This window comes from Streptomyces sp. NPDC005805, assembly GCF_040630445.1.
Taxonomy (GTDB): domain Bacteria; phylum Actinomycetota; class Actinomycetes; order Streptomycetales; family Streptomycetaceae; genus Streptomyces.
The window spans coordinates 1-55,176 of the sequence record NZ_JBEXXN010000047.1; the positions used below are offsets into that span (position 1 = coordinate 1).

General features: G+C 75.5%; 39 protein-coding genes and 1 tRNA gene. 26 read left to right on the forward strand and 14 right to left on the reverse strand.

The window, feature by feature from the left end; genetic code table 11:
* The first annotated feature begins 228 nt into the window (after positions 1-228).
* From ABZ457_RS22855 to ABZ457_RS22875, 5 genes are all read left to right on the forward strand, one after another.
* The gene (locus tag ABZ457_RS22855; RefSeq protein WP_359160060.1) at positions 229-1,731 is read left to right on the forward strand and encodes an ATP-binding protein; all 1,503 of its coding nucleotides are present in this window, start codon (positions 229-231) and stop codon (positions 1,729-1,731) included.
* Entirely contained in the window at positions 1,728-2,144 is a 417-nt protein-coding gene (locus ABZ457_RS22860) for a roadblock/LC7 domain-containing protein (RefSeq protein ID WP_359160063.1), read from the forward strand. Before ABZ457_RS22855 ends, ABZ457_RS22860 begins: the two co-directional genes overlap by 4 nt.
* Positions 2,141-2,500: a DUF742 domain-containing protein gene (locus tag ABZ457_RS22865; protein ID WP_359160066.1), complete on the forward strand. Its 360-nt coding sequence runs from the start codon at positions 2,141-2,143 to the stop codon at positions 2,498-2,500. The genes ABZ457_RS22860 and ABZ457_RS22865 overlap by 4 nt, the downstream gene beginning before the upstream one ends.
* Positions 2,481-3,101: an ATP/GTP-binding protein gene (locus tag ABZ457_RS22870; RefSeq protein WP_359160069.1), complete on the forward strand. Its 621-nt coding sequence runs from the start codon at positions 2,481-2,483 to the stop codon at positions 3,099-3,101. Before ABZ457_RS22865 ends, ABZ457_RS22870 begins: the two co-directional genes overlap by 20 nt.
* Positions 3,102-3,356: 255 nt before the next feature.
* Entirely contained in the window at positions 3,357-4,457 is a 1,101-nt protein-coding gene (locus tag ABZ457_RS22875; protein WP_359160153.1) for a selina-4(15),7(11)-diene synthase, read from the forward strand.
* Positions 4,458-4,480: 23 nt separating this feature from the next.
* On the opposite strand, the gene ABZ457_RS22880 is transcribed toward ABZ457_RS22875, so the two are convergent.
* The 5 genes from ABZ457_RS22880 to ABZ457_RS22900 all read right to left on the reverse strand — a co-directional run bounded on the left by ABZ457_RS22880 (position 4,481) and on the right by ABZ457_RS22900 (position 8,502).
* Entirely contained in the window at positions 4,481-4,750 is a 270-nt protein-coding gene (locus ABZ457_RS22880; protein WP_359160156.1) for a transcriptional regulator, read from the reverse strand.
* Between the two features lie 37 nt (positions 4,751-4,787).
* Entirely contained in the window at positions 4,788-5,201 is a 414-nt protein-coding gene (locus tag ABZ457_RS22885; RefSeq protein WP_359160072.1) for a hypothetical protein, read from the reverse strand.
* A 242-nt stretch (positions 5,202-5,443) separates the two neighbouring features.
* Positions 5,444-5,674 carry a hypothetical protein gene (locus tag ABZ457_RS22890; RefSeq protein WP_359160075.1) on the reverse strand — a complete coding sequence of 77 codons (231 nt, stop codon included), beginning with the start codon at positions 5,672-5,674 and terminating at the stop codon, positions 5,444-5,446.
* Positions 5,675-5,697: 23 nt separating this feature from the next.
* Positions 5,698-7,998, reverse strand: coding sequence for a 4-alpha-glucanotransferase (gene malQ / locus ABZ457_RS22895; RefSeq protein WP_359160078.1), 2,301 nt, complete (start codon positions 7,996-7,998; stop codon positions 5,698-5,700).
* A gap of 234 nt (positions 7,999-8,232) precedes the next feature.
* Positions 8,233-8,502, reverse strand: coding sequence for a hypothetical protein (locus ABZ457_RS22900; RefSeq protein ID WP_018846595.1), 270 nt, complete (start codon positions 8,500-8,502; stop codon positions 8,233-8,235).
* 300 nt (positions 8,503-8,802) lie between these two features.
* On the opposite strand from ABZ457_RS22900, the gene ABZ457_RS22905 reads away from it, so the two are divergent.
* Positions 8,803-11,808, forward strand: a complete 3,006-nt coding sequence (locus tag ABZ457_RS22905; RefSeq protein WP_359160081.1) for a beta-N-acetylglucosaminidase domain-containing protein — start codon at positions 8,803-8,805, stop codon at positions 11,806-11,808.
* Positions 11,809-12,544: 736 nt separating this feature from the next.
* On the opposite strand, the gene ABZ457_RS22910 is transcribed toward ABZ457_RS22905, so the two are convergent.
* Complete coding sequence (locus ABZ457_RS22910) at positions 12,545-13,081, reverse strand: HNH endonuclease (RefSeq protein WP_359160084.1); 537 nt, start codon at positions 13,079-13,081, stop codon at positions 12,545-12,547.
* A gap of 252 nt (positions 13,082-13,333) precedes the next feature.
* Between ABZ457_RS22910 and ABZ457_RS22915 the strand changes: the two genes are divergently transcribed.
* From ABZ457_RS22915 to ABZ457_RS22980, 14 genes are all read left to right on the forward strand, one after another.
* The gene (locus ABZ457_RS22915) at positions 13,334-14,404 is read left to right on the forward strand and encodes a mechanosensitive ion channel family protein (RefSeq protein WP_359160087.1); all 1,071 of its coding nucleotides are present in this window, start codon (positions 13,334-13,336) and stop codon (positions 14,402-14,404) included.
* 196 nt (positions 14,405-14,600) lie between these two features.
* On the forward strand, positions 14,601-15,803 hold the full coding sequence (locus ABZ457_RS22920; RefSeq protein WP_359160090.1) for an ROK family transcriptional regulator: 1,203 nt from the start codon (positions 14,601-14,603) through the stop codon (positions 15,801-15,803).
* Between the two features lie 86 nt (positions 15,804-15,889).
* Positions 15,890-17,227: an ABC transporter substrate-binding protein gene (locus ABZ457_RS22925; RefSeq protein ID WP_359160093.1), complete on the forward strand. Its 1,338-nt coding sequence runs from the start codon at positions 15,890-15,892 to the stop codon at positions 17,225-17,227.
* Positions 17,227-18,222 carry a sugar ABC transporter permease gene (locus ABZ457_RS22930; RefSeq protein ID WP_359160096.1) on the forward strand — a complete coding sequence of 332 codons (996 nt, stop codon included), beginning with the start codon at positions 17,227-17,229 and terminating at the stop codon, positions 18,220-18,222. Before ABZ457_RS22925 ends, ABZ457_RS22930 begins: the two co-directional genes overlap by 1 nt.
* 105 nt (positions 18,223-18,327) lie before the next feature.
* Complete coding sequence (locus ABZ457_RS22935) at positions 18,328-19,140, forward strand: carbohydrate ABC transporter permease (protein ID WP_359160159.1); 813 nt, start codon at positions 18,328-18,330, stop codon at positions 19,138-19,140.
* Between the two features lie 6 nt (positions 19,141-19,146).
* A complete protein-coding gene (locus ABZ457_RS22940; RefSeq protein WP_359160099.1) occupies positions 19,147-20,412 on the forward strand; it encodes a 6-phospho-beta-glucosidase in 1,266 nt (421 codons plus the stop codon).
* Positions 20,403-21,389, forward strand: a complete 987-nt coding sequence (locus ABZ457_RS22945) for a BadF/BadG/BcrA/BcrD ATPase family protein (protein WP_359160102.1) — start codon at positions 20,403-20,405, stop codon at positions 21,387-21,389. The genes ABZ457_RS22940 and ABZ457_RS22945 overlap by 10 nt, the downstream gene beginning before the upstream one ends.
* A 1,173-nt stretch (positions 21,390-22,562) precedes the next feature.
* The gene (locus tag ABZ457_RS22950) at positions 22,563-23,960 is read left to right on the forward strand and encodes a hypothetical protein (RefSeq protein WP_359160105.1); all 1,398 of its coding nucleotides are present in this window, start codon (positions 22,563-22,565) and stop codon (positions 23,958-23,960) included.
* Positions 23,961-23,977: 17 nt separating this feature from the next.
* Positions 23,978-25,018: a glutamate ABC transporter substrate-binding protein gene (locus ABZ457_RS22955; protein WP_359160108.1), complete on the forward strand. Its 1,041-nt coding sequence runs from the start codon at positions 23,978-23,980 to the stop codon at positions 25,016-25,018.
* Between the two features lie 86 nt (positions 25,019-25,104).
* Positions 25,105-26,445, forward strand: coding sequence for a hypothetical protein (locus tag ABZ457_RS22960; RefSeq protein ID WP_359160110.1), 1,341 nt, complete (start codon positions 25,105-25,107; stop codon positions 26,443-26,445).
* Positions 26,442-29,006 (forward strand): tetratricopeptide repeat protein, encoded by a 2,565-nt coding sequence (locus ABZ457_RS22965; RefSeq protein WP_359160113.1) that lies wholly within the window; start codon positions 26,442-26,444, stop codon positions 29,004-29,006. The genes ABZ457_RS22960 and ABZ457_RS22965 overlap by 4 nt, the downstream gene beginning before the upstream one ends.
* Before the next feature lie 3 nt (positions 29,007-29,009).
* A complete protein-coding gene (locus ABZ457_RS22970; protein ID WP_359160116.1) occupies positions 29,010-30,770 on the forward strand; it encodes a protein phosphatase 2C domain-containing protein in 1,761 nt (586 codons plus the stop codon).
* Between the two features lie 221 nt (positions 30,771-30,991).
* Positions 30,992-32,353: a VWA domain-containing protein gene (locus ABZ457_RS22975; RefSeq protein WP_359160119.1), complete on the forward strand. Its 1,362-nt coding sequence runs from the start codon at positions 30,992-30,994 to the stop codon at positions 32,351-32,353.
* A gap of 138 nt (positions 32,354-32,491) precedes the next feature.
* Positions 32,492-33,913, forward strand: a complete 1,422-nt coding sequence (locus tag ABZ457_RS22980; RefSeq protein WP_359160122.1) for an FHA domain-containing protein — start codon at positions 32,492-32,494, stop codon at positions 33,911-33,913.
* 30 nt (positions 33,914-33,943) lie between these two features.
* Here the strand turns inward: ABZ457_RS22980 and ABZ457_RS22985 are convergent, their stop codons facing one another.
* Positions 33,944-34,960: a methyltransferase domain-containing protein gene (locus ABZ457_RS22985; RefSeq protein WP_359160125.1), complete on the reverse strand. Its 1,017-nt coding sequence runs from the start codon at positions 34,958-34,960 to the stop codon at positions 33,944-33,946.
* A gap of 140 nt (positions 34,961-35,100) precedes the next feature.
* Between ABZ457_RS22985 and ABZ457_RS22990 the strand changes: the two genes are divergently transcribed.
* The 4 genes from ABZ457_RS22990 to ABZ457_RS23005 all read left to right on the forward strand — a co-directional run bounded on the left by ABZ457_RS22990 (position 35,101) and on the right by ABZ457_RS23005 (position 43,322).
* Positions 35,101-35,505: a globin gene (locus tag ABZ457_RS22990; RefSeq protein WP_359160128.1), complete on the forward strand. Its 405-nt coding sequence runs from the start codon at positions 35,101-35,103 to the stop codon at positions 35,503-35,505.
* Between the two features lie 239 nt (positions 35,506-35,744).
* Complete coding sequence (locus ABZ457_RS22995) at positions 35,745-39,089, forward strand: FtsX-like permease family protein (RefSeq protein WP_359160131.1); 3,345 nt, start codon at positions 35,745-35,747, stop codon at positions 39,087-39,089.
* A 541-nt stretch (positions 39,090-39,630) separates the two neighbouring features.
* On the forward strand, positions 39,631-42,366 hold the full coding sequence (locus ABZ457_RS23000) for an ABC transporter permease (RefSeq protein ID WP_359160134.1): 2,736 nt from the start codon (positions 39,631-39,633) through the stop codon (positions 42,364-42,366).
* Positions 42,363-43,322 carry an ABC transporter ATP-binding protein gene (locus ABZ457_RS23005; RefSeq protein WP_359160137.1) on the forward strand — a complete coding sequence of 320 codons (960 nt, stop codon included), beginning with the start codon at positions 42,363-42,365 and terminating at the stop codon, positions 43,320-43,322. The genes ABZ457_RS23000 and ABZ457_RS23005 overlap by 4 nt, the downstream gene beginning before the upstream one ends.
* 205 nt (positions 43,323-43,527) lie before the next feature.
* Here ABZ457_RS23005 and ABZ457_RS23010 read toward each other — a convergent pair whose 3' ends face one another.
* The 7 genes from ABZ457_RS23010 to ABZ457_RS23040 form a co-directional block, all read right to left on the reverse strand.
* Positions 43,528-44,196, reverse strand: coding sequence for a hypothetical protein (locus tag ABZ457_RS23010; protein WP_359160162.1), 669 nt, complete (start codon positions 44,194-44,196; stop codon positions 43,528-43,530).
* A gap of 14 nt (positions 44,197-44,210) precedes the next feature.
* Positions 44,211-44,681: a thioesterase family protein gene (locus ABZ457_RS23015; RefSeq protein ID WP_359160140.1), complete on the reverse strand. Its 471-nt coding sequence runs from the start codon at positions 44,679-44,681 to the stop codon at positions 44,211-44,213.
* Positions 44,682-44,688: 7 nt separating this feature from the next.
* Positions 44,689-46,353: an energy-dependent translational throttle protein EttA gene (ettA, locus tag ABZ457_RS23020; protein WP_018846572.1), complete on the reverse strand. Its 1,665-nt coding sequence runs from the start codon at positions 46,351-46,353 to the stop codon at positions 44,689-44,691.
* 202 nt (positions 46,354-46,555) lie between these two features.
* Positions 46,556-47,902, reverse strand: a complete 1,347-nt coding sequence (locus ABZ457_RS23025; protein WP_359160165.1) for a Cys-Gln thioester bond-forming surface protein — start codon at positions 47,900-47,902, stop codon at positions 46,556-46,558.
* Positions 47,903-48,248: 346 nt separating this feature from the next.
* Positions 48,249-48,707 carry a single-stranded DNA-binding protein gene (locus ABZ457_RS23030; RefSeq protein WP_359160144.1) on the reverse strand — a complete coding sequence of 153 codons (459 nt, stop codon included), beginning with the start codon at positions 48,705-48,707 and terminating at the stop codon, positions 48,249-48,251.
* A 211-nt stretch (positions 48,708-48,918) separates the two neighbouring features.
* Entirely contained in the window at positions 48,919-50,754 is a 1,836-nt protein-coding gene (locus tag ABZ457_RS23035) for a GTP-binding protein (RefSeq protein ID WP_359160147.1), read from the reverse strand.
* A 6-nt stretch (positions 50,755-50,760) separates the two neighbouring features.
* Complete coding sequence (locus ABZ457_RS23040; protein ID WP_359160168.1) at positions 50,761-52,503, reverse strand: GTPase domain-containing protein; 1,743 nt, start codon at positions 52,501-52,503, stop codon at positions 50,761-50,763.
* 314 nt (positions 52,504-52,817) lie between these two features.
* Here ABZ457_RS23040 and ABZ457_RS23045 point away from each other — a divergent pair.
* Positions 52,818-52,890 (forward strand) — tRNA-Arg (locus ABZ457_RS23045).
* Positions 52,891-53,107: 217 nt separating this feature from the next.
* Positions 53,108-54,985, forward strand: coding sequence for a TerD family protein (locus tag ABZ457_RS23050; RefSeq protein WP_359160150.1), 1,878 nt, complete (start codon positions 53,108-53,110; stop codon positions 54,983-54,985).
* Positions 54,986-55,176 lie beyond the last annotated feature (191 nt).

Sequence of the window (55,176 nt, forward strand, 5' to 3'; positions counted from 1 at the left end):
GGGGGGGGGGGGGGGGGGGGCGGCCGGGGGGGGGGGGGGGGGGGGGCGGGCGGGGGGGGGGGGGGCCGGGCGCGCCCCCCCCCCCCCCCCCCCGCCTCCTTGCGTTTCCGCCCGGCGCAACGCGCCAGTTCAGCGCCCCGTGGTCAACACCCTTGCGCGGAGCGGGATATGCTCCCGCCCGTCGTTTCATATGATCTTTCCCGTTCGATTCTGAGTCTGAGGATGCTGATGGTTCGACAGGGAACGGCGGCCCGGGCCACCGGGCCGGGATCCGGCCTCGTGTGGCAGCTGCCCGTCGCCGTGACGGTCGCGGGCGCGGTCGCGGCCGCCCTGCTCGTGTCCGACGCGGCCCGGACGCCGGTGGCGATCGTCTGCGCGGTGGCCGTCGTCGCGGTCGCCGCCGCCTGCGCCGAGACCGCGCGGCGGGGCCGCAGGATCGCCGAGCTGCACGCCAGATCCGCCGCGCAGGAGGCGGAACTCGCCCGCCGCACCGCCGAGACCAGCCGCCTCGCCGGTGAACTGCTGCCCCGGGTGGTGGCGGACCTGCGCAGGGGAGCCTTCACCGAGGACGTCCTCGCCGGTCTCGACACCTCCCCCGAGCACCAGGCGGTCCTCCGCTCGGTGGTCGACGCGGTGAGCGCCGAGGAGGACCTGCGCGAGTCCGCGCAGCGCGCCTTCGTGAACATCGCCCGCCGCGTGCAGGCCATCGTCCACCAGCAGGCCCAAGAGCTGCGGGAGATGGAGGACCGGCACGGCCGGACCCCCGAGGTCTTCGGCGATCTGCTCCGCATCGACCACGGCACCGCACTGATCGGCCGGCTCGCCGACTCCATCGCCGTGCTCGGCGGGGCGCGCCCCGGACGCCAGTGGAGCAAGGCCGTCCCGCTGTACAGCGTGATGCGCGGCGCGATGTCCCGGATCATCGACTACCAGCGCGTCGAGCTGCACACGGTCTCCGAGGTCGCCGTCGTCGGCACGGCCGTCGAGCCGCTGATCCACGCGCTGTCCGAGCTGCTGGACAACGCCACCCGCTACTCGCCGCCGCAGACCAGGGTCCATCTGACCGCGGTGGACGTGCAGTCGGGCATCGCCGTCGAGATCGAGGACGGCGGCGTCAGCATGAGCGAGGAGGCCCGGGGCCGGGCCGAGCGCATGCTGCGCCAGGCGCAGCAGGGCATCGACGTCAACGACCTCGGCGAGACCCCCCGGCTGGGCCTCGCGGTGGTCGGCCGGCTGGCGCAGGCGTACGGCTTCCAGGTCTCGCTGCGGTCCTCGGCGTACGGCGGTGTGCGCGCCGTCCTCGTGGTGCCGCAGGACCTGATCACCACCACCGCGTCGGCCACCGGCCTCGCGCACGGTATCGGCACCGTCTCCGGTCCCCGCGCGTCCGCCTCCGCCGTGCCGGCCGCCCCCGCGGCGGTCGCCGCCCCCGCCGCGTACGCCGCTCCGGAGGCCCGGCCCCGTCCCGTCACCGGGCCCACCGCGCCGCTTCCCACGGAGGAGGAGGTCCCCCTGGTGACCGAGCGGACCGCGGGCGGGCTGCCCCAGCGCCGCCGCAAGACGCGGGCGACCGCGCCCGCGCTCGCCGCCGACGGCGCCGCACCTCCCCCGACCGCACCGGACCCGGAGCCGGCGGTACAGCCGGGTCTGTGGCTGTCCGCGTTCCAGAGCGGCCTGTCCGGTGAGACCCCCCAGACGAACCAGACGAGCAACGGAAACGAGCAGCCATGATTCAGCGGCAGTCCCATCACAGCAACATGGACTGGATGCTCAAGGACCTGGCGGAGGGCGTCCCCCAGACCCGGAACGTCGTCGTCCTGTCCGCCGACGGCCTGCGCATGGCCCAGTACGGGGCGGACGACGACACCGCCGACCGGCTGGCCGCCGCCTGCGCCGGCCTGCAGAGCCTCGCGGGCGCGGTGGCCGCCGAACTCCCCAGCGGCGAGGGCCGGATGAGGCTCGTCGTGATCGAGATGGACGGCGGCTTCTTCTATCTGATGGCCGCCGGGGCCGGCGCCTACCTCGCCGTGCTGGCGGACGAGGGCGTCGACGCCGGACTGATGGGCCAGCGCATGCGCGACCTCGTACTGCGGATCGGAGAGCACCTGAGCACGCCGCCCCGGCACGACGGGCAGACCGCGTGAGCGACGCGGGCGCGGACTGGGAGGAGACCAGTCCCGAGCGGCTGTACGTGATCACGGGCGGCCGCAGCGGCTCCTCCGTACCGGCCTCATTAGACCTGGTCACGCTGATCGTGGCCAGGTCGGGGCCGAAGCCCGGCATGCAGCCGGAGCACGCGGCGATCATCAGGATCTGCCAGGCGCCGTTGTCGGTGGCCGAGATCTCCGCGTATCTGAGTCTGCCGGTGAGTGTGGTCACCGTGCTGCTCAGCGACCTTCTGGCCGAGGACAGGGTGCTCGCCCGCGCACCCGTCCGGGCGGCCTCCCTCCCCGACCGCGCTTTGATTGAGGCAGTGATCGATGGACTTCAAAAGCTCTGAGCAGCCTCTCGGGCCGCGGAGCGAGGACGTGCTGCCGACGACCGCCACGGCCGCCGTCAAGGTGGTCATCGTGGGCGGCTTCGGCGTCGGAAAGACGACCCTGGTCGGCTCGGTCAGCGAGATCCGCCCGCTGACGACCGAGGAGACGATGACCCAGGCGGGCGTCGGTGTGGACGACATCGCCGGGGTCGAGCGCAAGACCTCGACGACGGTCGCGATGGACTTCGGCCGCATCAGCATCAACGAGGAGCTGGTGCTGTACCTCTTCGGCACCCCGGGGCAGGAACGCTTCTGGTTCCTGTGGCGCGGGCTCTTCGAGGGGGCCCTCGGCGCGGTGGTGCTGGTCGACACCCGCCGGCTGGAGGTCAGCTTCGACGTCATCGGGCGGCTGGAGGAGCGCGGGGTGCCGTTCGTGGTGGCCGTCAACTCCTTCCCGGACGCGCCGGGTTACCCCGTGGAGGAGCTGCGGGGTGCGCTGGACCTGCCGGACTCGGTGCCGATCGTGCTGTGCGACGCGCGGTCGCGGACGTCGAGCCGGGACGTGCTGATGGCGCTGATGCGGTATCTGCAGTCGCTGGCGACGGCGCAGCAGGCGGTCTGACACGGCGGGTGCCGCCCCCGGCACCCGCCCTTCCCTCCCTCTCACCGCACGCTCTTCCCCTCCCTCTCACCGCACGGCGCGGCCGTTTCCGGACACCACCTGTCCGGTGCCGCCCGATTCGCCGGGGAATCGTCCCGTTGGATCGGCCACGGTGGCTGAGTACGATGCGCAATAGTTGATCACTCTGAGGTGCAAGTTGCGCTTGTGACAACGGTGTTGACGCGTCGCACCCGCATCGAGAGGAAGGCCGCCGCCGTGGAGCCCGAGCTGACCGTTCCACCGATCTTCACCCCCATACCCCCGGCCATCCACCCCCGCCACGCGGACATAGACGTCCAGACCGCGGCCTGGGCGGAGACCTTCCGGATCGGCTCGGAGAGCCTGCGGGCCAAGCTGGTGACGCAGGACATCGGCACCTTCTCGGCGCGGATCCTCCCCGAGGGCCGCGAGGAGGTCGTCTCCCTCCTCGCGGACTTCGTCCTGTGGCTCTTCGGGGTCGACGACGGCCACTGCGAGGAGGGCGAACTGGGCCACCGGCCGGGCGAGTTGGCCGGCCTGCTGCACCGGCTGATCCGCGTCGCGCAGAATCCCGAGGCCCCGATGCTCCTCGACGACCCCCTCGCGGCCGGGCTGCGCGACCTGCGCCTGCGCGTCGACCGCTACGGCACCCCCGGCCAGACGGCCCGCTGGGTGGACGCCCTGCGCGAATACTTCTTCTCCGTCGTCTGGGAGGCGGCCCACCGCCGCGCGGGCACCGTGCCCACCCTCAACGACTACACCCTGATGCGCCTCTACGACGGCGCCACCTCCGTGGTCCTGCCGATGCTGGAGATGGGCCACGGCTACGAACTCCAGCCCCACGAACGCGACAGCACCCCGGTGCGGGCCGCCGCCGAGATGGCGTCCTTCGTCATCACCTGGGACAACGACATCTTCTCCCACCACAAGGAACGCCGGGGCTCCGGCTACTGGCTCAACGCCCTGCGCGTCCTGGAGGAGCACGAGGGCTGCTCCCCGCAACAGGCCCTGCGCACCGCCATCGCCCAGCGCGACCGCGTGATGTGCCTCTACACCCGCCTCGCCGACCGCCTCTCCCGCCAGGGCAGCCCCCAGCTCCGCCAGTACGTCGCCGGCCTCTCCAGCTTCATCCGCGGCGCCCAGGACTGGGGCATCACCTCCGTCCGCTACACCACCCCGGACGACCCCGCCGACCTCCCCCCGTCCTTCACCACCACCCCGACCGACGCCCGCCACCACCCCCTCGGCATCCCCGCCGTCGACTGGTGGTGGAACCTCGTCCCGACCCCCCGCCCGGAATCCCACCGCGCCGACTGCGGCGCGGGGCGCGCGGCCTGAGGGGGCGGCGGCCGCTCGCGCGTCTATGGAATCTCGGCCCGGACGATGCACCGCAGTTCCGTCAGGTACTCCTCGAAGCGTTCCCGGCCGGCCGGGGAGAGGCGGACGCGGGTGACCGCGTGGCGGCGTTCGCGGAACTTGGCGATCTCGATCAGGTCGTCCTTCTCCAGGATGCCCAGCTGCCGTGACAGTTCGGGGGTCGACAGGCCCAGGGCCCCCTGGAGGTCGGCGAAGTCGGCCTGCTGGACGTGGCGCAGGGCTCCCAGGATCGCGAGGCGGTTGGGCGAGTGCATCACGGTCGAGAGTCTGGCTCTCGGCTGCTCGGGCATGTCAACGCCGCCAACGCAGGACGAGGTACGCCAGCAGGGCGGCGGCGGGGACGGTGGCCGCGGCGAGCGCGTCGGGCAGGGGCGCGGGGTTGTCCCAGAGGAGCTTCGCGCCGGGGAAGGCCGAAGTCACGACCGCCAGCAGCGAGACGCTCTCCTCGACCTTGGTGTGCGGCCTGCGCCCCGGCGCCCCGAGGTGGAACCAGCGCCAGCCCAGCACGATCCCGAAGAGCACGGCCAGGGCGAGGCACCCGACGAGGAGCGGAATCCGGTTCGCCGCGGCGGTCACGGCGACCGCGAAGAGCGCCGCCGCCGAGAGCGGACCGATGAGCCGCTCCCGGATCCCGGCCGGGCGGGCCAGGACCGGCGCCTCCTCGATGGCCCTCAACTGCTCCGCACGGTCTGCTTCCTGCCCCATGAACGCCCCCTTCTCCGGTGCTCCGCGATCTTGCACTTTCAGATTACGTTCATGGTTGCGGAAAGTGAAACCAGATGGCGAGACGGCAACCGGGTCGGTGTGCGGCCGGGCGCCGGCCAGTGGCGGCGGCTGTGCGGAGGAAGGCTGAACGGTCGCACCGGGCCCGCGCACGCCAAAGGGGCGCCCCGGGTGCGTGTGCACGCACCCGGGGCGCCCCGAAGGCAGGGGTCAGAGCCCGGGGGTCAGCTCGTCTTCCTGGACTTGTCGAGCACCATCACCAGTCCGGTGATCACCACGAACAGCACGATCGGCGCGATCACGAACAGGCCCAGCGTCTCGGCCACGCTCAGGCCGGTACCCGGGTCGTCGCCGTCGTCGCGGGTGAGCGCGAGCGCGGGGGACGACATGAGCAGCATCATCAGCGTCGTACCGGCCGCGAGGGCGCCGGCGCGCAAGGCGTTCTTCTTGTCCACGGTGCCAACGTAGCGAACGCCCGTCACGGCCGCGCGCCCGGGGGTGCCGTAGGGGCCCCGGGGCCGGCGGCGGCAGGGGCCGGAACCGGGTCCGGGCCAGCGCCGGGAGCCGGGTCCGCGTCGCCCGTGAAGACGTCCAGGAGCCGGTGCAGCCGGGGCGAGGCGGCCAGGTCCTCCAGGGACACCGGGCGGCCCTCGTCGTCCGCGACGGGCAGCCGCCAGTTCGGGTACTGGTCCCAGGTGCCCGGCAGGTTCTGCGGACGCCGGTCGCCGACCGCGTCCGGCAGCCAGACGCCGACCATCCGGGCCGGGGTGCGCAGCAGGTACCGGTAGACGGCGCGGATGCCGCCCTCCTCGTCCGCCGCGCCCTCCGGCAGCAGGCCGTCCCGCTCCAGGAGGTCCAGCCACTCGCGCACATCGGCCGTGTCCTCGGCGCGCTCCTCCTCCAGGGTGCGGGCCAGCAGGCCGAGGCGGTGGCGCAGTTCCACGTGGTCGCCGGTGAGCCGGGCCGCGGTGGACGGCAGGTCGTGGGTGGTGGCGGTCGCGACGCACCCCTCCCGCCAGCGTTCCGGCGCCAGCGGCCGCCCGTCGCCCGCCCAGTCGCGTTCGAACCAGAGCACCGAGGTGCCGAGGACACCGCGCGCCGACAGGGCCTCCCGGACGCCCGGTTCGACCGTGCCGAGGTCCTCTCCTATGACGACGGCCCCGGCCCGGTGCGCCTCCAGGACCAGGACCGCGAGCATGGCCTCGGCGTCGTAGCGGACATAGGTGCCGTGGGTCGGCGGCTGCCCCTGCGGCACCCACCAGAGCCGGAACAGGCCCATGACGTGGTCGATCCGGAGCGCGCCCGCGTTGCGCAGCACCCCCCGCAGCAGGCCCCGGTAGGGCGCGAACTCCGCCGCGGCGAGGGCGTCGGGGCGCCAGGGCGGCAGGCCCCAGTCCTGGCCGTGCGCGTTGAAGGCGTCCGGCGGGGCGCCGACGGACATGCCCGCGGCGAACACGTCCTGCTGCGCCCAGGCGTCGGCCCCGCCCGGGTGCACGCCCACGGCGAGGTCGTGGACGACGCCCACGCCCATACCGGCCTCGCGCGCGGCCCGGTCGGCGGCGGCGAGCTGGGCGTCCGTCAGCCAGGCCAGCCGGCAGTGGAAATCCACCCGCTCGGTCAGCTCGCCCCGGGCCCGCGCGGACTCGGGGGAACGGGGGTCGCGCAGCGGCTCGGGCCAGGCGCCCCACTCGGGGCCGTGCACCTCGGCGAGGGCGCACCACAGGGCGTGGTCCTCCAGGGCGCGGCCCTGCTCGGCGAGGAAGTCGCAGTAGGCGGCGTGCCGGCCGGGCCCGAGCGGGACGGTGTGCAGGATCTCCAGGGCCTCGCGCTTCAGCTCCCAGACGGCGTCCCGGTCGATCAGCGCGCCCTTGCGCAGCACGGACTCGCGCAGCTCGGCGGCCTTCTCCCGCAGCTCCTCCAGCCGCTCGCGCTGCCTCGGGTCGGCGTGGCCGTACTCGGGGACGTCCTCGATCCGCAGATGCACCGGGTCGGGGAAGCGCCGGGAGGAGGGGCGGTACGGGGACGGATCGCTGGGGGCGCCCGGGACGCCCGCGTGCAACGGGTTCACCTGAACGAAGGACGCACCGAGGGAACGTCCGGACCAGGCGGCGAGTTCGGCGAGGTCCCCCAGGTCGCCCATGCCCCAGGAGCGCGCGGAGAGGAGGGAGTAGAGCTGGACGAGGAAGCCGTGCGAGCGGCGGCCGGGCGCGGGGGCCCGGCTCGGCGCGACGACCAGGACCGCGTCCCCCCGGCGTCCGTCGGGCGTGACGGCCTCGACGCGGTGCACCCCGTACGGGAGGGCCGCCCAGGCGCCGTCGGCCCCGGCCGCGGTCCCGTCCGTGGTGTCCGCGTCGGCGGGGGCGGGCTTCCGCAGGGCCCCGCGCACCCGTCCGGCGCGGGGCGCGGCGGGGGCGGGCGGTGTGGCGGGAGCCAGGGGCGGGAGGGTGCGGGCCCCGCCGTCCTCCGTGGTGACCCGGAGGACGGTGCCGGCGGGCAGGGCGGTGAGCGCGGCGGGGAGACCGGGGGGCGCGGCTCCGGCCGGGGCGTCGGGGCCGGGCGGGTTCCGCCAGAGGACGACGGTCGGCGGCAGCAGCCGCTCGGCGGCCGTCCGCTCCGCACGGTCGAGGGACGCCGCCACCGCCTCGGGTGTGGCGGCGTCGACCCCGAGCGCGGCGAGGACGGCGGCGACGGTGTCGTCCGGGACCGTCTGCGTCACTCCCGCGGACGGCGAGAACGTGGTGGCGACGCCGTGCAGCGCGGCGAGCCGGGCAAGGCCCATGCGGACTCCTCGTGGTCTCTCGTTCGGATCAGGCCGGGTCGGTGAGCGGACTCCGGTGCCGCTATCGCGCGGCGGAGCGGGCCGTCGACGGCGGGGCGGCCCGAACGGGTGACGGGGGCGGGGCGCACGCGGGCCCGGGCCACGCGGGCCCCGTTCACGCCGGGGCGCGTCACGTGGGCGCGGGGCGCGCGGGCGCGGTCACCGTCCACCCGGTCACGATCCATACGAGAAGCCTCAGAATCCCGCGCTGTCGCCGCCGCCCGCCGTGGCCGGGGCGGTGGGCTCGCTGGTCAGGGGCGCGAGGTCGGCGAGCGGCGGCTCGCTGGTCAGGGGGGTGGTGTGGGCCAGGGGCGGCTCGCTGGTCAGCGGCGCGTCATAGGCGAGCGGCGGCTCGGCGGTGAGGGGGGCGTCGGGCGCGAGCGGGCAGAGGGTCGGGATCTGCGTCTGCTGCGCCGGGACCTGTTTGGACAGCGCGTCGAGCAGCAGGTTCGCGGATACGGCCACGGTGAATCACTCCAAGCGGGACGTGAACGGTCGTGAACGGTCATGGGGGGCCTACCCAGCCGGCGCGACCGCAGACGTACACGATCGGCCAACGTGACCCGGGTCACAGAGCGTTCGCCGTCCCGTCGGCAGACACCTGACGACGGACTCCGCCCCGATCATCCACCACATCCGGCATAAAGGTGCACAACGACCACGCGCATTGACACCCTCGCGGTCGTGGTGGTGGGCTCGCAGCCGACCGTGCGGCAAGGGCGGGACCCGCCGGCACGGGTACGGCGCGGCAGAGGGGAGAGGGGCGTGCGGCACGCAGCAACGAGGCGCACGGCCGCGGCCGTCGCGGCGGCGGTCATCGGCGGCCTGCTGACCGGCGCGTCGAGCGCGACGGCCGATCCGTCGGCCCCCACGACGCCCCCGCCCGAGCCGCGCACCGCCCCCGAGGCGCACACCACCGCCCCTCTGGTCCGCGCCGACGGCCGGGACGCGTCCGCGGCGCCGTCCGTCTGGCCCCGCCCGCAGTCCCTGCGTACCGCCCACGCGCCCGTGCGGCTGGGTGCGGAGGCGACCCTCGCCGCCGCCCCGGACGCCGATCCGCACACGGTCGCCCTGGTGCGGGAGCTGCTGCGGCAGTCCGGGGTGCGCACCGTGCACGAGGGGCTGCCCGGCCGCGGTGTGCTGGTGCGCGTCGGCGGCCCACAGGCGGCCGCGGCGCTGCGCGCCCTGCGCGCCCCGGAGCGCGGCGACCTGCCCGCGGGCGGCTACCGCCTGGCGGTGGGCGCGGTGGACGGCCGCGGCACGATCGCCCTCGACGGCGCCGGTGAGGACGGCCTCTTCCACGGCGCCCAGACCCTGCGTCAGCTCGTCGCCGGTGACGGAGACGGGGGCGCCGCCGTGCCGGGCGTGGTGGTGCGCGACTGGCCCGGCACCGCCGTGCGCGGGATCACCGAGGGCTTCTACGGCCGCCCCTGGACACGGGAACAGCGCCTGGCCCAGCTGGACTTCCTGGGCCGCACCAAGCAGAACCGCTACCTCTACGCGGCGGGCGACGACCTGTACCGCCAGTCGATGTGGCGCGAGCCGTACCCGGCCGCGCAGCGCGCCGAGTTCCGGGCGCTGGCCGAGCGGGCCCGGAGCAACCATGTCACCCTCGCGTGGGCGGTCGCGCCCGCGCAGTCGATGTGCCTGTCCGACGACGGCGACGTCAGGGCGCTGACCCGCAAGATCGACGCGATGTGGGCGCTCGGGTTCCGGGCGTTCCAGCTCCAGTTCCAGGACGTCAGCTACACCGAGTGGCACTGCGACCGGGACGCGGAGACCTTCGGTTCCGGGCCGGAGGCGGCGGCGAAGGCGCAGGCACGGGTCGCCAACACCGTCGCGCGCCATCTGGCGGACCGTCACCCGGGCGCGGAGGCGCTGTCGGTGATGCCGACCGAGTACTACCAGGACGGCGCCACCGAGTACCGCACCGCCCTCGCGGGCGCGCTGGCGGACGGGGTGCGGGTGGCGTGGACGGGCGTCGGGGTGGTGCCGCGCACCATCACCGGCGGTGAACTCGCCGGTGTGCGGCGGGCGTTCGACGACCGCCCGCTGGTCACCATGGACAACTACCCGATCAACGACTACGCGCAGGACCGGCTCTTCCTCGGCCCGCTGACCGGCCGGGACCCGGCGGTGGCCACCGGCTCGGCGGTGCTGCTGGCCAACGCGATGGAGCAGGCGTCGGCCTCCCGCGTACCGCTGTTCACGGCCGCGGACTACGCGTGGAACCCTCGCGGGTACCGGCCCGGGGAGTCCTGGCGGGCCGCCCTGGACGAGCTGGCGGGCGGGGACCGGGCGGCACGCGAGGCGCTGGCTGTGCTGGCCGGGAACGGCGCGTCGTCGATCCTCTCCCCCGACGCCGAGTCCGCGTATCTGCGGCCACTGCTGGACGCGTTCTGGGCGGCCCGCGCCGCCGGGGACGCCGGTGCCCGGGAGCGGTCGGCGGCCGAGCTGCGCAAGGCGTTCACCGCGATGCGGGAGGCGCCGGCGCGGCTGCGGGAGGTCGACGGCGGGTCGCTGGCGCGCGAGTCGCGCCCCTGGCTGGACCAGTTGGCGCGCCACGGCACGGCGGGCGAGCTGGCCGTCGACATGCTCCGGTCCCAGTCGGCCGGGGACGGGCGGGCGGCCTGGCGGGCCTCGCTGGCGCTGGAGCCGGTCCGGGACCGGATCGCGGGCAGCCGGGCCACGGTGGGCAAGGGCGTGCTGGACGCGTTCCTGGAGCGGGCGGCCAAGGAGTCCCGGGCGTGGACGGGTGCCGACCGGGCGGGGTCCGGCACGGGTGAGGTGCGGCTGCCCCGGCCGCGTCCGGTGGCCGAGGTCACGGCGATGACCGAGCCCGCCGCCGCGTCCCGGGGCTGGGTCGAGGGCCATGTGCCGGGCGAGGGCTGGCGGCGGCTCGCCCCGCTGTCGGCGGACGGCTGGACCCAGACGGACACGGGCGGGCTGAGCGTGGACGGGCTTCGGGTCTCGGCGGACGAGGGCGAGACGGTGCCGGTCCGCGCGCTGGTCCCCTGGTTCGCGGACGAGCCCGCCGCCGGGCTGGCCCTGGAGCGGCCCCGGACCGAGGCGGAGATCGGCGGCGCGCCGGGCCGTACCGGGGTCGAGCTGACCGCCCGGCGGCCGGGCGAGGTGCAGGGGGCGCTCACGGCGAAGCCGCCCAAGGGCATCGAGGTCAAGGTCCCGGAGCGCACCACGGTGCCGCGCGGGCTGCGGACCACCGTCCCGGTGGAGGTCACGGTCCCGGAGGGCACCCCGGCCGGCGAGTACGAGGTGCCGCTCTCCTTCGCCGGGCAGGAGGGCACGTTGACGGTCCGCGCCTCCCCGCGCACGGCGGGGCCGGACGTGGCCCGGGCCCCGGGGGCGTCGGTCTCCGCGTCGAGCGAGGAGACCGCGGACCTCCCGGCGTCGGCGGCGGTGGACGGCGACGCCACCACCCGCTGGTCCTCGGCGGCCGGCCCGAGCGCGTGGTGGCAGGTGGAACTCCCCCGCCCCGAGCACCTCGGCCGGGTCGTCCTGCACTGGCAGGACGCGTACGCGACGAAGTACCGCATACAGGTCTCCGCGGACGGACGCGTCTGGCGCACGGCGGCCACGGTGACGGACGGCCGGGGCGGCCGCGAAGCGGTGGGCATCGACGCGAAGGACACCCGCTTCCTGCGCGTCCAGGGCGACGAGCGGGCGACGGAGTACGGCTACTCCCTCTTCTCGGCGGAGGCGTACGCGGTCGCTCCGCAGAGGCCGGCGGAGCCGGCCGAAAGGCCGGACTGACCGGGCCGGACTGACCGGGCCCGCAGGCCCCGCGGGGGCGTGCGCCGGGGCGCGTTGGCCAGGGGGCCAGGGCGGTCGGCCGCGGGCTCCGCCACCCGCCACCCGCCACGGCGAACGCCCCGCGTCGGCGGGGCGTCCCGCGTCCATCGGCGGGCGCAGGCCCCGACATCCGGGCGACCGGCCGGGCCGGGGCCGGGCCCGCGGGGCCGCGCGGGGTGGGAGCCACCGGCCCCCGCCCTGGCAGCGGCGGGGCCGGCCCGGCGAAGCCGAGCGGGTCGGGCGACCGGGACGGGCCGGGGCACGCCGGCCATGCGGCGCCGACCGGGTGCGTCCGGAACGCGGGGATGCGCACTCGGCGCGCGGCAATCCGGCGTCCCGGCTCCGCGCGGGGCAGCCCGCGCCCGCCGGCCGGAACCGGTGCGGCGACAGGGCACACGGTGGGCGCCCCCGGCGGGCGCAGCCCGCCGATGTGAACGCCCCCGCCTGGGCAGAGGCACCCCTGGGGGCGGGGCTCCGGTGCCGGCGGCGCGTCAGGGGGCGCGGCGCGCCGGTACGGCAAGCGCCCCCGCACGGGCGCCGGCGCCGGTGGGCGCGGCCCGCCATCACACGCCCGTCCCGGCCAACGCCCCCTGGGCAGGGGCGCCCCGCGCCCGCCAAGGCGAACGCCCCCGCCGCGGCGGGGGCTGAAGGTGCGGCCCGGGCCACGCGGGCCCGGAAAGACGCGGCGGGAGCCGCGCTACGCGGAGACGCCGTCGATGCGGGCCATCGCGTCGTCCGCGCCGTAGGGCTGGAGGTAGGGGAGCCAGCGCGGGTCGCGGTGGCCCGTGCCGATGATGCGCCAGGCGAGGCCGCTCGGCGGGGCGGGCTGGTGGCGCAGGTGCCAGCCGAGTTCCCTCAGGTGCCGGTCCGCCTTGACGTGGTTGCAGCGGCGGCAGGCCGCCACCACGTTGTCCCAGGCGTGCTGCCCCCCGCGACTGCGCGGAACGACATGGTCGACGCTGGTTGCGACGCCACCGCAGTACATGCAGCGCCCGCCGTCGCGGGCGAAGAGCGCTTTGCGGGTAAGAGGAACGGGCCCCCGGTAGGGGACCCGGACGAACCGTTTGAGCCGGACCACACTGGGCGCGGCGACGACACGGGTCGCACTGTGCAGGAAGGCGCCGGACTCCTCCAGACAGAGGGCCTTGTTCTCGAGGACGAGGACGAGCGCGCGGCGGAGCGGTACGACGCCGAGCGGCTCGTACGACGCGTTGAGGACCAGGACATGCGGCACGGATGCCTCCTTGTACGCCGGCGGCGCGTGGCTCGCGCCGGGACGATCTCCCTTCAGTTTCGCCTCATGGCGCCTCGGAACGCCACCACGTCCGTGTAACGGGCCGGAGGTGTTTTCCACCACAGATGGTTCCGCCCCTTTTCTTCCCGTGTCGTGAGCCTTGTCTCTTGGCGGCGCGAACGCGCCGGTAGGGCCTCCGGTCGCCGTTAGCCTTGTCGACGCTCGCCTTTACACGCCCTGGAGGTTCCCCTCGTGACCGCGTTCTGGTCCGCCGTCGGCGCGGACGCCGACCCCACGACCCCTCCCGTCACCCTCGACGAAGCCGCCAAGAGAGCGACGGACGCCGCGGGGTGGGTGGAGCAGAACTGGGCCGACTGGCTGAACACGGGACTGCGGATCGCGCTGATCCTCGCCGTGGCCCTGACCCTGCGGATGCTGGTGCGCCGCGCGCTGACCAAGCTCATAGACCGGATGAACCGGTCCGCGCAGGCCGTGGAGGGCACCGCCCTGGGCGGTCTGCTGGTCAACGCCGAGCGGCGCCGGCAGCGCTCGGAGGCCATCGGCTCGGTGCTGCGCTCGATCGCGTCCTTCCTGATCCTGGGGACCGCGGGCCTGATGGTCCTGGGCGCGTTCAACATCAATCTGGCGCCCCTGCTCGCCTCCGCCGGTGTCGCGGGTGTGGCGATCGGTTTCGGCGCGCGCAACCTGGTCACGGACTTCCTCTCCGGCGTGTTCATGATCATGGAGGACCAGTACGGGGTCGGTGACTCGATCGACGCGGGCGTGGCGTCCGGCGAGGTCATCGAGGTCGGGCTGCGGGTGACCAAGCTGCGCGGCGACAACGGGGAGATCTGGTACGTCCGCAACGGCGAGATCAAGCGGATCGGGAACCTCAGCCAGGGCTGGGCGACCGCCGCCGTGGACGTCACCGTCGGCTCCGGCGAGGACCTGGACAAGGTCAAGTCCGTGATCTCCGAGGTCGCGGACGACCTGGCGAAGGCCGAGCCGTGGAACGAGCAGTTGTGGGGCCCGATCGAGGTGCTGGGCCTGACCGAGGTGCTGATGGACTCGATGACCTTCCGCGTCGCGGGCAAGACCATGCCGGGCAAGGCCCTCGGGGTGGAGCGGGAGCTGCGCTGGCGGATCAAGCGGGCCTTCGACGCGGCGGGCATCCGGATCGTCGGCGGGCTGCCGCAGCAGGCCACCGAGGAGGCCCCGGCCGACCCGACGGCCGGGATGGCCGCGCCGTCCGCGTTCGCCTCGCAGACCTCCCCGCAGTCCATGGCGGCGTCGCCGATACCGCCGCCGTCCCTGTCGAAGTAGGGCAAGGCGGAGTAGGGCAGGAGCACGGCAGCCCGAGGGCTACCTCAGGACGCCCCCCGGACAACCCTTCGGTTGTCCGGGGGGCGTTTGCCATTGACGGGGCCGGGCGGTGCGCCGTACCTTCCCCCTCATCGAATAGGAAAGTTTCCTAACAGTGCATCGGGCTCTCCCGGCGCACTCGGACAGGGAGAGCACCATGGCCGGTACCACCCCCGGGACCCCCCGGGTCCTGCGCGCCATGAACGACCGGGCCGCGCTCGATCTGCTGCTGGAGCACGGCCCCCTGTCCCGGACCCGGATCGGCAAGCTCACCGGTCTGTCCAAGCCCACCGCCTCCCAGCTGCTCGCCCGGCTGGAGGCCGCGGGGCTCGTCGTCGTCACCGGCACCACCGAGGGACGGCCCGGCCCCAGCGCCCAGCTCTACGCGGTCAACCCCCGCGCCGCGTACGCCGCCGGGCTCGACGTGACCCCGCTGCGCATCCGGGCCGCCGTCGCCGACGTCACCGGCGCGGTCGCCGGGGAGTTCGAGCTGGCCACCCCCGGGCGGCGCGCGGACAGTGTGGTGCGCCAGGTGACCGAGGCCCTCGACGGGGCCGTCAAGGCGGCCGGCGTCACCCGCGCCGACGTCCACCGCCTGGTGGTCGGCACCCCGGGCGCCTTCGACCCGTCCACCGGACGGCTGCGCTACGCCTCCCACCTGCCCGGCTGGCACTCCCCCACCCTGCTCGACGAGCTGGCCGCGGCCCTGCCGATGCCCGTCGAGTACGAGAACGACGTCAACCTGGTCGCCGTCGCCGAGCAGCGCCTCGGGGCCGCCCGCGGCCACGAGAACTTCGTGCTGCTGTGGAACGAGGAGGGCCTCGGCGCCGCCGTCGTCATCGGCGGCCGGCTGCACCGGGGCTTCACCGGCGGCGCGGGCGAGGTCGGCTTCCTGCCGGTGCCCGGCGCGCCCCTGGTCCGGCAGGTCGCCAAGGCCAACAGCGGCGGCTTCCAGGAACTGGCCGGCGCCCAGGTCCTCCCCCGGATCGCCCGGGACCTCGGCATCGGGGACGTGGGCGGCGGCCCGCACGCCGAGGTGGCCGCCGCCCTGCTCGCCCGCGCCGCCGAGGCGGACACCGGCGCCCCGGGCGCCCTGCTCGACGCCTATGCCACCGGCCTCGCGACCGGTCTCGCCTCGCTGGTCGCGGTGCTCGACCCGGAGCTCGTCGTCCTCGCCGGCGAGGTGATCGCCGCCGGCGGGGAGCCGCTGCTCACCCGGGTGCGGGCCGAGCTCACCGAGCTGGCCGCGCCCCGGCCGAAGCTGGTCCCCGGGTCGGTGCGGCACGGCCCGGTGCTGCGCGGCGCCCTGGAGACCGCGCTCGCCGCCACCCGCGACGAGGTCTTCGACACCGCCCGCTGAACTCCCCGCCCCGCCCGCGTAAGTCCCCGCTCCGCCCGCCGAAAGCCCCGCCCCATCCCCCCTTTCTGTCACCGGGAGACACCGCCATGCCCGTGCACCGCAGGAAGACGGCCGCCGCCCTCGTCGCGGCGGCCGCGACAGCCCTCCTCGCCACCGCCTGTACGGGTCCGGCCGGCAGCGGCGCGGCCGACGACCCCAAGGCCCGGACCACCCTGACCTTCTGGCACGGCTGGTCCTCCCCCGGCGAGGTCGCCGCCATCGAGACGAACATCCGGAGCTTCGAGGACAAGCACCCGAACATCCGGGTCGAGGTCGTCAAGGGCATCACCGACGACAAGCTCAACCAGGCCCTGCGCGCCGGGGGTTCCAACGCCCCCGACGTCGTCTCCTCCTTCACCACCGACAATGTGGGCCGCTTCTGCGCCACCGGCGCCCTCGCCGATCTGAAGCCCTTCCTCGACAAGGCGGGCATCGACCCCGCGAAGACCTTCCTGCCGCAGATGGCCCGCTACACCGAGCACGAGGGCAGGCGCTGCGCGGTGCCGCTGCTCGGCGACGCGTACGGGCTCTACTACAACAAGACGGCCTTCGCCGAGGCCGGGATCACCGCCCCGCCCAAGACCCTCTCCGAGTTCGACGCGGCGGTGAAGAAGCTCACCAGGCCCAAGGGGGACGGCTTCGAACGGCTGGGCTTCATGCCGAGCTTCCAGGGCTACGAGACGACCTTCGAGCACTACGCCTCCCAGTTCGGGGTGCGCTACCTGGACGCGGACGGCAAGTCCGCCCTCGCCTCCGACCCGGCCGTCACCGAGCTGCTGACCTGGCAGAAGAACCTCGTCGACGAGCTGGGCGGGCACCAGAGGCTGAACCGGTTCCGCACCTCGCTGGGCGACGAGTGGGGCCCCAAGCACCCGTTCCACACCGGGCAGGTGGCGATGCAGCTCGACGGCGAGTGGCGCGGCAAGATGGCCACCGACGCGAAGCTGGACTTCGAGATCGGCTCGGCGCCCTTCCCCGTCCCCGACGACCAGGCGGCCGACTACGGCAAGGGCTACCTCTCGGGGACCATCCTCGGTATCGCCCGGGTCAGCCAGAAGCAGAACGCGGCCTGGGAGCTGGTGAAGTACCTGTCCACCGACACCGACGCGGTGGTCTCCTTCGCCAACGCCATCCACAACGTGCCCTCCACCAGGGCGGCGCTGGCCTCCCCGAAGCTCAACGACGACCCGCTGTACCGGACCTTCGTCGACATCGCCCAGCACCCCAGGAGCTCCCACGCCCCCTCCTCCGTCAACGGCGGAGCGTTCCTGCTGACCGCCCAGGACCTCGCGGTGCGGTACGAGGCGGGGCGGGAGAAGGACCTCGGCGCGGCGCTGCGCAGGGCCGACGCGCAGGTCGACAAGGACAACGAGCAGGCGCGCTGATGGCCGCCGCCACCGCCGTCGGCCCGACCGCCAAGGGCCCCACCGCCCCGGGGCCGGTCTCCCCGGGGCTGCGGGCCCGGCGCCGCCGGTCGGCGCTGCGGACCCTCGCCTTCCTGTCGCCCTGGCTGATCGGGTTCGCCGTCTTCTTCGCGTACCCGCTGCTGTCGACCGTCTACTTCTCCTTCATGAAGTACGACGGTTTCGCGCCGCCGGCCTGGGTGGGGCTGAAGAACTGGGAGTACGTCCTCACCGACTACCCCTTCTTCTGGCCCGCGCTGCGCAACACCCTGTGGCTGGTCGCCGTGATGGTGTCCCTGCGGGTGCTGTTCGGGCTGGGCGTCGGGCTGCTGGTGACGCGGATCAAATCGGGCGCCGGGCTCTTCCGGACCCTGTTCTATCTGCCCTGTCTCGCCCCGCCGGTCGCCGCGACCATGTCCTTCGTCTTCCTGCTCAACCCCGGTACCGGGCCGGTGAACACGATCCTGGAACGGGCCGGTCTGCCGGCGCCCGGCTGGTTCACCGACCCGGCCTGGGCCAAGCCGTCCCTGACCCTGCTGGCGCTGTGGGGCATCGGCGACCTGATGGTGATCTTCATGGCCTCGCTCCTGGACGTGCCGAAGGACCAGTACGAGGCGGCCGAACTCGACGGCGTCGGGCCCTGGCAGCGGTTCCGGCACATCACCCTGCCGAACATCTCGCCCGTGGTGCTGTTCGCCGTGGTCACGGGTGTGATCGCGACCATGCAGTACTACACGGAGCCGATCGTGGCGGCGAAGGTCGCCAGCGGCGTCATCGGCGGCTCCGGGCAGCAGTTCGAGCCCGGCTACCCGGACCGCTCCACCCTCACCGTGCCGCAGACCGTCTACAACCTGGGTTTCCAGCGCTTCGACACCGGGGCGGCCTGTGTCGTCGCCCTGGTGCTGTTCGCCCTGGCGATGGCGTTCACGGCGCTGCTGATGCGGCGGCGCGGCGGCTTCCACCTGGCGGAGGACTGACCCGTGACCAGCACCGTGACACCCGCGCCCGTCCGGCCCCGGCCGGGCCGTGGCGCCACCCGCCCCGCTCCCGGCGGCCGGCCGGCGGCCCGGCGCCGGGCGGTCCTGGAGTGGATCGCGGTCCACTCCCTCGCCGTCGCCGCCGCGCTCTTCTTCCTGCTGCCCTTCGTCTTCGTCTTCCTCACCGCCGTGATGAGCGACGAGCAGGCCCTGACCCGGGAGTTGTGGCCGCACACCTGGGAATGGGGCAACTTCGCGGCGGTCTGGGAGACCCCCGGCTTCCTGACCTGGTGGCGCAACACCCTGCTCTACGCGGGCCTCGGCACCGTCCTCGCGGTCGGCTCCAGCATCCCCGTCGCCTACGCCCTGGCGAAGTTCCGCTTCCGGGGCCGGGGCCTGGCGACGATGCTGGTCGTCGCGATGATGATGCTGCCGCCGCAGGTGGTCGTGGTCCCGATGTACCTGTTCTGGGCCAGGCAGCTCGACCTGGCCGGGACCTTGTGGCCGCTGATCGTCCCGTTCGCCTTCGGCAACGCGTTCACCATCTTCCTGCTGCGGCAGTTCCTGCTGACCATCCCGAAGGAGTACACGGAGGCGGCGCGCATCGACGGCTGCGGCGAGTTCCGCACCATGGTGACGATCGTGCTGCCGATGGCGCGGCCGGCCATCGCCGCCGTCGCCCTGTTCCACTTCTTCTACTGCTGGAACGACTACTTCGGACCGCAGATCTACGCCTCCGAGAACCCGGCCGCCTGGACCCTGAGCTACGGCCTGGAGTCCTTCAAGGGCGCCCACCAGACCGACTGGAACCTGACCATGGCCGCCACCGTTCTGATCATGGCGCCGGTGATCGTGGTCTTCTTCTTCGCGCAAAAGGCCTTCATCGAGGGCGTCACACTGACCGGAGTGAAGGGCTGAGGGCTCATGAAACTCGCTGTAGTGGGGGGCGGTTCCACCTACACCCCCGAGCTGATCGACGGCTTCGCGCGGATGTGCGCCACCCTGCCGATCACCGAACTGGTCCTGATCGACCCGGACGCCCACCGGCTGGAGCTGGTCGGCGGCCTCGCCCGGCGGATCTTCGCCCGGCAGGCCCACCCCGGCCGGATCACCACCACCGCCGACCTGGACGCGGGCGTGGACGGCGCGGACGCGGTCCTCCTCCAGCTGCGCGTCGGCGGGCAGGCGGCCCGCGAGCAGGACGAGACCTGGCCCCTGGAGTGCGGCTGCGTCGGCCAGGAGACCACCGGCGCGGGCGGGCTGGCCAAGGCGCTGCGGACCGTCCCCGTCGTCCTGGACATCGCCGAACGGGTGCGCCGGGCCAGTCCGGACGCCTGGATCATCGACTTCACCAACCCGGTCGGCATCGTCACCCGCGCCCTGCTGGCCGCCGGGCACAAGGCGGTCGGGCTGTGCAACGTGGCCATCGGCCTCCAGCGCAAGTTCGCGAAGCTCCTCGATGTGCGGCCCGCCGATGTGCACCTGGAGCACGTCGGACTGAACCACCTCACCTGGGAGACCGGCGTCCGCATCGGCGGACCCGACGGCGCCGACGTCCTGCCGAAGCTGCTCGCCGAGCACGGCGAGACCGTGGCCGCCGATCTGCGCCTGCCCCGCGCCCTGCTGGACCGGCTCGGCGTGATCCCCTCCTACTACCTGCGCTACTTCTACGCGCACGACGAGGTGGTGGCGGAGCTGCGCACCAAGCCCTCGCGGGCCGCCGAGGTCGCGGCCATGGAGAAGCGGCTCCTGGAGATGTACGCGGACCCGGCCCTGGACGAGAAGCCGGAGCTGCTGGCCAAGCGGGGCGGGGCGTTCTACTCGGAGGCCGCCGTGGACCTCGCGGCGGCGCTGCTCGGCGGAGGCGGCAGCCCGGTGCAGGTGGTGAACACCCTCAACCGGGGCACGCTGCCCTTCCTGCCGGACGACGCGGTGGTCGAGGTGCAGGCCCGGGTGGGCCGCGAGGGCGCCGCCCCGCTGCCGGTGGCCCCGCTCGACCCGCTGTACGCGGGGCTGATCGCGAATGTGACCGCGTACGAGGACCTGGCGCTGCGGGCGGCCCTGCACGGCGGCCGGGAGCGGGTGTTCGCCGCCCTGCTCGCGCATCCGCTGATCGGCCAGTACGCGTACGCGGACCGGCTGACGGACCGTCTGATCGCACACAACCGGGAGCATCTGACGTGGGCCTGAGAGCCGCGGTCCTCGCCCTGGACGCGGGGAACAGCAAGACCGACGCGGCCCTCGTCGCCGCCGACGGCACGGTGCTGGGCACCGGGCGGGCGGGGGGCTTCCAGCCGCCGGTGGCCGGGGTGGCGGCGGCCGTGGACGTGCTCGCGGAGGCGGTCGGCGGGGCGCTGGCCGCCGCGCGGGCGGCGGGGACGCCGGTCGACGGGGCCGAGCACGTCTCGGCGGCCCTGGCCAACGCGGATCTGCCCGTGGAGGAAGCCGAGTTGACCGCCGCCGTGCACGCGCGGGGCTGGGGCCGCACCACCGAGGTCCGCAACGACACCTTCGCGGTGCTGCGGGCCGGGGTGGACGAGCCGCGCGGGGTCGCGGTGGTCTGCGGGGCGGGCATCAACTGCGTGGGCATGCTGCCCGACGGGCGCACCGCCCGGTTCCCGGCGATCGGGAAGATCTCCGGCGACTGGGGCGGGGGCGGCGGGCTCGCCGACGAGGCGCTGTGGTGCGCGGCACGGGCCGAGGACGGGCGGGGCGAGGCGTCGGCCCTGGCACGGGAGCTGCCGGCGCACTTCGGGCTGGGCTCGATGCGGGAGCTGATCGAGGCGCTGCACCTGGGACGGGTGCCGTTCGCCCGGCGGCACGAGCTGGTGCCGGTGCTGTTCGCCACGAGCGCGGCCGGGGACCCGGTGGCACGGTCGCTGGTGCGGCGGCAGGCGGAGGAGGTCGTCGCCATGGCCGTGGTCGCGCTGCGGCGGCTGGAACTCCTGGACGAGGTGGTGCCACTGGTCCTGGGCGGCAGCGTCCTCGCCGCCCGCCACCCGCAGTTGGACACCGACCTCACCGAACTACTGGCGCTGCGGGCCCCCAAAGCGGTGGTGCGGGTGGTGACGGCCCCGCCGGTGCTGGGCGCGGCCCTGCTGGGCCTCGACCGCACGGGGGCGGGGCCGGGGGCGGCGGGGGTGCTGCGGGCGCGCTACGGGGGGTGAGCGGGGGCCGGCCGGGGGCCGGGTGCTCGGGGGGCCGGTCTCCCGGGTGCCCCCGCCGGGGCCGGCCCGGGGGCCGGTGCTCGGCGGGTGCCCCGGGCCACCGGGGCCGGGGCCACCGGGGCCGGGCCCCCGGGTGCCCGGCCGGCGGGGCCGGGCTGGGCGCCCGCGCCGAGGGCGGCCTTCGGCGGCCCGATGAAGTCCCGGCCCCCCGGGGCCGGTCCCGCCAGGGCCGCTGCGGTAGCCGGGCGGGCCCGGGGCCGGTGCTGACGGGCCGGAGCCGGTTCTCGGGCCCAGGCTTCTGGGGCCGGCTCGGGCGGACCCGGGCTCCGGGGGCCGGGTCGCCAAGGGTCTGGGGCGGGTTGGGGTCCGCGCCGAGAGTCGCCCCCAGCGACGCGGTGAAGTCCCAGCCTCTCGGAGCAAGGGCCCCGGACCGCCGGAGCCGGGCTGCGGTCGCCGGCCGGGGCCCCGGTCTCGGGGCCGAGCACCGCCCCCGGGGGCCCGGGCTGCCGGGGGCGGTGCTCGGCAGCCCGGATTCCGGGCCCGGTCGGGGGTCGGCCTTCGGCGACCCGATGAAGTCCCGGCCCCTCGGGGCGGGTTGCCGGGCCGGCCTCCGGAGCTCTGGGGCGCCGGGGGCCTGGAGCCGGTTTGGGGCCCGCGCCGAGAATCAGCCCTCGGCTACCCGGTGAAGTCCCGGCCTCCCGGGGCAGGGGCCCAGGGCTCCGGGCCGCCGAGGACGGTGCTCGGCGGCCCGACGAAGTCCCGGCCTCCCGGCGCTGGGCCCGGAGCCGGTACTCGGGGGGCAGCGAGCCGCCCGGCCGCCGGGGCCGGGCTGCGGTCGCTGGCCGGGGCCCGGGACGCCCGGGCACCCCGGCGGCCCGGGTCGGGGCCCGGCCGGGACCCTCGGGTCCCGGCCACCGGTTCCCGCGGACCCGCGGAACCCCGGCTGGATTCACCCGTTCGGCGGGAACCGGGCGCGCGCGGCGCACGTATTCACTGTGGGGACGCGGTGGGGAGTCGGACCTGGCACGACGGCGGTCGCCGCCGGTGCCGGGCGAGGAACAAGATCCAGTCAATTGTGGTGTGAAGGAGTCCCCTGCGGCCATACTGCTGGCCGGGAGTCATCCCAGGACCCGCCGGGGGGCGGGCCGTCAGCGACCGAGGGGGAGAGGTCTCGTGACACACCCGCCGAGCGTGGGCGCGGCGCCTGCGCCGCCCCCCGCCGCCGTGCCCGCGCCCGCGCGCCCGCCGGGCGATCCCGTCCAGGGGCCGGGCCCCTGGGCGGAGTTCCGCCGGCGGCTGCGCGCCGCCGCGACCACCGAGCCGGGCCGGCTCCAGATCATCGGCGCCGTACTCGCCGCGCTGATGGTCGTGTTCGGCGCCGTCACCGCCTTCGAGGTCTCCGACCGGGCCTCCGCCGCGCACGACGTGGTGGAGCGCAGCCAGCCGCTCAGCCAGGACGCCGCCTCGGTCTACCGCTCCCTCGCCGACGCCAACACGGCCGCCTCCACCGGCTTCCTGGCCGGCGCCGAGGAGCCCGCCGCCGTCAAGAAGCGGTACGAGCAGGACATCGCCCGCGCCTCCCGGCTGCTGGTCACCGCGGCCACGCACACCGACGCCACCAGCGAGTCCGGCCGCCAGATCGCCTATCTCAACGAGCATCTGCCCCGGTACACGGGCCTGATCGAGACCGCCCGCGCCAACAACCGCCTCGGCCGCCCCCTCGGCGGCGCCTATCTGCGGTACGCGAACGACCTGATGACCCGGGATCTGCTGCCCGCCGCGCAGAAGCTCCACCGCGCCGAGTCCTACCGGCTGCAGGCGGACTACGACGACGCCCGCTTCTGGCCGCTGCTGTCGGTGGCCACCGGGGTCCTCGCCCTCTCCGTCCTCGGCTGGGCCCAGCGGCGCAACTACCGCCGCACCAACCGCGTCTTCAACCACGGGCTGCTCGCCGCCACCGTCGCCGGGGCCCTGGTCCTGCTGTGGATGACCGGCGCCCAGGCCCTCGCGAGCGCCCGGCTGAACGACGCCGAGGTGCACGCCCAGCGCTCGTTGAACGTCCTCAACGAGGCCCGGATCAACGCCCTCCAGGCCCGCGCCAACGAGAACCTCACCCTGGTCGCCCGCGGCGCCGTCCTCACCGACGACGGCAAGGACGACAAGTACGCGGCGGAGTACGGCCAGACCATGGGCTGGCTGGACGACTCCCTGGAGCTGGCCCTGCGCCACGCGGACGACGACGAGGGCCGCCGCCCCGTCGAGCAGGCGATACGGGCGGTCGGCGACTGGCAGGAGCGCCACGCCGAGGTCACCCGCGCCGACCAGGGCGGCGACTACGAGGGCGCGCTGCGCAAGGTGATCGGCGCCGAGGGCTCCACCACCGAGTCCTTCGACGCGGTGGACGCGGCGCTCGCCCAGGCCCTGGAGCACGAGCAGCGGGAGTTCACCGAGGCGGCGAAGGGCGGGCGCGCGGCCCTGACCGGGCTGGCCGCCGGCGCCGCGCTGCTGGCCGTGCTGGGCGCGGTCGCCGCGATCCTCGGCATCAACCGCAGACTGTCGGAGTACCGGTGAGGGAGGGGAGGCGAGCGATGGAGGACCACGGCACGGCCGGCCGGCCGCGGCGGCGCGGGCTGCGCGGCTGGGGCGGCGTCGCCGCGATGGCCGCCGCCTGCGCGCTGACGGCCGCCGCCACCCTGCTGCCGCTGTCCCACGGTGCGGCGGACGCCCTGAGCACCGGACCGGCCGCACAGGGCGCGCCCGCGCCGCAGCGGGCGGACGACTGCGAGGACCCGGAGGCGTCCCTGCGGCCCTCCGCGGCCGGCGGACCGAACATCGACGCCATCAAGGAGCGCGGCAAGCTCATCGTCGGCGTCGACCAGAACAGCTACCGCTGGGGCTACCGCAAGCCCGCCGAGGGGCCGGACCAGCCGTCCGACCTGGAGGGCTTCGACATCGACCTGGCCCGCGCCATAGCCCAGGACATCCTCGGCAGCCCGGACGCGGTCATCTTCCGCGCGATACCGACCAACCAGCGCATCCCCGCGCTGGAGAGCGGCCGGGTGGACATCGTGGTGCGCACCATGACGATCAGCTGCAGCCGTATCGAGCAGGTCGCCTTCTCCACCGCCTACTTCCAGGCGGGCCAGCAGGTCCTGGCGCCCAAGAGCTCCCCGATCACGGGGTACGACGAGAGCCTGGCGGGCAAGCGGGTCTGCTCCGCCGAGGGGTCCACGGCGTACGAGGCCCTGGAGAAGAACAGCTTCGGCGCGGTCTTCCAGGACGAGCGCGACGGGCGGCCCGGGGACGAGGACCTGCTCACGGTGCCGAACCAGCTCGACTGCCTGGTCCGGCTCCAGCTCGGCCTGGTGGACGCGATCGTCACGGACAACGCCCTGGCCGCCGGGCAGGCCGCGCAGGACCCGTCGATCGAGCTGAAGGGCGACAAGCCGTTCACCACCGAGTACTACGGGGTCGCCACCAAGCTCGGCAAGGACGACCTGGTGCGCCGGGTGAACCGGGTGCTGGAGGAGTACCGGAAGGGGGCCTGGGCCACCGCGTACGACAAGTGGCTCAAGGCCGACCTGCCCGGGATCAGCGGCCCGCCGCAGCCCAAGTACCGGGACGGATAGGGCTCGGGGGCGCGGCGCACGGCACGGCGTACGGCAGGACGGCAGGCGGGGCGGGCAGCGGGCCCGCACGGACGGAGAGGTGATCGATGGGAGTCGCGGGCCCCTTCCCGGACCCTGCGGGGACACCCCACGGGCCGGTGATGGACCGGGACGAGGCGGACCGCGCCCTGGCGCGGCTCGGCGCCGAGCACGAGGCGGTCGAGACCTCCCTCCTCGCGCTCCAGGAGCACGCCGGCCGCCGGCTCCTCGAAGGGGCCGAGCTGACCGGCGCCACCAAGGAGCGCTGGGCGGCGGCCGAGCAGTCGATCACCCTGCTGTGGACGTACTTCGACGCCTACACCGCGGCCCTCACCGGGCTGCGTGAGCTGCGCGCCCGCCGCCGCTGGTCCAGCCGCGAGGACCTGGTCGAGCTGACCGAGCGGCTGCGCGGCCGCAGCGTCACCGTGCCCGGCCCGGCCGCGGCCCACCCCGGCCCGTCCCTGACCGGACCGGCGAAGCTGGCCGAGGAGTTCACCCTCCAGGAGCTGGTCGCCCGGATGAACGAGCTGTACGCGAGCTCGCTGGACACCATCATCACCGCGGACGCCGTCTGGTCGGCCCTGCCCGCCCGGATCGACCTGCTCGCCGCCGAGCTGCGCCGCACCCGCTCCCTCGCCCACTCGGTCGGGGTCCGCCCCGGCGAACACCCCGCGGGCGACGAACTGGAGTCCATCACCGAGGAGCTGACCGCGCTGCGGGCCGAGGTGCTCTCCGACCCGCTGGCGTTCTGGCGCCCCGCGCCCGGCAGCTCCGCCCCCGGCGGCGGCCGGCCCGACACCGGCCGCTACGACCGGGCGGCCCGTGCCCTGGAGGAGGTCCGCCGGGAGATCGAGGCCGTGCTCGGGGTCCGCCAGGACTCCGAGGAGCGGCTGATCCGGCTGCGGGACGTGCTCTCCCGGGCGGACCGCACCCTGAGCGAGGCCCGGGCCGCGCGCGGCGAGGTGCTGGCGAAGATAGCCGCCTCCGAGGTCCCCGCCGTCAGCGGCCCGCCGACCGTCCTCCAGGAACGGCTGGCCACCGCCGCCGAGTTCCGCCGGCATGCCCAGTGGCACCGGCTCTCCCCGCTGCTGGAGTCCCTGGAGCGGGAGGCGGAGGACGAACTGCACCGTGCCCGCGAGTCGCTGACCGCCGTCACCGCGCCGCTCGCCGTCCGCGCGGAGCTGCGCGGCCGGCTCGACGCGTACAAGGCGAAGGCGGCCCGGCACGGCACCGCGGAGGACCCCCTGCTGATCGAACGGTACGACGCGGCCCGGCGCATGCTGTGGAGCGCGCCGTGCGACCTGCGCGCCGCCGAACAGGCGGTCCTGCGCTACCAGTACGCGGTCGCCGAGGTGGTCGCGCCGAGAGCGGCCGGGCCCGCGCCCGAGGACCGCAGGGGGGACTCATGAGCGAGAACGGCACCTGCCAGCGCCCCGGCTGCGGTGGCTCCTACGAGGACATGGGCGGCGGCGAGCTGTACTGCGACACCTGCGGGCTGGCGCCCGTGGTGTCCGCCACCGGCATGGTGTCCTCCCCGCCGACCGGTATCGCGGCCGGCGGGCGCGGCTCCTCGTCCGCGCGCGGCAGCTCGCGCTCCTCCCGGGCGTCGGCCCGCTCCTCGTCCTCCCGCCGTTCGGTCTCCGGCCGCCTCTCGCGCTCGCTGACGGGGAGCAGTACCTCGTCCCGTTCGGTGTCCGTGCGCAGTTCGGGCTCCTCGACGACCGCGTCCGGGCGGCACCGGCTGGGCGCGGGGCTGGTCGCCGTCCCGGACGTGCCCCGGCCCGACCCGCAGTCTGCGGTCATGGCGAACCCGGAGGTCCCGGAGCGCAAGCGGTTCTGCTCCCGCTCCGACTGCGGGGCGCCGGTGGGCCGCACCCGTGGTGAACGGCCCGGCCGCACCGAGGGTTTCTGCACCCGCTGCGGCCACCCGTACTCCTTCGTGCCCAAGCTGAAGGCCGGCGACATCGTGCACGGCCAGTACGAGGTGGTGGGCTGCCTGGCGCACGGCGGCCTGGGCTGGGTGTACCTGGCGGTGGACCGCGCGGTCTCCGACCGCTGGGTGGTCCTCAAGGGCCTGCTGGACACGGGCGACCAGGACGCCATGGCGGCCGCGATCTCCGAACGGCGCTTCCTCGCCGAGATCGAGCACTCCAACATCGTCCGCATCTACAACTTCGTGGAGCACCTCGACCAGCGCACCGGCTCCCTCGACGGCTACATCGTCATGGAGTACGTGGGCGGCAAGTCCCTGAAGGAGATCGCGAACGCGCGCCGGGGCCCGGACGGCCGGCGCGACCCGCTGCCGGTGGAGCAGGCGTGCGCGTACGGCATCGAGGCCCTGGAGGCACTCGGCCATCTCCACAGCCGCAACCTCCTGTACTGCGACTTCAAGGTCGACAACGCGATCCAGCAGCAGGACCAGCTGAAGCTGATCGACATGGGCGCGGTCCGCCGGATGGACGACGAGGAGTCGGCGATCTACGGCACGGTCGGCTACCAGGCGCCGGAGGTCGCCGAGGTCGGCCCGTCCGTGGCCTCCGACCTCTACACGGTCGCGCGGACGCTCGCGGTGCTCACCTTCGACTTCCAGGGCTACACGACCCTCTTCACGGACTCCCTGCCCGACCCGGAGAACATCCCGGTGTTCCGGGCGTACGAGTCGTTCTACCGGCTGCTGGTGCGGGCGACGGACCCGGACCCGGCGCGGCGGTTCGCCTCGGCGCAGGAGATGGCCGAGCAGCTCACCGGGGTGCTGCGCGAGGTCGTCGCGATGCAGACGGGCCGGCCACGGCCGGCGATGTCGACCCTCTTCGGCCCGGAACTGCGGGTGCCGGACACGGTGCTGTTCGAGGAGCGGGCGGGGGAGGTCTCCGCGCTGGGCTCCCGGGCCGCCGGGCGGGACGGCGCGGGGGCGCGGAGGCGGGGCGGTCTGCCGGGCGTGCCCGCGCAGCGCGCGCCCGGCACCGCCGGTGCGCCACCGGGCCTCTCCCCGGCCCCGTCCCCGGCCACCGGGCGGCAGCCGGCCACGCCGGACGTCCGGGCCGCCGTACTGGCCCTGCCCGTCCCCCGGGTGGACCCGAACGACCCCAACGCCGGTTTCCTGGCGGGCCTGATGGCCGCGGCCCCGGCCGAGCTGATCGCCGCCCTGCACGGCGCCCCCTCCTCGACGGAGACCCTGCTGCGCGAGCTGCGCGCCCGGCTGGAGACCGGCGACACGGCCTCGGCGGTGCGGGTGGTGGCCACGCTGAAGAGCAGTCATCCGGACGACTGGCGGGTCGTCTGGTACCGGGGCGTCACGGCCCTGGTGACCGGCGACCACGAGTCCGCGGCCCTGTCCTTCGACGCGGTGTACGACGCGTTCCCCGGCGAGTGCGCGCCGAAGCTCGCGCTGGGCCTGTGCGCGGAGGTGCTCGGCCAGCTGGACAACGCGGCGGACTACTACCGGCTGGTGTGGACGACCGATCCGTCCTATGTGAGCGCCGCGTTCGCGCTCGCCCGGGTGCAGATCGCGGCCGGGGACCGGGAGGGGGCCGTGCGCACCCTGGAGTCGGTCCCGGAGGCGTCGATCCACTACACGGCCGCACGGGTGGCGGCGGTCCGCTCCCGGCTGCGCGGCCGGGGCCCGCGGGAACCGCTGCTGCACGACCTGGTGGCCGCGGCGGCACAGGTCGAGGGGCTGGCCGGCTTCGGTCTCGACGCGGTGCGCCGGGAGCGGCTGGCGACGGAGGTCCTCGGGACGGCGCTCGACTGGGTACTCTCCGGAAGTCCCGGAGCCCTGCCGTCCGCCGCGACCGCTTCCGCAGGACCGAGCGCACCGACGGTGCTGCTCGGCAGTGAACTGGACGAGCGCGGACTGCGCTTCGGACTGGAGCGCTCCTTCCGGGTCCTCGCCCGGCTCGCCCAGCACGGGGAGGAGCGGATGGAGCTGGTGGAGCGGGCGAACCGCTACCGCCCCCGGACGTGGGTGTGATTGATGGCGCGGATGCACCAGTCGGCCGAGGGGCGCGCCTGCCCCGGCTGCGAGGAGCCGGTCGAATCCGGCGACCGGTTCTGCGGAGCCTGCGGGTACGACCTGTCGGCCCTCCCGGCCCCCTCCCCGGACCGGCCCACCCTGCCGATCGGCACCCCGGTGGAGTGGCCGGCGGCCGACGGCACGGACACGTCGGGCATGTCCCCGCCCACCCAGCGCCCGGGCGACCTCCCGGGCACGGACTCCGCCGGCGACGACCTGCCACTGACCCCGCCCGCGGTGCCGGGTGGCCCGCCCGCCGATTCGCCCCCGGCCCCGGGTAACACCCCCGCCGGGCCGGCGCCCGTTCCGGCGTCCTCCGGGCCGGTGCACGCGCCCGCGGCGACGCCGGGCGACGAGCCCGCCCACGCGGCTTCCCTGCGGGCGGACGGACAGCCCGCAGCGGCCGGTACGACGGCCTCTGACACCGGGCCGGGCCCAGCGGCCGCGCACGCGCCGTACCCGCCGGCCGGGCAGGCCGAACCCGCAGGCGGCCGGCAGCCGGCGGCCGGTGCGGCAGCCGCCGCGGGCACCCCGCTGCCCGCAGGCGCCGAGCCCGCCGGGCCGGTGCACGCGCCCGCGGCGACGCCGGGTGGCGAGCCCGCGCGGGTGTCCGCTCCGGCGCCGGGCGGGCGCCCCCTGCCCCCGGAGGCCGGTGGGGCGGTGCGGCACGACACGCCGCCCACCGGGGACTTCGAGCTGGCCGCTCCCGTGCCGGGGACGGCGACCGCCGTGGATCCGCGGGCCGCGCGGCCGCAGGTCCCGGCCGGGGGGCGGATGTGCGTCGCGTGCCGGGCCGGGCACGTCGATCCCGACGGGTACTGCGAGAACTGCGGGCACGCCCAGCCCCGCGAGCGCGACCACATGGAGCAGGAGCTCGGTTCGGTGGCCGCGGTCAGCGACCGCGGGCTGCGCCACCACCGCAACGAGGACTCGTTCGCCGTCTCCTCGACCGCGCTGCCGGACGGCTCCCCCGCCGTCGTCGCGTTCGTCTGCGACGGCGTCTCCTCGGCGACCCGCCCGGACGAGGCGTCCGCCGCCGCCGCCCGGGCCGCCAACGAGCGGCTGCTCGACGCCCTGCCCCGCGGCACCCACCCGCAGCAGGCGATGCACGAGGCGATCGTCGCCGCGTCCGAGGCGGTCAACTCCCTGGCGGGCGAGGGCGGTGCGGGCGAGGACCACGGCCGCCACCAGAACGCGCCCGCGTGCACCATCGTCGGCGCGGTCTCGGCCGCCGGGCTGCTCGTCGTCGGCTGGGTCGGCGACAGCCGCGCCTACTGGGTGCCGGACGACCGCGGCGGCCCGCCCGCCCGGCTCACCGAGGACGACTCCTGGGCCGCCCAGATGGTCGCGGCGGGCCTGATGAACGAGGCCGAGGCGTACGCGGACGAGCGCGCCCACGCCATCACCGGCTGGCTCGGCGCCGACGCGTACGAACTGGAGCCGCACACCGCCGCGTTCAAGCCCGACCGGCCGGGCGTGGTGGTCGTCTGCACCGACGGCCTGTGGAACTACGCCGAGGGCGCGGAGGACATGGCCCGCGCCGTGCCCGCCGACGCGGCGCTGCGCCCGCTGCACAGCGCCCGGGCGCTGGTCGGTCACGCCCTCGACAGCGGGGGCCACGACAACGTGACCGTGGCCGTGCTGCCGTTCGCCGTGCCGCCGCCCGAGGAGGGCGCAGCCCAGGAGGCCGCCGTCCGGGGGCCCGTCGCCGGAGGGGCCTGACCCGGGCGGGGTCCGCCGCCGACGCCGGACCCCGCCCCGACCACACCACACCACACCACACCACACCACAGAGCAGCGCAGCACAGCGCAGCGCAGAACACCGCACCCGTCCGCACCGCAGAGCACCCCGGCCGGGTCCCGCCCGTGTCCCCCGTATGTGTCCGCCCGACCGCGGACGTCCCCGGGGGACGTCGCCCGTGGAGCCACGAGGAGCCGATCAGATGGCCGTTTTCGCGAAGTCCCAGGTCCCGCAGTTCTCGGTCGAGGTGTACCAGAACCCCTACCTCCCGGAGGGTGGCCGCGAGGTCAACGCCATCGTCACCGTGACCTCCACCGGCGGCGGCACGACCGGCGGCATACCGTTCGCCGGGGCGTCGCCCACCGCGTCCGCCGTCCCCGGCCCCTCCGCGCCCTCGGCCGGTGTCGTCCTGATGGTCGACTGCTCGGGCTCGATGGACTATCCGCCCACCAAGATGCGCAACGCACGGGACGCCACGGCCGCCGCCGTGGACACCCTGCGCGACGGCGTCGCCTTCGCCGTCGTCGCGGGCACCCACAAGGCCGTCGAGGTCTACCCCGGCAACGGCCGCCTGGCGGTGGCCGATCCGGCGACCCGCGCCGGGGCCAAGGAGGCACTGCGCCGCCTCCAGGCGGGCGGCGGCACGGCCATCGGCACCTGGCTGCGGCTCGCCGACCGGCTGCTCGGCTCCGCCGATGTCGCCATCCGCCACGGCATCCTGCTCACCGACGGCCGCAACGAGCACGAGTCCCCCGAGGACCTGCGGGCCGCCCTGGACGCCTGCGCCGGCCGCTTCACCTGCGACGCCCGCGGGGTGGGCACCGACTGGGAGGTCAAGGAGGTCACCGGTATCGCCGCCGCCCTGCTGGGCACGGCCGACATCGTCGCCGATCCCGGCGGACTGGCCGCCGACTTCACGTCGATGATGGAGACCGCGATGGGCAAGGAGGTCGCGGACGTCGCGCTGCGGCTGTGGACGCCCGTCGGCGCGGAGATCGCCTTCGTCAAACAGGTCGCGCCCACCGTGGCGGACCTCACCGCCCGCCGCACCGGGGCCGGTCCGCGCGCGGGCGACTACCCGACCGGGTCCTGGGGCGACGAGTCCCGCGACTACCACCTCTGTGTCCGGGTCAACGCGGCCGGGACGGGGCAGGAGATGCTCGCGGCCCGCGCCTCCCTGATCGTGCCCGCCGCCGACGGCGGCACCCCGCGGGTGCTGGCCCAGGGCCTGGTGCGGGCGGTGTGGACGGACGACCTGGCCGCCTCCACCGCGATCAACGCGCAGGTCGCCCACTACACGGGCCAGGCCGAGCTGGCCCAGGTCATCCAGCAGGGCCTCCAGGCCCGTAAATCGGGGGACTTCGACGGCGCGACGGCGAAACTGGGCCGCGCGGTGCAGCTCGCGGCCCGGTCCGGGAACGAGGACACCGCGAAACTCCTTTCGAAGGTGGTGGACGTCGTCGATGTGGCGACAGGTACTGTGCGACTGAAGGCGAAGGTGGCGGACGCGGACGAGATGACCCTCGAAACGCGCTCCACCAAGACCGTCCGTGTGAAGAAGTAGCGCACGAGCCCGCCCGGCGTACCGAGCGTCCGGGGCGGTGCGGAGCACAGGGCTCACGGAGCCCGCGGAGCTCAGAGCACACCGGAGCAGAACTGTCCGGCCCCCGTGGGCCGGAGGAGGAGAGGGGGAAGCGCCGACATGCCGACCTGCCCGAACGGACACCAGTCGGGTTCCGACGACTGGTGCGAGGTCTGCGGCCACCGCATGGCCGGCGCGGGTGCTCCCGCCGGAGCCGTCCCTCCGCCGCCTCCCCCGCCGCCGCCCGCCTACGGCTATCCCGGTCCCCCGCCCGGCCCCGGCGCCGGTGACCCGCACGCGACCGCGCAGGCCGAGCTCTGCCCGCAGTGCCGCACGCCCCGTGAGGCGATGGCGCCGTTCTGCGAGGAGTGCCGGTACAACTTCCTGACGAACACGGCGACCTCGTACACCCCGCTGGCCCCGGCGCCCCAGACGCCCCAGGGCGGGCTGAACCTGCCGCCGGGCTTCCAGTCCGGCCCGCCGCAGGGCCCGTCCCAGGGCATGCCGCCGGGCCCCCCGCCGCACCAGGGACCGCCGCCCCACCAGGGCGGACCGCACCAGGGCCCGCCGCCGGCGCACGGGCACCCCGGGCCCCCGCCCGGTCCCGGGCAGCCCCCGGGTCCGCCGCAGCCGCGCGACCCGTTCGACTACCAGGGCTCCCGGCCCTCCCAGATGAACCGGCCGGCCGAACCCCTCGGCGGCCCGGACTCCGGCCCCGGGGCCCCGCCCGCCGGGCAGCCGCCGCACGGCTTCGGGCAGCCCGGGCAGTCCGGGCCGTCCGGCCAGCCCCCGGTCCCGCCGGCGTTCCAGCAGCAGGCCCCGCCGCCCGCGTACACGCAGCCGACGCCGCCCGCGCCGCCGCAGCACACGGACGGCGGCGGTGACGACTGGATGCTGTCGCCTCCGTCGCGCACCCAGTCCCCGCCGCCGCCCGGCGCGCCCCAGGGCCCGCCCGCCCCGCACGGCCCGCAGAGCCACGGCGGACCGGGGGGCCTCGGTGGGCCACAGGGCCTCGGAGGTCCGCCGCAGGGGCCGCAGGGCGCCGCCGCCTTCCCCCAGCAGGCCCCGCCGCAGGGAGCCCAGGGGGTTCAGGGGACGCAGGGCGGTCCCCCGCCGCACTTCCCGGAGCCGGCGCGGGACGAGTGGACGGCCGTGATCGGGCCCGACCGCGAGTACTTCATGGCGATGATGCAGCGCAGCGGCCCCGAGGCGACCGGGCTCAACCTGCCCGCGTACTCCCCGGAGCAGCGCCTGCCACTCACCGGCAACCAGGTCACCATCGGCCGCCGCCGGCACTCCACCGGTGAGTCCCCCGACATCGACCTCTCGGTGCCGCCGGAGGACCCGGGCGTCTCGCACCAGCACGCGGTGCTGGTGCAGCAGCCGGACGGGACCTGGGCCGTGGTCGACCAGAACTCCACCAACGGCACCACGCTCAACGGTGCCGAGGACCCGATCCAGCCCTATGTGCCCGTCCCCCTCCAGGACGGCGACCGGGTGCACGTCGGGGCGTGGACGACGATCACCCTGCGGCGCGGCTGACGCACCCGGCCGGTGCCGGGCGGCGGCCCCTCAGCCCAGGGGCCGCCGCTCGTCCAGCGGCCAGACGTACGGGCCCTGCGGGTCGTCCAGCCAGGCCCACTGGCGGCCGCCCCGGACGGTGACGCCGAAGCGGCTGCGGTCCGGGCGGTGCTCGCGCTCCCACAGGGCGACGGCCTCGTGCGGGTCGAGGGCGCCGTCGGTCAGGGTAAGCAGGAACCGGAACAGGTCGTTCTGCACGGCCCGGCGCGGCAGTCCGGCCACCCCGGCCGCCGCCTCGCCTGGCCCGGACCCACCGCGCAGCGGCACGAAGTACGCCGAGGTCCGCAGGAAGTGCCCCTCGGCCTCCGGCCCCTCGGCGCCCTCGCCCACCCGCAGCGAGATGAGCCCGGTGGACAGCGGCGCGAGGATCCGGGCGCCCGGCGCGCACTGCTCGACCCAGGCGTGGGGCACCGAGGCGAGGGTGCAGGTGGCGACGACCGCGTCGTACGGGGCGCGGTCCGGACAGCCCCGTGCGCCGTCGCCGGTGACCACGGCCGGGTGGTAGCCGGCCGCGTCCAGGTGGCGCCGGGCGGACTCGGTGATCTCGGGGTCGAGGTCGATCGTGGTGACCGCCTCGTCGCCGAGGCGGTGCGCGAGCAGGGCCGCGTTGTAGCCGGTGCCCGCGCCGATCTCCAGGACGGTGTCGCCGGTGCGCAGGTCGAGGGCGTCGAGCATCAGGGCCATCAGCGAGGGCTGGCTGGAGGACGAGACCAGGTCGCCGTCGCGCAGCCGGGTGGCGAGGGGTCCGTCCCGGTAGGCCCCGTGCAACCAGTCCGCCCGCCGCACCGGGTCGGGGTCCTCGCGCCACATCCGCTCGTGGACGCCGGACCGGACGGCGAAGTAGCAGGGGACGAAGAGGTGCCGGGGCACCTCGGCGAAGGCCGCGCGCCAGGCGGGGTCGCGCAGACCGCCGTCCGCGACGATCTCCCGCACCAGCGCGGCCCGCGCCGCCGCCCCTTCACCGGCGAAGGGGTCGCCGGTCTCCCGCTCTCCACGGCCCTGGCCCATGCGTCCACTGTCCTGCGCGCCCGCCGTCGGCGCGAACTCCGGCGGTCACGCGGGAGACCGCCCTCTGGGCGAACGGCGGGACGTTCCGGACACGACCCAGGACTTCCGGCCCCCGCCGGGGTGTCTGAGACGATGGACGGGTGAACGAGATTCCGCGCGGGACGCTTCAGGAGCAGACCTTCTACGAGCAGGTCGGCGGCGAGGAGACCTTTCGACGCCTCGTCCACCGCTTCTACCAGGGGGTGGCCGAGGACCCGCTGCTGCGGCCGATGTACCCCGAGGAGGACCTCGGGCCGGCCGAGGAGCGGCTGGTGCTCTTCCTGATGCAGTACTGGGGCGGCCCCCGCACCTACAGCGACAACCGCGGCCACCCCCGGCTGCGGATGCGCCACGCGCCGTTCACCGTGGACCGCGCCGCGCACGACGCCTGGCTGAAGCACATGCGGGACGCCGTCGACGAGTTGGGCCTCGCGCCCGAGCACGAGCGGCAGCTCTGGGACTACATGACGTACGCCGCCGCCTCGATGGTGAACACCCCCGACTGAACCCCGCCCGGGGACCGGGAGTTCACCCCGTGTCCGTTTCCGTGTCCGTCCGGTGACCCTCCGTCTCCTCTCCCGCACTATCCGGTCGCGTCACGCCGGATAACGGTCACGATCGGGTCAAGGTCGGACCGCAAGCGGTTTCCCCGGCACCGTGCCCTCTGAAAGCATCCGGGGACGGCGTCCGCGGCAGGGCGCCCGGGGGTGGATCACTCGGGGGAGACCGGCGGGGTGGGGGACACGTGACGGGGTTCGTACTGCTGCGCGTCCGGGCGCACCGTCTGCTGCTGGCCGCCGCGCTGCTCGCCGTCGTCCTCACCACCGCCGTGCTCTCCGCGCTGGCCGCCTTCTCCGGCTCGGTCGGCGACGCCGCGCTGCGCCACACCCTCGGCACCCGCGAGGCCGCGTCCACCGCCCTGGTCGTCGGTGCCCGGACCCCCAAGGAGCGCGAGGCCGCCGACGAGGCCGTGGCGCGCGGGGCGCGGGCCGCCTTCGGCGGGCTGCCGGTCACCGTCCGCTCGCTGGAGCGGTCCGGGGCGTACGCGCTGCCGCGTTCCCTCCAGAGCCCCGAGGCCCGCAAGGGCGAACCGGACCTCACCCACCTCGCCGCCGTCGACCCCGGCCGGGTGACGGCCGTGGCCGGACGGCTGCCCGGGCCGGCCGCCGGTGGCCGGCCGGTGCCGGTCGCGGTGCCGGAGCCCGCGGCCGAACTCCTGGGCCTGGCGCCCGGCACCGTCCTGACCCTCACCGACCGGCTCGGCGACGAGCCGCTGCGGGTGGAGGTCACCGGCGTCTACCGGGCCGCCGACCCGGAGGACCCGTACTGGCGGCTCGACCCCCTCGGCGGCCGGGGTGTGCGCACGGCCGTCTTCACGACCTACGGACCACTGCTCGCCGACCCCGCCGTCCTCGCCTCCGGCCGGACCTCCGCGGGCGAGAAGGCGTGGCTGGCCCGCGCGGACTTCCGGGACGTGACCACCGACCGGATCGGCGCCCTGTACACGGCGGCCACCGAGGGGGCGAAGGCGCTCGGCGAGGAGCCCGCCCTCGGGGGCTCCGCCACGGTGACCACCGGGCTGCCGACGGTCCTGGCCCAGAGCGAACGCGCCCTGCTGGTGGCCCGCTCCACCCTGCTGATCGTCGCCGTCCAGCTGGTCGTGCTCGCCGGGTACACCCTGCTGCTGGTGGCACGGCTGCTGAGCAGCGAACGCGCCGGGGAGACCGGGCTGCTGCGGGCGCGCGGCGCGTCCCGGGGGCGGATCGCGGCGCTCGCCTCCGCGGAGGCGCTGCTGCTGGCGCTGCCGGCGGCGGTCGCGGCGCCGCTGCTGGCCGGGCCGCTGACCCGGCTGCTCGCCGCGCACTCGGTCCTCGGCGACAGCGGACTGCGGCTGGGCGAGCCGCCGCTCGCCCAGGTGTGGCTGGTGGCCCTCGCCGTCGCGGTGTGCTGCGCGGCGGCCGTGGTGGCACCGGCCCTCTCCGCCGGTTCCGCCGGTGAGGGCGGGGTCCTGCGCCGGGCCCGGGGGCGGGCGCTGCCGGGCGCGGTCCGGGCGGGCGGGGACCTGGCGCTGCTGGCGATCGCGGGAGTGGCGTTCTGGCAACTGGACCGGCAGACCGGGGCATCGGGCGGCGGGGCGCTCAGCGGCGACCGGGAGGGCGACCTCGGGGTGGACCCGCTGCTGGTGGCCGCCCCGGCGCTGGCCCTGCTCGCGGGCACGGTCCTGACGCTGCGTCTGCTGCCTCCCGTGGCCCGGCTGGCGGAGCGGCGGGCCGCGCGCGGCCGGGGTCTGGCGACCGCGCTCGCCGGGTGGCAGCTCAGCCGCCGGCCGCTGCGCGGGGCGGGCCCGGTGCTACTGCTGGTCCTGGCGGTGGCCATGGGCATGCTCGCCATCGGGCAGAGCGCCTCGTGGGACCGTTCGCAGCAGGACCAGGCGGACTTCCGGTCCGGGTCCTCCGTACGGGTCGTGGACACCGGTCCGGGCGGGCCGGGGGACGCGGGGCGGTACGGGGCGCTGCCGGGGGTGCGGGCTGCCGCGCCCGCCGTCCGGGCGCCCGTGAACCTGTCCGGGAACCACACCGCGACGGTGCTGGCCCTGGACACCGCCGGGGCGGGCGAGCACCTGCTGATGCGCGGAGACCTCGCGGACCGCGCCCCGGCGGACGTCCTCGCCGCGCTGCGCCCGAAGGCGGCGGCCCGGCCGGGGCTGCCGCTGCCGGAGGGCGCCCGCAGTGCCGTCCTGGACCTCCGGATCACCGCGGAGGGCGCGCCGCGCGGCGTGTCCCCGTCGGGGATCCGGGCCGGGGTGGTGGCCGTGTTCGAGGACCGCTACGGCATCGCCCACCGGATGTCCGCCGGGACCGTCCCGGTCGACGGGCGGACGCACACGGTGACGCTGGCCCTGGACGCGACCCCCTCCGGGGACCGTGGCGCACCCGCCGGGCCGCTCGCCCTGACCGGGCTGCGGCTGCTGGACACGGCCGTGCCCGAGGCCGCCGAGCGGCACCGGCTGACGGTGGAGGGCGTGCGCGCGGCGGGCGGGTCCGGGTCGCCTCGGCCGGTCGCCGTCCCGGGCGGGCTCGCCTGGACCGGCGTCTACACCGAGAGCATGGGCGTCGAGGCCGCCGGGGAGCCCGTGAGGCTGCGGGCCGGGCCGCGCGGCGGGGCGTCGCTGAGCGTCGCCTACGACATCCGCCCGGCGCCCGCCGGCACCGACCAGTGGGGCTTCACGGCGGCGGCCCCGGACTTCGCCGTCGAGGTCGCGGCGGCCCGGCCGCGCGCGGCCCGCGAGATCCCGGCGGTGGCCACGGACGCGTTCCTTGCCGCGTCCGGGGCCGCGCGCGGGGAGAGCGTGGACGTCACCTTCGGCGGGCAGGACCTGCGGGTCACCGTGGTCGACACGGTCCGCCGGCTGCCGACGACCGGCGCCACGGGCGCCGAGGAGTCGGCCCGGGACGGCGGGGCGCTGCTGATCGACTTCCGGACGGTGAACGAGGTGCTCGCGCGCGGCGGCGGCTCGCTCACGCCCTCCGAGTGGTGGCTGCACACCGGCCCGGGCGAGGCGGGGAAGGTCGCGGCCGCGCTGCGGGCCGGGGCGGAGGCGGACGGCGCGCGGGTCCTCGTCCGCGACGAGGACGCGGCGGAACTCCTGGACGACCCGCTCGGCGCGGGCCCCCGCGCGGCCCTGGTGGCGGTCGCGGCGGTGGCCGCCGCGCTGGCGGCGGTCGGCTTCGCGGTGAGCGCGGCGGGTTCGCTGCGCGAACGCTCGGCGGAGTTCGCGGTCCTGCGCGCGCTGGGCACGCCCCGGCGCCGCCTCGCCCGGCTGGTGGCGGCGGAACAGGGCGTCCTGCTGACGCTCGCCCTGCTGGTCGGGGTCGCCCTGGGCACCCTGCTGACCCGCGCGGTGGTCCCGCTGATCGTCCTCACCGGCCGGGCGACCCGGCCCGTCCCGCCCGTCCTCGTCGAACTCCCCCTCGCCCGCGTGGCCCTCCTGCTCACCGCCGTCGCCGCCCTGCCCCTCCTCACCGTCACCGCCCTCGCCCTCCGCCGGGCGGACCCGACGGTGACCCTGCGCCACCAGGGGGACACCTGACATGACCGCCCACCCACCCACCACCCCTGCTCCGGAGCCGCACCCGGAGCCCGGCCGCCCCGCCGCCGAGCCGGGCCCGCGCCCCGCCGGGGACCCGGCCGCCCGCCGGAGCGGCCCTGCGGGCGGCACCGCAGGCGCTCCTTCCGCCGGGCCCGCCCGCCGCGACGCCGCCGCAGGCGGGGACGCCGACTCCGGCCGGCAGGGCCACCGCCCGGGCGGACCCTGCGCGCGGGCCGCCGGTGCCGACGGAGCCGGTGCGAACCCCACGCCCGGCGCCCGCCCCGCCGATGCGATGGCGACCGGCGACGGCGCCGACCCTGCGCGTACCCCACCGGGCCCGGCCGACGCGGCCCCGACGGCCGTTCCCGACGGCCGGGCAGACCGTCCCGACGCCCCCGGTCCCGGGCACGCGCCCGGCGACCGCCGCGACGCCGCCGCAGGCGGGGACGGCGCCCGCCCCGGGCCGGGCCCGGGCCGCGCAGGGAGCGCGGTCGGACGCGTTCGCCCCCGGCGAGCCGTCGCGCCCTGGGTCGGGACGCGGTTGCGGACCGCGCCCGGGGCCGGGGCCGCGTTCGCCGTGCTGGTGCTGGTCACCGCGTTTCTGGCGGCCGGGTTCCCCCGGGTCGTCCAGGCGTACGAGAACCATGGGCTGCGGAGCGCCGTGGACGGGGCGCCGGCTGTGCGGAGCACCGTGCAGGTGTCCACGCCGGGGCCGGGCATCCAGCTGCCCGATGCCGAGCGGGAGGCGGCCCTGCGGCCCGGGCCGCTCGCGGAGGTCGACCGCAGGGTGCACGCCATGCCGGCCGACCCGCTGCGGGCCGTGGCCGCCGAGTCCTCGCACGGTGTGGAGACCTCCGAGCCGCTGCTCGGCACCGACCGGTGGCTCCCCAGACCCGAGACCGTCCCCCCGCATCTGACACTCGCCGCGCAGGCCGGGCTCCCTGAGCACGCCAAGGTCGTCGAGGGCCGCCTCCCCGCCGTGCGCGGCACGGTCACCGGCCGCACCAAGGCGATCGAGGCCGTCGTCACGCCCGCGACCGCGAAGGCGCTGAACATCACGGTCGGCCGGGTCGTCCACCTCGGCGACGGCGGCCCGGGCGAGGCCCAACTCTCCGTGCGGATCACCGGACTGGTCGAGCCCCGCTCGCCGCAGGGCGCGTACTGGTCGGCCAACTCCCTGCTCCGCACCCCCGGCATGGCGGCGACCACCGGCCCCACCCCGCAGACCTACTGGAAGGCCGCCCTGCTGATCGCCCCGGAGGCGGCGCCCGCCCTCCTCGGCACCCAGGGCGCGCCCCGCCCCTACTGGCGGATCGCCCCCGCCACCGCGAACCTCACCGCCGCCGACGTACCCGCCCTGACCGCGCGGATCGCCGCCCTGGAGGACGGCCCCGGGCTGGTCCGGCTGCGGGAGACCGTGGACGAGAACGCCGAGGTGACCACCGAACTCGACGGCCTCCTCGCCGAGTTCACGTCGATGCGCGCCGCGATCGCGCCGGTCGTCGCGGTCGCCGCCGTCGGCGTCGGCACGGTCGCCCTGGTGGTGCTGGCGATGACCGGCGGCCTGTTCGCCGCCCGCCGGGAGAGCGAACTCGCCCTGCTGCGCTCGCGCGGCGGCTCCCTCGCGGGCATCGGCGGGCGGCTGCTCGCCGAGTCGGCCGTGGTCGCCGTGCCCGCCGCGGGCCTCGGCCTCGCCCTCGCCCTCGCCGCCGTCCCCGACGCCCGGGCCGGACAGGCCGTCCTCGCCGCCACCGCCGTGGCCGCCGTGGCCTGCGCCGCCCTGCCCCTGCGGGCGGTGGTCCGGCACCGGACACCGCTCGCCCACGGTGGCCGGAGCGATCTGGTGCCGGCCCGGCCGAGCCGGCGGCGGACCGTCGCCGAGCTGACCCTCCTCGTCCTCGCCGTCGGCGCGGTCACCGCGCTGCGCCGGCGCGGCACCTCCGACGCGGGCGACCTGCTGGTCAGCGCCGCCCCCGTCCTCCTCGCCCTGATCGCCGCCCTGGTGCTGGTGCGGCTGTACCCGCTGCCGCTGCGCTGGGCGGCGCGGCCGGCCGCCCGGCTGCGGGGCGCGGTCGGCTTCCTCTCCCTCGCCCGCGCCGGGCGCGCCTCGGCGGTGGGCGCGCTGCCCCTGCTGGCCCTGCTGGCGGCGCTGAGCACGGCCGCGTTCGGCGGCGCGGTCCTCGCCGGGATCGACGACGCCCGGGCCCGGGCCGCCCTGCTGGCGACCGGCGCGGACGCCCGGGTGACCGGGCCGCGCGACTCCACGGCGCTGCCGCCGGGCGCGGAGGAGGCGGTCCGGAAGGCGGCCGGGGTGCGGTCGGTGACCACGGCGCAGATCGAGCACGCGCTGACCCTGCCGCCGCCGCGCGACGGCGTCGGCGACCCGCCGGCCGTCTCCCTGGTCGCCGTGGACCCGGCCGCGTACGCCGCGCTCACCCGCGCCCTGGACCTCGGCGCGTTCCCGGCGGACGCCCTGCGCTCCGGGGCGGGCGACGACACCGTCCCGGCGGTCGTCACGCCCGGGGTCGCCGCGTACCTGGGTGAGGGCGCGCACCGGGTCGACGCGGTGGCCGGCGAGTTCCGGATCGAGGTCGCGGCCGTGCGGGAGCGGACCCCGGCGGTGACCGCCGCCGAGTTCGTGATCGTAGACCGCTCCCGGCTCACCCGCGTCGCCCCCACCGCCCTGCTGGTGACCGGCGCGGAGGTGGACGGCCCGGCCCTGCGCGCGGCGGCCCGGGAGGCGGGCGGCGGACCCGCGGCGGACGGCGAGCTGACCGTACGGCTGCGGTCCGAGGCCCGCGCCGCGTTCACCGACTCACCGCTCCAGGCGGGCGCGGAGCGCGTCTACGGGGCGGCCGTCGCGGCGGGCGCCGGGTACGCGGTCCTCGCACTGCTGCTGTCGCTGCTCCAGTCGGCGCCCGAACGGGCCGTACTGCTGGCCCGGTTGCGGACCATGGGGCTGACCACCCGGCAGGGCCGGCGGCTACTGGCCGCCGAGGCGCTGCCGCCCGCCGCACTCGCCGCCGCGGGCGGGGTGCTCACCGGCTGGGCGACGATCGTGCTGCTGGCGCCCGGGGTGGACCTGGTGCGCCTGGCGCTGGCCGCCGCGCCGGGCGTCGCCCCGCTCGGCTCCGTGCCGCTGCGGGCGGACGCCTGGTCGCTGGGGGCACCGGCGGCGGCCGTGGTGCTGCTGGCGGGCGCGGTCGCCGGGGTGCAGGCGTGGTGGGCAGGACGGCGCGGATCCGTGCAGGAACTCAGGGCAGGAGACATGCGATGACCGAGACGACCCTCGCGGACCTGGAACGGCGCGTCGCGGACCGCCGCGAACGCCCGTCCTACGGGCACGACGCCCTGATCACCTGCGACCGGCTGGTGCGGGTGTTCTCCACGGACGGCGTCGAGGTGCAGGCCCTCCAGGGGCTGGACCTGCTGGTGCGGGAGGGCGAGCTGATGGCCCTGGTCGGCGCGTCGGGCAGCGGCAAGTCGACCCTGATGAACATCCTCGCGGGCCTCGACGTGCCCACGGCGGGCGCGGCCCGGGTCGCCGGGCGCGACCTGCTGTCGATGGACGCGGGGGCCCGGCTGCGCTACCGGCGGGAGGTCGTCGGCTTCGTCTGGCAGCAGACCGCGCGCAACCTCCTCCCCTATCTGACCGCCGTGCAGAACGTGGCCCTGCCGATGCAGCTGCGCGGCCGGGGCGCTCCGCGCGGGCGGCGCGCCAAGGCGGAGCGGGCGCACGAGCTGCTGCGGATGCTGGGGGTCGACGCGTACGCGGACCACCGCCCGGCCCAGCTCTCCGGCGGCCAGCAGCAGCGGGTGGCGATCGCGGTGTCCCTGGCGAACAACCCCTCGGTGCTGCTGGCCGACGAACCGACGGGCGAGCTGGACTCGGCGACGGGCGAGCAGGTCTTCGCCGCGTTCCGGCGGGCGAACGAGGAGCTGGGCACGACGATCGTGATCGTCACACACGACCAGGCGGTCGCGGACGAGGTCCGCCGCACGGTCGCCATCCGGGACGGCCGCACCTCCTCGGAGGTCCTGCGCCGCACGCAGGTCGACGCGGCGACCGGGCAGGAGTCGGTGGTGGCCCGCGAGTACGCGATGCTGGACCGGGCCGGGCGCCTCCAGTTGCCGGCGGACTACACCGCCGCCCTCGGCATGCGCGACCGCGTCGCCCTGGAGCTGGAACCGGACCACATCGGCGTCTGGCCGGACGACGACCGCGACGCCTGACCCGACCGCGACGCCTGACCCGACCGGGCCGCCGGACCGGACCGGGCCGCCGGACCGGACCGGACCGCCGGACCGGGTGCACGTCCCGTGGGCCCCGGGCGACCGCGTCGGGGCGCGCTGCACGGCGCGAACCGCGTGCCCCGGGCGCCCGGCCCGACCGCCACCGGCCCCCCCGTCAGCGGGGCCCGGCGCGAGCTGCGCCCCGTCAGCGCGGGGTGACCGCCAGGCCGCCGAGGCCGGACGACGGGTCGGCCGTGCGCAGCGCGACCGAGCCGTACGGGGTGCGCAGGCGGAGCCATGTGCCCGAGGTCAGCAGGGCGACGGGGACGCCCGGCCGCAGGAAGCCCAGCGACTGGGCCGCGTGGACGGCGCGCAGCGGCAGGCCCGTGCCGCCGACCGTGCGGGACCAGATCTCGCGGCCGATGCGGTCCCGTTCCGCCCGGGTGCGCCGTTCGTCCGGCAGTGCCTCGTCCCGCGCGCGGAACTCGGCGACGGCCGCCGCCACCGCGCCGCGCATCTCCCGGACCTGCGGCAGTCCGGGCAGTTCGCGCCAGCCGCCGCGCGGCGGCAGGACCCCGGCCCACGGCGGGCCGGTGACCTCGCCGGGCACGGCGCACTCCGCGCCGCTCAGCGACTCCAGGAGTTCGCCCGCCGACACGGTCACGTCGAAGGCGACCGCCTCCGCCAGCCGCGCCGTGCGGATGGCCAGCACCTCGAACGACGGCGGCCGGCCGAACACCGCGAGCGCGCCCCCGCCGGCCTGCATCCGGACCGCGGCGGCGCGGTCGTAGTGGATCAGCCGGGCGAGGAAGGCGGCGAGATCGTCCGCCTCCCTCGCGTCGGCGAGGCGCAGGCTCTGCACGGGTAGGGGCATCGGCACGGGCGGGGTCATGCGGCGACGGCGTCCTCGGCGGGCTCGGCCTTCCCCTTCGGGGCGCCGGCGCCCTCGTCGAGGTACTCCAGCAGGAAGGACTTCTCCTCCGCGCTGATCCGGCGGGGCCGCTGAGCCGCCAGGTCGAAGGGCACCACGACCGTGGCGGCCCGCACATAGACCGTGGCCGGGTCGTTCTCCTCCTTGACCTCGTACGCGATGGTCAGCGAGGCCGCGGTGATCTTGGTGACCCAGGACTCGATCACCACGGGCTCGTGGCGGTGGACCAGCGGGCGCACGTAGTCGATCTCATGGCGTGCGACCACCGACCCGCCGGAGAAGGACGGCGAGCCGTCCCCCGGCGCCAGCCGGAACATGAAGTCGATCCGCGCCTCTTCCAGGTACCGCAGGAAGACGACGTTGTTGACGTGCCCGAAGGCGTCCATGTCCGACCAGCGCAGGGGGCAGCGGTAGATGTGGCGGGCCATCGGCTGCTCAGCCCCGGGTGAGCTTCTTGTAGGTGGCGCGGTGCGGACGCGCCGCGTCCGGGCCGAGCCGCTCGATCTTGTTCTTCTCGTAGGACTCGAAGTTGCCCTCGAACCAGAACCACTTGGACTCGCCCTCGTACGCCAGGATGTGCGTGGCGACCCGGTCGAGGAACCAGCGGTCGTGGGAGACGACCACCGCCGCGCCGGGGAAGTCGAGGAGCGCGTTCTCCAGGGAGGACAGGGTCTCGACGTCGAGGTCGTTGGTCGGCTCGTCGAGGAGGAGCAGGTTGCCGCCCTGCTTGAGGGTGAGCGCCAGGTTGAGGCGGTTGCGCTCACCGCCGGACAGGACACCGGCCGGCTTCTGCTGGTCCGGGCCCTTGAAGCCGAAGGCGCTGACGTAGGCGCGGGACGGCATCTCGACCTGGCCGACGTTGATGTAGTCCAGCTCGTCGGAGACGACGGCCCACAGCGTCTTCTTGGGGTCGATGTTGGCGCGGCTCTGGTCGACGTAGGAGATCTTGACGGTCTCGCCGACCTTGATGCTGCCGGAGTCCGGCGTCTCCAGGCCCTGGATCATCTTGAACAGGGTGGTCTTGCCGGCGCCGTTCGGGCCGATGACGCCGACGATGCCGTTGCGCGGCAGGGTGAAGGACAGGTCGTCGATGAGGACCTTGTCGCCGAACGCCTTGGAGAGGTTGTTCACCTCGACGACCACGGAACCCAGACGCGGGCCCGGCGGGATCTGGATCTCCTCGAAGTCCAGCTTCCGCATCTTGTCGGCCTCGGCAGCCATCTCCTCGTAACGGGCGAGACGGGCCTTGGACTTGGCCTGCCGGCCCTTGGCGTTGGAGCGGACCCACTCCAGCTCGTCCTTGAGGCGCTTCTGGCGCTTGGCGTCCTTCTGGCCCTCGACCTTGAGGCGCGCGGCCTTGTTCTCCAGGTAGGTGGAGTAGTTGCCCTCGTAGGGGTGGGCGCGGCCGCGGTCGAGCTCCAGGATCCACTCGGCCACGTTGTCGAGGAAGTACCGGTCGTGGGTGATGGCGACGACGGTGCCGGCGTACTTGGCGAGGTGCGCCTCCAGCCACTGGACGGACTCGGCGTCCAGGTGGTTGGTGGGCTCGTCGAGGAGGAGCAGGTCGGGCGCCTCCAGCAGCAGCTTGCAGAGGGCGACGCGGCGCTTCTCACCACCGGAGAGGTTGGTGACGGGCCAGTCGGCGGGCGGGCAGCCGAGGGCGTCCATCGCCTGCTCCAGCTGGGCGTCCAGGTCCCAGGCGTTGGCGTGGTCCAGCTCCTCCTGGAGCTTGCCCATCTCCTCCATCAGCTCGTCCGTGTAGTTCGTGGCCATCTCCTCGGCGATGGCGTTGAACCGGTCGAGCTTGCCCTTGACCTCGGCGACGCCGAGCTGGACGTTCTCCAGGACGGTCTTGTCCTCGTCGAGCGGGGGCTCCTGGAGGAGGATGCCGACCGTGTAGCCGGGCGACAGGAAGGCGTCGCCGTTGGACGGCTGCTCCAGGCCGGCCATGATCTTGAGCACGGTGGACTTACCGGCGCCGTTGGGGCCGACCACACCGATCTTCGCACCGGGCAGGAAGCTCAGCGTCACGTCATCGAGGATGACCTTGTCGCCGTGCGCCTTGCGCGTCTTGCGCATCGTGTAGATGTACTCAGCCAAGAGAAACCGTCCGGCAAGCAGTGGGTGGGCAGATACACCCATCTTGCCGTACGGCGCGGCCTGGGTGAAAACCGCGGGTACCACGACCGGCCGCCGGCCGCGGGCCCGGGCCCGCGGGCGGCCGGGGCGGCGGGGTCCGGGAACAGGGACGGGCCCGGTACGCGGTGCGCGTACCGGGCCCGTCCGCCGTGTCAGCGGCCGGTCACTCTCCGGCGACCGCCTTCTTCTTGCGCAGGATGAACATCGCCGCGCCGCCCGCGACGACGAGGACCACCGCGATGCCCGCGATCATCGGCGTCGCGCTGGAGCCGCCGGTGGCCGCGAGGTCGCCCTCGCCACCGGTCGTGCCCTCGGAGGAGCCGCCGGCCGTGGCCGGGCTCGGCTCGGAGGAGGGGGTCTCCTCCTCGTCCGGGGTCTCCGGCGCCGGGGTGCCCTGCGTCTTGCAGTCGAGGACGCCCTGGAAGCGCTCCGAGAAGCCGTTCGGGCCGGTGATGGTGAAGTCGTACGCCTGGTCCTCGGCGACCGGGACGGTCACCGTCTTGGACTCGCCCGCACCGATGGTGTGCTTGATGCCCGCGAGCTCGAAGGTGAACGGGGTGTCGCCCTCGTTGCCCGCCGTGACGTCGACGCCGCCCTTGGCGCAGTTCTTCTCCGCCGTGACCGACGGGATGGCGCCCTTGGTGGCCCAGTTCGCGGTCGCGTTGGCCGAGACCGTGGAGTCGCTGGAGCCGGCGAGGATCTGCGTCTGGCTCTTGCTGGCGCTGGCGAAGGCGCGGCCGACCGGGACCGAGGTGGTGGCCTCGACCGACAGGGTGGCCGAACCGTCGGCGGTGCCCTCCGGGACGTCGAAGTACAGCTCGGTGCCGTCGGTCGCCGAGGTGACCGCCTTGCCGTCCTTGTCGGTCACCTTGACGCCGGCGGCCGCGGCGGCCGGGGCGGCGACGGAGACCTGGCCGGCGTTGGTGCGCACGGTGACCGGGCCGAGCTTGCTGCCCGCCTTGCCGGAGACCGCGTTGGGCTCCAGGGTCAGCGAGGTCTTCGGCTCCTGGAGGTTCTCGGCCTTCTCCTGCAGCCAGTCGGCGAGCTTCTCCGCCTGCGGGTCGGAGGCCTCGACGGTGGCGTTGTCCGAGAAGCGCCAGATGGCCACCTGGGTGCCCGCCGCGGCGGTCTTCTCGGTCAGCGGGCCGGTGCCGGCCTTGCCGGCCAGCCCGGCCAGGTCGTCGACCTGCGGGTACGAGTTCTGCAGGATCCACAGGATGCGGCCCGCGTTCTCGTTGGCGCCGAGCGAGGTCTGGGCCCAGGGGGTCTCCAGGTACTTCGCCTTGTCCTGCGTCGGGTTGTGGATGTCGATGCAGTACGTCTTCAGGCGGCCGCCGCCCTCGACGCTCATCTCGAACAGACCCGCGGCGATCTTCTTGGTCTTGCCGTTGCCGAGGTCCAGGCGGGCCGAGTCGTAGGTCTTCAGCCCGTCCAGGGTGGCGACGGCGCCCCCCTGGTGCTGGGTGGGCTCGTCGGCGGCGGCGTTACCCGCACCGGCGAGGGTGCCCATGGCCAGCAGTCCGGCCGTGGCGGCCGCGGCGGCTATCCGCCGACCGGCGGTGCGCCGCCTGGTCGCGGCGGACGCAGAGAAAAGAGCAAACACAGAATTCCCCTCCGGGCGAGACTTCGCATGGATACGCGCGGATGCGCTCACACGTGATGCGTGGTGGGAGAGTCTCGCCAGCAGTCTCAAGTGCCCCGTGAGCACGCGGGAATCCTATGGACGGAATGCGGCCCGGTCCCCCGTCCTACCATCACACAACCATTCCGAATCGGAATCGTTATCCGCGGCGACCGGACTTTCCCCATCCGTCCGATTTTCACAAACCAGGTCGACAAATCAACACGCCCGTCCTTCAGTTGGCGGCGGCCGCCGGCTCCCTCCCCTGGACCTCCCCGGACGCCGCCGCGGATCCCTCCCCGGCACCCGTCCGACCGGCGGTCACGCTGGGATCACCCCTCGTCACACGCCGGAACGCCGCCGTCCCCCGGGTCAGGTCGTGGCCGGCCGCGACGGCGTCGATGTCCACGAAAGTACGCCGTCTGCCGTCCGTCTCCTCCTCACGGACTTTCAGCCGGCCGTGCACCACCAGCGGCTCGCCGACCGAAACGGAACCGGACAGATTCAACGCCAGCGAACGCCAGGCGAACACCGTGTAGAAGCTCGTCGGCCCGTCCGTCCAGTTGCCGCTGCGCCGGTCCCAGCGCCGTTGGGGCACCGCGAAACGGAATCGCGCCATACCCCCGCCGGCCGTTTCCCGGTACTCCACATTCGTGGCGACATTCCCCACCACCGTCACCAAGGTGTCGTTCATCTTCCGTGCCTCCCCGTGCGTCGGACCCAACGGCCCGCGGCCGGACGCCCCTTGCGGGCGGGGCGGCCGCGGTGCCGGAATCCATCCTGGCGCGGACGGCACGACTGTGCCGGGGCCTGTGGAGGGCCCCGGCACTGTGGACAACTCCCTCACCCGATCCGGTGGACCGGCGCGAAGCTCTCCTTGTTCACCGACGTTCACCCGACCCGGTTCACCCGACCCGGCTGCGGACCCTGCCCCGGCCGCCCCCGGACGCACCGGGACCGCCCGTCCGGCCCGCTCCCGAGACCGCCGAGTACCGCTCGCGCACCTCGCGGTAGCGCATGAGTTCCGCCGAGACCGGGTCCAGCACCCGGGCCCGCCCGCAGTCCGCGGCCGCCTCGTGGAGCCGGCGCCGCACGTCCTGCCCGTAGCGCCGGGCGGGCCCTCGCGAGGCCGCCGCGCAGGCCCACTCCACGAACGGACCGCCGATGATCCCGGCCAGCATCACCAGCACCGGCGGCAGCAGTCCGGGCTCCAGCACCCCCACGATCTGCCCGGCGAGCCACAGCCCGCCGAAGATCTGAAGGAGGGTCATCGCCGCCTGCGCCAGCACGGCCGCCGGCCACCACTTGGGGCGCTGCGGACGCCCGCTGACCGCCGCCGCCTCGCGCACCGCCAGTTCGTCCAGCGCCTCCGGGAGTCCTTCCGCGCCCCGGGCCGCGGCCTCCCGCACGGCCTGCGCCCACGGCGCCGGCAGCCCGCTCGCCGCCTCGTCGGCGACCGTGCGCACCGCCTGCTCCACCCGCTGCCGGGCGGTGAGTTCGTCCTCGGCGGGCGGTGGCGGCTGGAGGGAGGCCGCCCCGGGCATCCGGGTGCGCTCGTACCAGCGCCACAGCCGCAGCCACGGAGTTCCGCACGCACGCCCGGCGTTCCGGCGCCACTCGCGTTCCGCCGCCTCCCCGGCCGCCGTCGCGCCGACCGCGTCCGCGAGCCGGGCGGAGAAGTCCTGGCGGGCCCGCTCGTCCAGCCCGGTCCGGCCCTCCGCCACGTACACCGCGCGCAGCCGCCGCGCGGCCGCGTCGACGTCGGCGGAGAGGCGGCGGGCCGCGGCGTCCCGCTCCTGGACGAACGCGCCCAGCATCTCGCGCAGTTCGGGGACCCCTTCGCCGGTCAGCGCGGAGACCGGCAGCACCGTGGCGCCCGGCTCGCCGTGCTCCCCCAGCGCCATGCCGTCCTCGTCGAGGAGCCGGCGCAGGTCGTCGAGGACCTGGTCGGCGGCCTCGCCTGGCAGCCGGTCGATCTGGTTGAGCACCACGAAGGTGACCTCCGCGTGGCCCGCGAGCGGCCGCAGATAGCGCTCGTGCAGGGCGGCGTCGGCGTACTTCTCCGGGTCCACCACCCAGATGACCGCGTCGACCAGGGCGAGCACCCGGTCGACCTGCTCCCGGTGGCGGACGACGGCCGAGTCGTGGTCGGGCAGGTCGATCAGGACCAGCCCCTGGAGCTGCTCGTCGCCGTCGCCGCCCGCGAGCGGCCTGCGGCGCAGCCGCCCCGGCACCGCGAGCCGGTCCAGCAGCCCGGCCGCGCCCTCCGACCAGGTGCAGGCGATGGGCGCCGAGGTGGTCGGCCGGCGCAGGCCCGTCTCCGAGATACGCACCCCGGCGAGGGCGTTGAAGAGGGCGGACTTGCCGCTTCCGGTCGCCCCGGCGACGGCGACGACGGTGTGCCGCGAGGAGAGGCGGCGGCGGGTGGCCGCCTCGTCGAGGACCCGGCCCGCCTCCGCGAGGGTCCGGCCGTCGAGCCGGGCCTGGGAGAGTCCGAGGAGGTCGCGCAGGGCGTCCAGCCGGTGCCGCAGAGGGCCGCCGTACGCGTCCGCGCGGGCGTCCTCGTCCCGGGCCGCGTCCTCGTCGGGGCCGCCCGAGCCGCCGGTGTCGTCGTCGGCGTCGTCCCCGGCTTCCGGGCCGGTGAAGTCCTCGGGCCCGTTCTTCGCCTCGGCCCTGCGGGCGATCACCCCGTCGTCCCAGCGGTCACCGGTCTCGTTCTGGTCGTCGGTGATGGCGGTCACCCGCACTCACCTCTCCTTCTGCAGTAGGGACAGCGCGGCGATCAGCTCGGCCTGCGGCTCGGGCGTCACCTCAAGGGCGTCGAGGGGGGCGAGCCTGCGGTCCCGTTCGCTGTGCAGCACCTCGTCGATGGTCACGGTGACCAGCTCCCCGCCCTTGTCCCGCAGGCGCAGCGCGCCCTGGGCGCCGATGCGTTCGGCCAGCCGCTCCCCCGCGCCGCGGGCGCGCCGGCCGCCGAGGAGGGCGGTGGCGAGGAGGGCGGCGACGGTCTCCGGGTCGGGGGCCGCGTTGCGCTCCATGCCCCGCACCTCCTCCTCCGCCAGCTCCTCCAGGACCCGCCGCCAGCGCCGGACGGCGATCCCGATGCGCTCGGCGCTCTCCAGGTCGGCCCGCCCCTGCCCGGCGAGGGCGGCGGAGGCGGGCTCGCGCCCCCAGGCCTGGCGGACCTGCTCGTCGGCGGCGGCCACCGCGCACTGGAGCAGCGCGGACAGGCTCGCCACCAGGGCGTCCAGGAGTTCGCCCGCGGTGCTGTCGCGGGGGTGGCCGCGCCAGCGGGGGCGCGCGTCGCCCGCGAGCACGGCCCCGGCGCGCAGCCGGTTGCGGACCCGGGTCCGCTGCGCCTCGTACGCCTCCTCCACGGCTCCCGTGAGCCGTACGGCGGCGGCGTGCTGGGCGGCGACGGCGCTCGCCAGCTCGGGCATCCGGGACCGGAGGGAGTCGAGGACGCCGCTCGCGGTGCGCCCGAGGGCCTGCTGGCGGGCGGCCGGGTCCTGGGCGCGGTGGGCGAGCCAGGCGAGCAGCGGCGCGACGGCGGTGGTGGGCAGCAGCCCGTTGCCGCCGCCCGCGGACTCGGGCAGTTCGGGGACGGTGAACCGGGGGACGTGCCCGAGACCGGCCTTGGTGAGCAGCGCCGCGTACTGCCGTGACACCTCGTCGACGAGCTGGTGGGGCACCCGGTCCAGGACGGTGACCAGGGTCGCCTGGTACTCCTTCGCGGTGCGCAGCAGGTGCCAGGGGACGGCGTCGGCGTAGCGGGAGGCGGTCGTGACCATCACCCAGACGTCGGCGGCGCAGATCAACTCGGCGGCGAGGACGCGGTTCTCGACCACGAGGGAGTCGACGGTGGGGGCGTCGAGCAGGGCGAGGCCACGGGGGAGGCCGGCGGCGGTCTCGATCCGCAGGAACGTCTCACCAGCGGGGGCGCCGGGGGTGCGGCCGAGGGCGCCGGGGCTGCCGGGGGTCGCCCGGCCGGGGGCGCGGCCGGTGCCTCTCGGGCCGGCGGCCGCTCCTGCCCGCGCTCCCACCCCGGTGGCGCTCTTCGCCCGCGCGGCCTGCCCCCGTGCGGCCGTGGGGTCGTCGTCCTCGCCGGTCTCGTCCCGCGGCGGCATCCAGACCCGGGTCAGCTGGGGAAGCACCCGGATCCCGGCGAACCAGTGGTGGTCGTCCGGGTGGCAGACGAGCACCGGTGTACGGGTCGTGGGCCGGAGCACCCCGGCCTCGCTGACCCGCCTGCCGACAAGGGAGTTGACGAGGGTGGACTTGCCCGCGCCGGTCGACCCGCCGATGACGGCGAGCAGGGGCGCCTCCGGTTCCTTGAGCCGTGGAACCAGATAGTCGTCGAGCTGCGCGAGCAGCTCCGTACGCGTCTGCCGTGCCCGTGAAGCGCCGAGCAGGGGGAGCGGCAGACGCACGGCGGCGACACGGTCGCGCAGGGCGGAGAGTGCGTCGATGAGCTGAGGCCGTGCATCCAAGGTCACCACAAGCGAAGAATGCCCAATTTTGGAGCCTTTTTGAAGCGTATGGGCATCTCTGCGCGCCGATCGGACGGAGAGGACAGAGGGGACGAGTGGGACGCAGGCATAACGAGTGCACAACACCCGCCGCGCGAGGGGCCAAAAGCGATGCGCGAATCACGCCTGCCTGCGATTATCGGTTCGCTTCACCGAACCTCCACATCGTGCCACGCAGGTGAAGCAACCAGGCCAAGGGGATCGGAGCCCTATCCTTGTGCCCGGCACGGTCCAGGACCGCCCGAGGGGGGCTCCAGGCCACCCGGCCGTCACCGGCCCCCGTAGCTCAGTGGATAGAGCAGGCGCCTTCTAAGCGCTTGGCCGCAGGTTCGAGTCCTGCCGGGGGCGCACACACCGCGCACCACGCACCACCTTCGGGCCCTCCCCCACCGGGAGGGCCTTTCGCCTGCTGGTCGGACGTTAGCGGGTGGGGCGTAGTGGGGGCGTAAGGGGCGGGCACGAGGGGCGGGGGGCGGCCGCTCCGGCGGTCCACGATCCGGGAAGCAAGGCGGATAATTCGCCATTCCGGTTGTTGTGGGTGCCTGGACCGGATCATCCTTCCGCTATGCCCGCCGAAGCCGCGCCGCCCACCGCTCCCCTGCCGTCCACCGCGCAACCGCCGTCCGACTACGCCCTCGACTGGGCCCTGGTCGACGTCGAGACCTCCGGGCTGGTCGCCCGGCGCGACCGGATCCTCTCCGTCGCCGTGGTGACCGTCGGGCCGGACGGGCGGCGGACCGGCGAGTTCTCCACCCTGCTGAATCCCGGCTGCGACCCGGGGCCCGTCCATGTCCACGGCCTGACCGCCGAGAAGCTGCGCGGCGCGCCCACCTTCGAGCAGGTCGCGGGGCGGATCGGCGCCCTGCTCCAGGACCGGGTCCTGGTGGCGCACAACGCGCAGTTCGACTACGACTTCCTGGCCCACGAGTTCGCCCGGGCCAGGCTGTATCTGCCGGTCGCCCAGCGACTGTGCACCCTCGCGCTGAACCGCCGTGTCGACCCGCCCGCCGCCGACATGAGCCTCGCGTCGCTGGCCGCGCACTACGGCGTCCCGCAGACGCGCGCCCATGACGCGCTGGACGACACCCGGGTGCTGGCCGGGATCCTCCGGGCGACGCTGACCGAGGCCGCGCGGCTCGACCTGCCGCTGCCCCTGGTCGCCTGCCCGCCCCGCCAGGACCCGCAGTTCGCGCCGCAGCCACCGAAGACGCCGTGCGCCTACCGGAACCCCGGGCGGCTGCCGGACGGGGGCCGGCTCGTCCAGGGGATGAAGATCGCGATCACCGGCGAGACGGCGACGGGCCGCGCCGAGCTGGTGGCCCGGTCGGCGGCCGCCGGACTGAACGTGATGAGCTCGGTGAGCCGGCACACCAGCGCGCTCGTCACCAACTCCCCGGTCTCCGGCTCGGCCAAGGCCCGCCGCGCGCTCGCCGAGGGCGTCCCGGTGGTCGACGAGCACGCCTTTCTGAAGCTCCTGGCGGACGTGGAGCCGGGGACGCCGCACGAGGGGCGGGCGGAGGCGCCCGCGGAGCCGCCTGCCACCCGGGACCGGACCGCCGCAGCCGCCACGGCCACCACCCCCGGCGCGGACGCCGTGACCGCGCCCGTGCCGAAGCCCCGGGCCGCCGAAGCCCGCCGCCCCGTCGGCCCGTTCGGCAGGCGGCGGATCCTCGTCCTCGGCGGCGGCCACGAGGAGGCGGCCGCGGCCCGCACCCGCGTGGTGGCGCTCGGCGGGTCCGCCGCGATCAACCTCTCGGCCACGGTCACCGATGTCGTCCTGCTCCCGGGCGGCGAGCGCGACCGCCGGATGGCCCGCGTCACCGCGCTCGGCCTACCGGTCCACGACGGCGACTGGCTGTCCGCTCTGGACGCCCCCGCTCCCCCGCCGGTCGGCGACGCGCGGGAGGCGCAGCCGTCCGGGGCCGTCCTCCCCCGCGGCGGGGTGATCGACCTCCCGGCAGCCACCGGATGGCACGTCGGCGCCTCCTGGTCCGCGCGGACGGACTGCGAGATCGACCTCGTCGCCTTCGTCGTGGACGAGGAGGACCAGGTCCCCTGCGACGGGGACTTCGTCTTCTACGGCGCGCCCGAGAGCCCCGACGGCAGCGTCCGCCTCCTGTGCGACGGTCCCACCGAGCAGACGGTCGCACTCGACCTGGCCGCCCTCCCGCCTGCGGCCCGCAAGGTCGTCGTCGCCGCCGCGATCGACGGCGAGGCCGCCTTCGGCGAGGTCGGGGCCGTCCAGATCACCACCGCCCCGGGCGCGGACGCGGCCGTCCTCGCCCAGGCGACCCTCGACGCGGCGACCACCGAACGCACCCTGATCCTCGGCGAGATCTACCGCCGCGGCCCCCTCTGGCGCTTCCGCGCCGTCGGCCAGGGCTACGAACACGGCCTCGCGGACCTGGCCCGGGGGTACGGGGTCGACGTGGCGGAGGGGTAGCGGGGTGGCGGGGCAATGGGCTGTCTGCAACAGATGGGTGTCGGCTACTTCGGCCGACGCCCACCCGCGCTGAGCTGCTCGCGGATCTCTGGGTCCGGGTCTGGTGCACGATCGGGTGACATCTGAACTGGCTTGCCCTGTGAGGCAGGTGGGAAGGATGTCGCTGTGCCCAAGCCCTATCCGGAAGAGTT

What these genes read in the sequence shown, in the direction of transcription:
- ABZ457_RS22855 (WP_359160060.1), top strand. Translation starts at nt 229, where the DNA reads ATGGTTCGACAGGGAACGGCGGCCCGGGCCACCGGGCCGGGATCCGGC.
- ABZ457_RS22860 (WP_359160063.1), top strand. Translation starts at nt 1,728, where the DNA reads ATGATTCAGCGGCAGTCCCATCACAGCAACATGGACTGGATGCTCAAG.
- ABZ457_RS22870 (WP_359160069.1), top strand. Translation starts at nt 2,481, where the DNA reads ATGGACTTCAAAAGCTCTGAGCAGCCTCTCGGGCCGCGGAGCGAGGAC.
- ABZ457_RS22880 (WP_359160156.1), bottom strand. Translation starts at nt 4,750, where the DNA reads ATGCACTCGCCCAACCGCCTCGCGATCCTGGGAGCCCTGCGCCACGTC.
- ABZ457_RS22885 (WP_359160072.1), bottom strand. Translation starts at nt 5,201, where the DNA reads ATGGGGCAGGAAGCAGACCGTGCGGAGCAGTTGAGGGCCATCGAGGAG.
- malQ (WP_359160078.1), bottom strand. Translation starts at nt 7,998, where the DNA reads ATGGGCCTTGCCCGGCTCGCCGCGCTGCACGGCGTCGCCACCACGTTC.
- ABZ457_RS22920 (WP_359160090.1), top strand. Translation starts at nt 14,601, where the DNA reads ATGGCCGGTACCACCCCCGGGACCCCCCGGGTCCTGCGCGCCATGAAC.
- ABZ457_RS22925 (WP_359160093.1), top strand. Translation starts at nt 15,890, where the DNA reads ATGCCCGTGCACCGCAGGAAGACGGCCGCCGCCCTCGTCGCGGCGGCC.
- ABZ457_RS22930 (WP_359160096.1), top strand. Translation starts at nt 17,227, where the DNA reads ATGGCCGCCGCCACCGCCGTCGGCCCGACCGCCAAGGGCCCCACCGCC.
- ABZ457_RS22940 (WP_359160099.1), top strand. Translation starts at nt 19,147, where the DNA reads ATGAAACTCGCTGTAGTGGGGGGCGGTTCCACCTACACCCCCGAGCTG.
- ABZ457_RS22955 (WP_359160108.1), top strand. Translation starts at nt 23,978, where the DNA reads ATGGAGGACCACGGCACGGCCGGCCGGCCGCGGCGGCGCGGGCTGCGC.
- ABZ457_RS22960 (WP_359160110.1), top strand. Translation starts at nt 25,105, where the DNA reads ATGGGAGTCGCGGGCCCCTTCCCGGACCCTGCGGGGACACCCCACGGG.
- ABZ457_RS22965 (WP_359160113.1), top strand. Translation starts at nt 26,442, where the DNA reads ATGAGCGAGAACGGCACCTGCCAGCGCCCCGGCTGCGGTGGCTCCTAC.
- ABZ457_RS22970 (WP_359160116.1), top strand. Translation starts at nt 29,010, where the DNA reads ATGGCGCGGATGCACCAGTCGGCCGAGGGGCGCGCCTGCCCCGGCTGC.
- ABZ457_RS22975 (WP_359160119.1), top strand. Translation starts at nt 30,992, where the DNA reads ATGGCCGTTTTCGCGAAGTCCCAGGTCCCGCAGTTCTCGGTCGAGGTG.
- ABZ457_RS22980 (WP_359160122.1), top strand. Translation starts at nt 32,492, where the DNA reads ATGCCGACCTGCCCGAACGGACACCAGTCGGGTTCCGACGACTGGTGC.
- ABZ457_RS22985 (WP_359160125.1), bottom strand. Translation starts at nt 34,960, where the DNA reads ATGGGCCAGGGCCGTGGAGAGCGGGAGACCGGCGACCCCTTCGCCGGT.
- ABZ457_RS23005 (WP_359160137.1), top strand. Translation starts at nt 42,363, where the DNA reads ATGACCGAGACGACCCTCGCGGACCTGGAACGGCGCGTCGCGGACCGC.
- ABZ457_RS23010 (WP_359160162.1), bottom strand. Translation starts at nt 44,196, where the DNA reads ATGCCCCTACCCGTGCAGAGCCTGCGCCTCGCCGACGCGAGGGAGGCG.
- ABZ457_RS23015 (WP_359160140.1), bottom strand. Translation starts at nt 44,681, where the DNA reads ATGGCCCGCCACATCTACCGCTGCCCCCTGCGCTGGTCGGACATGGAC.
- ABZ457_RS23025 (WP_359160165.1), bottom strand. Translation starts at nt 47,902, where the DNA reads ATGGGCACCCTCGCCGGTGCGGGTAACGCCGCCGCCGACGAGCCCACC.
- ABZ457_RS23030 (WP_359160144.1), bottom strand. Translation starts at nt 48,707, where the DNA reads ATGAACGACACCTTGGTGACGGTGGTGGGGAATGTCGCCACGAATGTG.
- ABZ457_RS23050 (WP_359160150.1), top strand. Translation starts at nt 53,108, where the DNA reads ATGCCCGCCGAAGCCGCGCCGCCCACCGCTCCCCTGCCGTCCACCGCG.